This is a genomic window from Streptomyces sp. NPDC045968 (genome assembly GCF_056430475.1).
Window position 1 is genome coordinate 1 of sequence record NZ_JBWKLF010000009.1, and the last position, 55,463, is coordinate 55,463.

The following is a 55,463-nucleotide window of genomic DNA, read 5'->3' on the forward strand; positions in this document are numbered from 1 at the left end:
CCCGGAAGCTAAGCCTTTCAGCGCCGATGGTACTGCAGGGGGGACCCTGTGGGAGAGTAGGACGCCGCCGAACAATTATTCCGGGAAAGCCCCGTGCCCTTGTGGCACGGGGCTTTTCTGCGTTCTGAGCGTCTAGGCTCGAACCATGCGCTACGAACTGGTCATCTTCGACAATGACGGTGTGCTCGTCGACAGTGAGCCGATCGCCAACACCATCCTCGCCGGCTACCTCACCGAGCTCGGTCACCCCACCTCGTACGAGGAATCCCTCCATGACTACATGGGGTCCGCCGTGCACCGGGTGCACGACCTCGTCGAGGAGCGGACGGGACAGAAGCTCCCCGCGGACTTCGACGACACGCTCCACGCACGCGTCTTCGCCGCCTTCGAGCGCGAGCTCGTGGCGGTGGACGGGGTCCAGGAACTGCTGGGGAAGCTGGTCGCCGACGGAGTGGCGTACTGCGTCGCGTCGTCCGCGACCCACGAGCGGATCAGGGTCGGGCACCGGAAGACCGGCCTCGACCAGTGGTTCGAGGAGGAGTGGATCTTCAGCTCGGAGGATGTGGGCCAGGGCAAGCCGTCACCCGACCTGTTCCTCCACGCCGCCGAGCGGATGGGCGTCGCACCCGAGCGGTGTGTCGTCATCGAGGACAGCCCCCTCGGCGTCGAGGCCGCCCGCGCCGCCGGGATGGACGTGTACGGGTTCACGTCGATGATGCCGGCGGACCGGCTCGTCGGGGTGACGGGGTACTTCTCCGACATCTCCCAACTCCCGGAACTGCTCGCCTGATCCATCTACCCACCGGTAGACGGTGGCCCTACGCTCGCGGCCATGACAGAGACGCGGCTGCGGCACGGCAGGGCCTCCTTGGTGCTGAGCTTCTTCGTACAGGGAGTCGCCTTCGCGCTGCTCGTGACGCGCATCCCCGCGATTCAGGACCGGTACGGGATATCCGACGGGCTGCTGCCCGTCTTCCTGGCCGCTGTGCCGATCCTCGCGGGGGTCGGCAGCGTGGTCACCGAGAAGGTGGTCGCGCGGGTGCGGCCCGGGGGCGTACTGCGGTGGACGCAGCCGGTGGTGCTGCTTTCGTTGCTCGCGGTCGGTGCGGGGAGCGAGTTGTGGCAGGTCGCTGTCGCGCTCGGTGCCTTCGGGCTTGCCGTGGGGGCGCTGGACGCGTCCATGAACATGATGGGCGTCAGCCTTCAGCGGGTGTACGGGCGCAGCATCATGCTCGGGTTCCATGCCGCGTACAGCCTCGGTGGCATCGCCGGGGCGACGATGGCGTGGGCCGGGGCCCACTGGGATCTGTCCTTGCCGGCGTCCTACCTGCCCGCCGTCGTCGTGCTGCTGCCCGCCGCCCTGGTGGGGAGTCGCTGGTACACCGACGGGAGGAGCGAGGCCGCTCTGCCCGCTGCCGGCGGGGCGGGCAAGGGGGCTGCCGTTCCGTTCAAGCTGCTGTTGCCGCTGTGTCTGGTGATGAGCTTCGCGTACATCGGGGACTCGACCGTCTCCAACTGGAGCGCGAAGTATCTCCAGGACGTGCTGGGCAGTTCGGAGCAGATGTCGACGCTGCCGTACAACGTCTACATGGTGACGACGCTGCTGGGGCGGGCCGTTGGGGACGTCGGGGTGCGGCGGCTCGGGGCGGTGAGCGTGGTGCGGTGCGGGAGTGTGCTGGCGGCCGTCGGTTTCGGGGTGGTGGCCGTGGCGCCCGGGGCCTGGGTGGGGCTGCTGGGGTTCACGCTGCTGGGGCTGGGGCTGTGCGTCGTCGTGCCGCAGACGTTCGCGGCGGCGGGGCGGATGTTCCCTGGGGCCAGCGATGTGGCCGTCGCGCGGCTGAACGTCTTCAACTACGTGGGGTTCCTCGTGGGGTCGCCGCTGGTGGGGGCGCTCGGGGACGCGTGGAGCTATCGCGGGGCGATGCTCGTGCCCATGGTGCTGGTGCTGGCGACGCTTGTGTACGCCCGGTCGTTCGGCTCGGAGCCTGCCCGATACGGTGGCGGGCATGAGCGGCCGCGCACAGTTGATGTGGGATGACGCAGTAACGGGATACGACTTCGGGGACAGCCATCCCATGGACCCGGTCAGGCTTGCCCTGACGATGGGGCTGGTGCGGGCGTTCGGGCTCGACGGCGCGGTGGACGTGCGCGGTGCCAAGGCGGCGGGGCACTCCACGCTGAGACTCGTGCACCGCGAGGACTACGTGTCGGCCGTACGGGCCGCGTCTCTTGACCCGAAGGCCGCCGACCAGGCGTACGGGCTGGGGACCGCCGACGATCCGGCCTTCGCCGGGATGCACGAGGTGTCCGCCCTCATCGCCGGCCTCTCGGTGGGGGCGGCCGAAGCGGTGTGGCGCGGTGAGACCGCCCATGCCGTGAACTTCACGGGCGGGCTGCATCACGCGATGCCGGGCAGCGCCGCGGGGTTCTGCATCTACAACGATCCGGCGCTCGCCATCGCGCGGCTGCTGGAGCTCGGTGCGGAGCGGGTCGCCTACGTCGATGTGGACGTCCATCACGGGGACGGGGTGCAGGCCGCGTTCTGGGAGGACCCGAGGGTGCTGACCGTGTCCCTGCACGAGCATCCGCGGACGTTGTTCCCGCAGACCGGGTGGCCGGAGGAGACCGGGGCCGGTGCCGGTGAGGGCGGTGCGGTGAATGTGGCGCTGCCTGCCGGTACGGGGGACGCGGGGTGGCTGCGGGCCTTCCACGCGGTGGTGCCCGAGCTGCTGGCTGATTTCCGGCCGCAGGTGCTGGTGACCCAGCACGGGGCGGACACGCATTTCGAGGACCCCCTGGCCCATCTGGCGGTGTCGTTGGACGCGCAGCGGGCCGTCATGGAGGCGTGCCACGATCTCGCGCACGAGTACGCCGAGGACGGGCGGTGGGTGGCGCTGGGCGGTGGCGGGTACGCGGTCGTCGATGTGGTCCCGCGGTCCTGGACCCATCTGGTGGGCATCGCCGCGCATGCGCCGGTGGACCCGGAGTCGATGGTGCCGGCGTCCTGGCGGGACGAGGTCTATGCCCGGACCCGGCAGTTGGGGCCGGCCCGGATGACGGACGGTCGTACGCCGTCCTGGCAGCCGTGGGAGGCCGGTTACGATCCGGCGGACCGGCTCGACCAGGCGGTCCTGGCGACCCGGCGGTCCGTCTTTCCGCTGCGGGGGCTCCTCGCCTGACGGGGTGACTGTTTCCGGCCGGACGTGGCTTTGGCGCGGAACGGTTGCGCCAAGTGTGGGGCCTCTTCGGGCTTTTGGAGCCGGGGCCGGTCCGGTGCGGGAGCATCGGAGGGTGTTGAGCATCGGAGCGCTGCGCGCTCATCTGCTGGCGGCCCGGCTGGCCGGGCCCGTGGCCACCACGCGGGAGAACAGTCTGCAGAGTTATCGGCTCTTCGCGGCTCGGGACCCCAGGGTGACCCTCGGTCTCGACGCGGAGTGGGCCTGGGGCGAGCGGGATCTGCTGCGGCTCATGGCCGACAAGTGCGGGGTCTCGCCCGACCCCGCGTGCGTCTCCGGTCCTGATGTGATCGACCCGGAGCTGACCCTGGCGGGCCTTGGGGCGTTCGCCGATCGACTGGCGGGGGCCGCGGGCCGGCGGGCTCCGGTGCTGTTCGGGACGGGTCATCCGCACCGGCTGCTCGGGTTCTACGCCGAGTTGGCAGACGCTTTGTCGGCGGCCGGATGTCCTGTACTCACCCCTGCGCAGGGGAGATGTGTCGACATAACGACCCGGTTCGGCGTACGTACGTACAGCATCGACTACGTACGAGGTGTCGCGCTGGTGCGCGAACCCGGCGTGCGGGCTCCCGGTGGTGTCACCGGCGCACATACCCACTCGCCACTGCCGGTCCGGGCCGCGCTGGAAGACGCGGCGGACCGTCACGGGCTGCTGCCCGAGCTGGTGGTCGGGGACCATGGATGGGTCTGCGGTGCAGGTCAGCTGGGCATTGAGGCGATCGGGCTGGCGGATACGGACGACCCCGCCCTGTTCGTCGGAGAGGCCGAGGGGCGGGTGTCCGTCGCCGTTCCGCTCGATGACGGCGTGCAGGCCGATTACTACCGCCCGCTGACGCGCTATGTACTCAATCGGGCGTGTCTGTCACAGTAGGCGCCCGATGGTCTCTCCTCTTCCCCACTCGCATCACCCGCCCCTAATCTGGGGAGTGAGCGCACATCGACGAAGAGTCACCGGAGGGGAAGCCGGTGCGCGTCGCGTGCGGAAGGTACAGGTGGGTCATGGCTGCTGGCAGCGAGGTACCTCTCAACGAGGTCAAATTTCTGACCGTGGCGGAAGTCGCCTCGGTCATGCGGGTGTCGAAGATGACCGTGTACCGCTTGGTGCACAGCGGTCATCTGCCGGCGATCCGGGTCGGAAGGTCCTTCCGGGTCCCGGAACAAGCGGTTCACGCGTATCTCCGCGAGTCCTTCGTGGGGGTGGAGTCGGCCTGACGTTGCCCTCGGATTACGCCCCTCACGCAGTGGCGGGTAGGCTAGGCCGACGTAGGTCGTGTGGGCCCAGACGCCCCGCACCAGTGAAGAAGAAGTGAGCGAGGGTAGTCGTGGGCTCTGTTATTAAGAAGCGGCGCAAGCGGATGGCCAAGAAGAAGCACCGCAAGCTGCTCAAGCGCACGCGCGTTCAGCGTCGCAACAAGAAGTAAGCGAACGCAGTTCGTGAAACCGCAGCCCTCCCGCCTTTCCGGCGGGGGGGCTGCGGCGCTATTCGGGCCAAGGGTTCGACCGGGCCCGCCATGGGGTCGTCACACGGCAACATCCACCCGCTACGGTGACGGTCAGGGGAGTGCCCCGATCCGCAGGGCACCCGCTTCACGTACCGACGGAAGGCGCTGATCTTGGGGAAGGTCGTGCTCGTCACAGGAGTGGCCCGGCAGCTGGGGGGCCGCTTCGTGCGGCGCATCCAGCGCGATCCCGAGGTCGACCGGGTGATCGCCGTCGACGCGATCTCGCCCGGGCATCAGCTCGGGGACGCCGAGTTCGTCATGGCGGACATCCGGCAGCCGGCGATCGCCAGAGTCCTCGCCGCGCACTCCGTCGACACGGTCGTCCATCTGGACGTGTCGGGAAAGGCGCTCGGCGCGGGCGGCCGGACGGCCGTCAAGGAGAACAACGTCATCGGCACCATGCAGCTGCTCGGTGCCTGCCAGAAATCACCGACCGTGCAACGGCTCGTGATCAAGTCCAGTACGAGCGTGTACGGCTCCGCGCCCCGCGACCCGGCGGTCTTCACCGAGACGACCCCGCCCAAGTCCCTGCCGAGCGGGGGTTTCGCCAAGGACGCCGTCGAGGTCGAGGGGTACGTACGGGGCTTCGCGCGCCGCAGGCCCGATGTCGCCGTCTGCGTCCTGCGGTTCGCGAACATCCTGGGGCCCGACCCGGACTCGCCGCTGGCCGACTATCTGGCGCTGCCCGTCCTGCCGACGGTCTTCGGGTACGACCCGAGGCTCCAGTTCGTGCACGAGGACGACGTCATCGACGTGCTCCGCATCGCCTCGCACGAACCGCGGCGCGGGACGCTGAACAGCGGCACGTTCAACATCGCGGGCGACGGGGTGCTGCTCCTGTCGCAGTGCTCGCGGCGGCTCGGGCGGCCGACGGTGCCGCTGCTGCTGCCGGCCGTCACCTGGGTGGGCTCGGCGCTCCGCACGATCGGTATGACGGACTTCTCGCCGGAGCAGATCCGGCTGCTGACGCACGGGCGGGTGGTCTCCACCGTGCAGATGCGCGAGACGCTGGGATTCCGCCCGCGGTTCAGCACCGCGGAGACCTTCGCGGAGTACGCGCGCAGCCGGGGCCCAGGGCTGTTGCCGCCCGAGACGGTGGGCAGGGCCGTCGACCGGCTCGCGGAGTCACGCCTCGCGGGCGGGGCACATTCAACTCACGGCGTCAGGTAGAGGAGCGCATCCACGATGGCGGACGCCAAGGTCATTCCGTTCGACGACGACCGTACGCGGTCGGGGGGCGCACAGCGTCCGGCGCGGCGCAGGACGGGGCCGGGCAGCAGCCGGCTTCCGGGCTCCGCGGCGGCCGGTGCGGCCCCCGTGAGCGCCCTTCCGGGCGGGGAGGTGCCGGTGAGCGCCGAGGAGGCCGAACAGGGAGCTGTGCCGCCGCAGGAGGCCGGGGAGGCGGCGGGGCGCGGCGGGTGGGACCGGCGGATCGCCGGGGGGCTGGCGTTCCTGCGTCGACGGGTCACCGGTGACTACGAGGTCGACGAGTTCGGTTACGACAAGGAGCTGACCGACCAGGTCCTCATGTCGATGCTCCGGCCGCTCGCGGACAAGTACTTCCGCGTGGAGGTCAAGGGCGTGGAGAACATCCCGTCCGACGGCGGGGCGCTCATCGTGGCCAACCACTCGGGGACGCTGCCTCTCGACGGGCTGATGCTTCAGGTCGCCGTGCACGACCACCACCCGGCCAACAGGCATCTGCGGCTACTCGCCGCGGACCTGGTCTTCATGCTGCCCGTCGTCAACGAGCTGGCCCGTAAGGCCGGGCACACCCTGGCGTGCGCCGAGGACGCTCAGCGGCTGCTGGAGAGCGGCGAGGTCGTGGGGGTGATGCCGGAGGGTTTCAAGGGCATCGGGAAGCCGTTCGGCGAGCGGTACAAGTTGCAGCGCTTCGGGCGGGGCGGCTTCGTGTCGACCGCGCTGCGGGCCGGGGTGCCGATCGTGCCGTGCTCGATCGTGGGCGCGGAGGAGATCTATCCGATGATCGGCAACTCCAAGACCCTGGCCCGGGTGCTGGGGATTCCGTATTTCCCGATCACGCCGACGTTCCCGTGGCTGGGGCCGCTGGGAGCGGTGCCGTTGCCGACGAAGTGGACGATTCAGTTCGGGGAGCCGATCCCTACGGACGGTTATCCGCCGGAGGCGGCGGAGGACCCGATGCTGATGTTCAACCTGACGGATCAGGTGCGGGAGCAGATTCAGCACACCTTGTACAAACTGCTGGTGCAGCGGCGGTCGGTGTTCTTCTGACCGGTCGGCGGCCGGGCCGGATCGTGCCGGACCGGATCGTGGCGGACCGGGCTGTGGGGGGGGGGGGGGGGGGGGGGGGGGGGGAAGGGAGGGGGGTGGGGGGGGGGGGGAGGAGAAGGGGGGGGGGGGGGGTGGGGGGGGGGGGGGGGGGGGGGGGGGGGGGGGGGGGGGGGGGGGGGGTGGGGGGGTGGGGGGGGGGGGGGGGGGGGGGGGGGGGGGGGTGGCCCCCCCCCCCCCCCCCCCCCCCCGCGGTGCTCAGGGCTTCAGGTCCTCGCCGTCGATGCCCAGGCCCGGGAGCAGGCCGGGGAGCAGCGGCGGGAGGGTGACGTCCGGGGGCGGGGGCATGGTGACCTTGCCGTCCGGGGGTGACGGGGTGGCGTCGTCCGTCGGGAGGCCGTCGAGCAGGCCGTCCGTACCGCCGCCGAGCAGACCGTCGGACGGGCTGCTGCCGGAGCCGGACGGTTCGGGCTGGGTGCTCCGGTCCGTAAGGCCCCCCTCCGGGGCGGTGGGCGAGGCGGGTGCGGGTGCGCCGCCACCGGACGGTTCGGTGGCGTCCTGCGGGGTGCGGGTCCGGCGAGGCTCCTCGCTCCGCTCCGGGGCGCTGGGGAGCAGCGACTGGAGGGGGGCGACTTCCTCGTCCATGGCCTCGAAGACCGAGCTGACCTTGTCGCTGATGTCGGTCAGCTGGACGGGCAGCCGGTCCCGGAGGTTGCTCCAGCTCTCGCGGTGGGAGCGGGAGAAGGAGTCCAGGGTCTGGATCGGGCCGATGGAGCCGTCCCGTTGGTAGGCCGCGTGCAGAAGGCGGTGGCCCTCCGTGGCGTCGTGGGTCATGCGGCCGAGCGTGCGCCTGACCTCGCCGAGTGATTCGTGGTCCATCTCGCCCGAGCGGCCCCGCTCCATGAGGCGTCGTGCCTCGCTGAGCCGGGTGGACGCCTGGTCGAGGTATGCCTCGCCGCGGTCGGCGTCGCCGTTGGCCATACCGAGGTTGATGTCTTCCATGCCGCGCTTCAGCCCGTACAGGGAATCGCCCGGCAGGGCGTCCGAACTGGCGGCGGCCACTCCGCCGAAGGCTCCTGCGGCCACACCTACGGTGAGTCCGCCGGCGGTGAGTCCTTTCGCCCAGCGTGAGCGGGGGCGCAGTTTACGGAGAGGGGAGGCCCGGTGGGCTCCCTTGCCCCGTTGCTCGGGCACCGTAGGGCCCGTGGACGCGCCGCCCTCGGCGAACATGGCCTCCATGGCGGCGACGAGCTGCGCTCGTTGCACCATTTTGACCTCGGGGTCCAATTCCGGCTTCGGTAGCTCACCGAGGCCGTTCGCCAAGGCCAACAGCGGTCCGTGGTCGGCCTGTTCGGCCGGTTCCTCGGGCTGTACGGCCGCCGCACCCTGGAGCGACTGCTCCTCCATGGCCTGGGCGAAGGCGTTCGCCCGCCGGTGTGCCGAAACGTTTGCGATCACTGGCGGCACCTCCTCTCGTCATGACGGTCGACTCCCCTGAGCGTCCGGAAGGTTGCACACCTTGAGCGTTTCCACTCGATTGAGTGAGTGGAAGTGGCCAAGGTGTGACGACAGGGGGCCTGCAACCGGCACAACGAGCGGCGCGGCAGTTGGGTTACGCACGAAAGATGATCGGACCAGTGCGTCATGAGCCGATCACCGTGGGTGGTCTAGCGGGCATCGTCCGGCAGGAGCCGGGCGAGGGTACGGACGGCGCGGTACTGCAGAGTCTTGATCGCGCCCTCGTTCTTGCCCATCACGCGGGCCGTCTCGGCGACCGAGAGGCCTTGCAGGAAACGAAGGGTGACGCACTCCTGCTGTTGTGGATTGAGTCGGCGCACGGCCTGGAGCAGCGCGGCGTTGGAGAGGGACTCCAGGACGGAGTCCTCGGGGCTTCGCTCGACCTCGTTGGCGTCGAGCATTTCGCCGGTGGTCACTTCCAGTCGGAAACGACTGGATTTGAAGTGGTCGGCGACCAGGTTGCGGGCGATTGTGACCAGCCAGGCGCCGAAATCGCGGCCCTGCCAGGTGAAGGTGGAGATGCGGCGGAGCGCGCGCAGAAAGGTCTCGCTGGTGAGGTCCTCCGCCGTCGCCTTCCCTCCTACGCGGTAGTAGATGTACCGGTACACGGTGTCGCTGTACTGGTCGTACAGGCGGCCGAAGGCGTCCGCCTCACCGGCTTGTGCGCGCTCGACAAGATCCATCATGCGAGCGCTGTCGCTGTCGGCCGTCGGCCGACGAACGGTTGACGTGGTCGTGGCGCCGCGGTTGCTGCGTCTTCCGACCGCCGCACCCCGTTCGGCCAGGGCATAGCAGGGGCCGACGGGTGCAGGGGCGGCAAAAGCGGGGACGGCGTACGCGGTGGGGACGAAGCCGCGCAAGCGGTCGAGGACCGTTGCGCGCAGCGTAGCCAGGCCCGAGGCGTCAACCCCGACATGTGGGTACACGGGACTCCCAGAGGCAGAGCTTCCATCACGTGCAGTTCGAAAACCGTCACTCGTCGTAGCGGGTGAGGGGCTCCGTCATGCGTCTGAGGAGAATAACGCTTCGTACAGGCGGCGCTACACCCAGTTGCTCAAATCACCGGTTACGTCGCTTCCGTGACCTCTAAGTGACTGTTCAAGTAGCACATCGTGATCGGTTATTGATCAAAATGCTTCGAGATCTGCCTGTAGGCGCGACGGGTTGTGGTCGGAGGATGGCAATCCGACTGGCCGGAGCGATGGGTGGGGAGACGCGGGGCGGGCGTACCGATTGGCCGCACGGGCCCGGGCGTGGCCCGTGCGAGGCCGATTCCGCCGGTGGGGAGGGCGCCGTCGGAACGGCGTGGGAGGCCCGGTTCCGTACGGCGGAGGGGCGGGGAGAAGCGGGGAGGCGCGGGGGAGGGGCGCGCGCCGGGGGTGCGCCAGGTGGGTCAGCGGCGGCGGCGGTGCAGGGCGACCGCCGCGACGGTGCCGCCGGCCAGGGCGCCCACGCCGGCCGCTGCCGGAATGCCGACCTTCGCCGCCTTGCGGCCGGTGCGGTAGTCGCGCAGGCGCCAGTCCAGGGCGCGGGCGTGCTTGCGCAGCTTGGTGTCCGGGTTGATCGCGTAGGGGTGACCGACCAGGGAGAGCATCGGGATGTCGTTGTGCGAGTCGCTGTAGGCGGCGCAGCGCTCCAGGTCCAGGCCCTCGGCGGCCGCCAGCGCGCGTACCGCCTCGGCCTTCGCGGGGCCGTGCAGCGGCTCGCCGACCAGGCGGCCCGTATAGACGCCGTCGACCGATTCGGCGACCGTGCCCAGCGCTCCGGTCAGTCCGAGGCGGCGGGCGATGATCGTCGCGGTCTCCACCGGGGCGGCGGTGACGAGCCAGACCCTCTGTCCGGCGTCCAGGTGGGCCTGGGCGAGGGCGCGGGTGCCGGGCCAGATGCGGTCGGCCATGTACTCGTCGTAGATCTCCTCGCCGATGGACATCAGCTCGGAGACGCGATGGCCCTTGACGATGGAGAGGGCGCTGTCGCGGGCGTCCTGCATATGTTCCGGATCTTCGACGCCGGCCAGCCTGAACCACGCCTGCTGCCAGGCGAAGCGGGTCAGCTCGCGGCGCTCGAAGAACTTCCGCTTGTAGAGGCCGCGGCCGAAGTGGAAGATCGCGGCGCCCTGCATCACGGTGTTGTCGAGGTCGAAGAAGGCGGCGGCGCGGTCGTCCCCGGCCACCGGGAACGCGTCTTCCTCCGCCTCCGCGGGGAGGAGGGACTCCTCGGCGGGGAGTGATGACTTCCGTGCTGCCTCGGCTGCTGCCTCGCCAGCCAGGACGCTCCGTGCTGTCGCGGAGCGCCTACGGGGTGTGAGCCATCCAAGAGCGGCCATGCCGTGAGCATAGCCAGTCCGTCCGTCACCGCCCGACCTGCTGGGATGCGAAGGCGTGAACTCTCCGGGGCCGAATTGTTAAAGGGGTGATTCCGGGCGGGCGGGTGGAGGGGGCCCGGAGCCCGTGGGGAGGGTGCGGACGGGCGCAGAATGTAGGCATGAGTGCACTGCTGCGTCGTACGAAGAAGAAGCCCGCGGACCGCGTGGTGACCCTGGTGGGAAAGCCGGGGTGCCATCTCTGTGACGACGCGAGGCTCGTGGTGCGGGCGGTCTGCGAGGAGACCGGCGCGTCGTGGGTGGAGAGGGACATCACGCAGGACGAGGCGCTGTACAAGGAGTACTGGGAGCAGATTCCCGTCGTGCTCGTCGATGACGAGCAGCACACGTTCTGGCGGGTGGACCCGGGCAGGTTGCGCAAGGCGCTGGGTGCCTGACTGAAACCCGGTTAACATCATGGGCGTTTTGAGTGGTCTCGGGGGCGTAGACATGAGGAGTGTGTACCGCCTTGCCCCCTTCGCGCCCGCAACGGGCTGATGCGGTCCATGGTTCCTGGATCGCGCAGGGAATGCGCGTGACCCCGGTCACTTTGACCGGACAAAACGGACACCATCTTTGTGCACGCGTTCACAAAGACATAGCCTGCATTCGACGGGGCGGTCTTGGTACATACGGCCGCCTGCAGCCCCGCTCATCCCGCAGGAGCACCGTGGCAACTGGCCGAACTCACCGACCGGCGACCCGTAGCCGAGGAATTCCCGAGGCCACCGTCGCCCGACTTCCGCTGTATCTCCGCGCTTTGACGGCGCTCTCCGAGCGCTCGGTTCCCACGGTCTCGTCCGAGGAACTCGCCGCGGCGGCGGGGGTCAACTCCGCCAAGCTCCGCAAGGACTTCAGCTACCTGGGGTCCTACGGCACGCGTGGTGTCGGCTACGACGTCGAGTATCTCGTCTACCAGATCTCCCGCGAGCTCGGGCTCACCCAGGACTGGCCGGTCGTGATCGTCGGTATCGGTAACCTCGGCGCCGCCCTCGCCAACTACGGCGGCTTCGCCTCCCGTGGTTTCCGCGTCGCGGCTCTGATCGACGCCGACCCCGCCATGGCGGGTACGCCCGTCGCCGGGATCGCCGTCCAGCACACCGACGAGCTGGAGAAGATCATCAGCGACAACGGTGTGTCGATCGGTGTCATCTCCACGCCGGCCGGTGCCGCTCAGCAGGTCTGCGACCGGCTCGTCGCCGCGGGAGTGACGTCCATCCTGAACTTCGCCCCGACGGTGCTCTCCGTGCCCGACGGGGTCGATGTGCGCAAGGTCGACCTCTCCATCGAGCTTCAGATCCTCGCCTTCCACGAGCAGCGCAAGGCCGGTGAGGAAGCCGCCGGGAGCAACGCCGAGCAGGCCGACGCGCCGCCGCTGCGTGCGACTCCCACCAGCCGGAAGGGACCCGACGGGGACATGCCCGCCGTGATGCCGGCATGAGCCTCCTCGTCGTAGGTCTGAGCCACCGCAGCGCCCCCGTCTCCGTACTGGAGCGGGCCTCGCTGGCCGCCGACACCCAGGCCAAGCTGTTGCAGGACACCCTCGCCGCGGAGCCCGCGACCGAGGCGGCCGTGCTGGCCACCTGCAACCGCATCGAGCTGTACGCGGACGTGGACAAGTTCCACGCGGGCGTCGCCGAGCTGTCCACGCTGCTCGCCCAGCACAGCGGGGTCGGTCTCGACGAGCTCACTCCCTATCTCTATGTGCACTACGAGGACCGGGCCGTCCACCACCTCTTCTCGGTGGCCTGCGGCCTCGACTCGATGGTGGTCGGCGAGGGACAGATCCTCGGCCAGATCAAGGACGCGCTCGCGCTGGGGCAGGAGCTCCACACCGCGGGACGTCTGCTCAACGACCTCTTCCAGCAGGCGCTGCGGGTCGGTAAGCGCGCGCACAGCGAGACCGGGATCGACCGGGCCGGGCAGTCGCTCGTCACCTTCGGTCTGGAGCAGCTCGCCGACGGCGCCGAGGTCTCCGGCTGGGCGTCCGGCAAGCGCGCCCTGGTGATCGGCGCCGGCTCGATGTCCTCGCTCGCCGCGGCCACCCTGGCCCGTACCGGTGTCGCCGAGATCGTCGTCGCCAACCGGACCAGGGCCCGCGCCGACCGGCTCGTCGAGATCCTCGGCCAGAGCGGCACCGCGGCCCGTGCCGTGGAGATGGCCGCCGTGTCCGGCGAACTGACACGTGCCGATGTCGTCGTCTCCTGCACCGGCGCGACCGGTCTTGTGCTGACCGCCGAGGCCGTCGCCGAAGCGCTCGGCGTGGCGTTCGACGCCGCCGTCGAGGCGCCGGCCGCGCCCCTCGCGGCCACCGCGGAGCTGGACCAGCACGCCGCCTGGGTGGAGAACGGTTCCGCCGCGCAGGAACGTGCCGCTCGCCGGGCCGCCGTGCCCGCCCAGGGCTCGGGCCCCGTCCGGCTCGCCCTGCTCGACCTGGCCATGCCGCGCGACATCGACGGCGCGGCCCACCGCGTCGACGGTGTGCGCCTCGTCGACATCGAGTCGCTCGCCGATGCCTCCGCGGACGCCCCGATGGCCGCCGATGTGGACCAGGTGCGCACCATCGTGGCCGACGAGGTGGCCGCCTTCGGCGCCGCCCAGCGCGCCGCCCACATCACCCCGACCGTCGTCGCCCTGCGCACCATGGCCGCCGATGTGGTGGCCGGCGAGATCGCGCGGCTCGACGGACGCCTCCCCGACCTGGACGAGAAGCAGCGCGCCGAGATCACGCAGACCGTGCGCCGCGTCGTCGACAAGCTCCTGCACGCGCCCACCGTGCGGGTCAAGCAGCTCGCCAGTGAGCCCGGCGGCGCCGGGTACGCCGATGCGCTGCGGGAACTCTTCGACCTTGACCCGCAGACGGTGGCCGCCGTCTCCCGGGCAGACCTGAACGACCCGAATAGAGGGCGGTCATGACCGACAACTCATCCCCGGGCGCGCCCGCCCAGGCGCCGCTCCGGTTGGGAACCCGCCGCAGCAAGCTCGCCATGGCGCAGTCCGGCCTGATCGCAGACGCGGTCAGGGAGGTGACCGGGCGTGCCGTCGAGCTCGTCGAGATCACCACGTACGGAGACACCTCCAAGGAGCATCTCGCGCAGATCGGCGGGACCGGCGTGTTCGTCGCCGCGCTGCGCGAGGCCCTGCTGCGCGGCGAGGTGGACTTCGCCGTCCACTCGCTCAAGGATCTGCCGACGGCCCAGCCCGAAGGTCTCGTCCTGGCCGCCGTGCCGGAGCGCGAGGACCCGCGTGACGTACTCGTGGCGCGGGACGGGCTGACCTTCGAGCAGCTGCCGGCCGGTGCCCGTATCGGCACCGGTTCGCCGCGCCGTATGGCGCAGCTCAACGCGTACGCCCGGTCCCACGGCCTCGACATAGAGACCGTGCCGATACGGGGCAACGTCGATACGCGTATCGGATTTGTACGAAGCGGGGGGCTCGACGCGGTGGTACTCGCCGCCGCGGGGCTCAGCCGCCTCGGCCTGACCGGTGAAGTGACCGACTTCCTGCCGGTCGACACCGTTCTGCCCGCTCCCGGCCAGGGAGCACTGGCGATCGAATGTGCTGCAACCAGCACGGACCTCGCCGCCGCGCTCGCCGAGCTCGACGACCCGTACACCCGGGTCGCCGTGACCGCCGAGCGTGCCCTGCTCGCCGCCCTGGAGGCCGGCTGCTCCGCACCTGTGGGTGCGTTGGCCGACCTCCTGGTCGACGGTCAGACTGTCAACGAACTGCGCCTGCGCGGTGTCGTCGGTTCCACCGACGGTTCCTCGCTGGTGCAGCTGTCCACCACCGGTCCCGTCCCCACGTCGCACGACGACGCGGCGGCCCTCGGTCGCGAGCTCGCGGCCGAGATGCTTGCCAAGGGTGCGGCCGGTCTTATGGGGGAGCGAGCACTTTGAGCCCCACCGGCCCCGCCGCATCCGACTTTCCTGTCCTGCCCGCAGGGCACGTCACCTTCCTCGGCGCCGGTCCCGGCGACCCGGGACTGCTGACCCTGCGCGCCGTCGAGGCGCTCGCGAGGGCGGACGTCCTTGTCGCCGAACCGCACGTGCTCGACGTTGTTCGCTGCCATGCGCGGGCAGGCGTAAGCACGCCTGAGCTGACGGTTGTTGACGTGGCGTCAACAGCCGTCGGGGTGCCCGTTCTCAGGGATGCGGCCAATCTTGTCATGGAGGCAGCGAAGGGCGGCAGGCGGGTCGTCCGAGCTATCTCGGGTGACCCCGGCCTCGACGGCAACGCGGGCGCGGAGATGCTTGCCTGCGCCGCCGCGGGCGTGCCCTTCGAGGTCGTGCCCGGCGTCGCCAACGTCGTGGGCGTGCCCGCGTACGCCGGTGTGCCGCTGCGTGACGCGCAGGGCGCCGACGTCCGTTTCGTCGACGCGCGCACCGCGTCGGACCGCTGCTGGGCCGAGGTCGGCGCGAGCGATGCCACGGCCGTCGTGTCCACGACGCTCGACTCGGTGGCCGCGGCCGCCGGTGAGCTGGTCTCGGCGGGCCGCAAGCCCGACACCCCGCTGACGGTCACGGTCGCCGGTACGACGACCCGCCAGCGCACCTGGACGGCGACGCTCGGGACGATCGCGCAGCTGTTCAAGCAGACGAAGGTGCTCCCGTCGCCCGACGGGCACCAGCCCGTCATAGCCGTGGTCGGTGAGCGCAGCTCCGCTGCCCAGCGTGAACAGCTCGCGTGGTTCGAGTCCAAGCCGATGTTCGGCTGGAAGGTGCTCGTGCCGCGTACCAAGGAGCAGGCGGCTTCACTCTCCGACCAGCTGCGTTCCTACGGCGCCGTGCCGCACGAGGTGCCGACGATCGCCGTCGAGCCGCCGCGTACGCCCCAGCAGATGGAGCGCGCGGTCAAGGGCCTGGTGACGGGGCGCTACGAGTGGATCGCCTTCACTTCGGTCAATGCCGTGAAGGCCGTCCGGGAGAAGTTCGAGGAGTACGGGCTCGACGCCCGTGCCTTCGCCGGGATCAAGGTCGCGGCCGTCGGTGAGCAGACGGCCGCCGCGCTGATCGACTTCGGTGTGAAGCCGGACCTGGTGCCGTCCGGCGAGCAGTCCGCGGCCGGGCTGCTGGAGGACTGGCCGCCGTACGACCCGGTCTTCGACCCGATCGACCGTGTCTTCCTGCCGCGTGCCGACATCGCCACCGAGACCCTGGTGGCCGGGCTCATCGAGCTGGGCTGGGAGGTCGACGACGTCACCGCGTACCGCACGGTCCGCGCCTCGCCGCCGCCCGCCGACACGCGTGAGGCCATCAAGGGCGGCGGTTTCGACGCGGTGCTCTTCACCTCGTCGTCGACGGTGCGCAACCTCGTCGGTATCGCGGGCAAGCCGCACAACGTGACGGTGATCGCGTGCATCGGCCCGGCCACGGCGAAGACCGCCGAGGAGCACGGCCTGCGGGTCGACGTGCTGTCCCCCGAGCCGTCTGTGCACAAGCTGGCCGAGGCGCTGGCGGCGTTCGGCGCGCAGCGCCGGGACGCGGCCAAGGAGGCCGGTGACCCGGTGACCCGGCCGAGCGAGCGGCGTCCGGGTGCGCGGAGACGTCGTACGACGACCTGATCGCCGGAGCGGATCGCACGGGCCCGGCTGCTTCTCCTCGAAGCGGCCGGGCCCGTCGCTTTTTCCGGCACAGGTGTCGGTAAGACGCTGATGTGTACGGGTCTATCGTCGAAGGATGACTGTGTACGGAAACTTCCCCGGCTCCCGCCCCCGCCGGCTCCGGACGACGCCCGTGATGCGGCGCATGGTCGCCGAGACCCGGCTCGATCCGGCGAATCTGATCCTGCCCGCGTTCGTACGCGAGGGCATCGACGCGCCGGTCGCCATCTCGGCCATGCCCGGCGTGCAGCAGCACACCCTGGACACCCTGCGGAAGGCCGCCGTCGACGCGGTGTCGGCCGGGGTCTCGGGGATCATGCTCTTCGGTGTCCCGCTGGACGAGAAGAAGGACGCCCGGGGCACGGCGGGCACCGACCCGGACGGCATCCTCCAGGTGGCGCTGCGCGCGGTCCGGGAAGAGGTCGGCGACGATCTCGTCGTCATGTCCGACCTCTGTCTGGACGAGTACACCGATCACGGCCACTGCGGTGTGCTGACCGAGGACGGCCGCGTCGACAACGACGCGACGCTGGAGCGGTACGCCGAGATGGCTCAGGTCCAGGCGGACGCGGGCGCTCATGTGGTCGGCCCCAGCGGAATGATGGACGGCCAGGTCGGGGTCGTCCGCGACGCGCTGGACCAGACCGGGCACGAGGACGTGTCGATCCTGGCGTACACCGTGAAGTACTCGTCGGCCTTCTACGGGCCGTTCCGTGAGGCGGTCGGGTCCGCGCTGAAGGGCGACCGCAAGACGTACCAGCAGGACCCGGCGAACGCCCGTGAGTCGCTGCGCGAGCTGGCGCTCGACCTCGAAGAGGGCGCCGACATGGTCATGGTGAAGCCGGCCGGACCGTATCTCGACATCCTCGCGAAGGTTGCCGAGTCGGTGGACGTGCCGGTCGCCGCGTACCAGATCAGCGGTGAGTACGCGATGATCGAGGCCGCCGCCGAGCGGGGCTGGATCGACCGCGACGCCGCGATCCTGGAGAGCCTGACGGGGATCCGGCGTGCGGGTGCGCAGATGATCCTGACGTACTGGGCGACCGAGGTCGCGCAGCGGCTGCGGCGCGGCTAGGGGCCCAGCGAGAGCCTTCGGTGGTCTTCGCCTGCTGGGCACCCAGCTCGCCAGCATGCGTACGAGTCAGCTCGCCCTTCGTGGACGCCGCATGAGCTGTCGTACTCGGCGGCAGCTCATGCGGCGTGCTGAACGAGGGCGAACACCGTGCGGGCCTTGGTTCCGTCCGGCAGCGGTGCGTCTGCGGTGACGTGGCCCAGTGCCTGCCCCTCGGGGTCCTGGCCGGGCTGGAGGACGCGGTTGATGTGGATCGCCAGCCGACGCCCGTCGATCGCGGTCTCCACGAGGAGGTCCGTGCCCTCCGGGTCGTCGGTCACGGTCGTGGAGGCGAGCGCCCCGGTGGGGACTGCCTCCGCGAGCCACACGGCGACGGACGGGTCGGGGGTGTCGCTCGTGCTCTGCATCTGCGGTTCGGTCTCGCCGGTGATCAGCGCGAACAGCTGGGCGACGAGCACCGGGTCACGCGCCCCGTCGTACACCCATCGCTGCCCCAGCACCCCGTGCTCGGTCGTACCGATGAGCGCCTCGTCGCCGCCCACGACCGGCGCGCCGCGATAGCTGAACGGCACCTGATACGTGACCGGTTGGTCCCCCGAGGTGTCGGTGACCACCATGAACTCGATCCCCACCTCCCCCTCCGGGTCGTCCAGCCGGAACCCGCCGGTCCTGGCCAGCTCGGGCTGCTGTCCCTTGCCGACGTACCAGGGCTGCGCGGGCAGCCAGGAGGCGAGGAGTTCCAGCTTGGTGGGCGTCAGTGTGGTGCGGTGTATGACAGCCATGGTGGTGGTTGTTCTCCCGTGGGGCTCAGGCGGGTCGCTGGTCGGAGGCGAAGCCGGCGAAGGCAGCCCAGGTGGTGGGCGCGATGGTGAGGGTGGGGCCGTCGGGGTTCTTGGAGTCCCGGACGTGGATGGCGGTGGGGTGGGCTGCGATTTCTACGCAGGCCCCGCCTTCGCTGCCGCTGTAGCTCGACTTGCGCCAGGTGTAGGCGACTTCGAGGCACTCTCCGCCGTCGCTGCCGCTGTAGCTCGACTTGAACCACTCAAGTGCGGTGCTCATTGCTCTCCTAGCAGCTCGTCCAACAGGTCCCTCGTCTCCTCGGTGTTGAGGGCCTGCGTACGCAGCATCGCATACCTCTGCGCGAGGATGCTGATCTCGTCGGGGTCGGAAATGAGTTGGCTGCCGCGCTGGGTTTCGGTGTAGGCAATGCGCTGAAAGTCCGGCGTCTCCACCAGAATGAACGGCCCGTCGAGCCCTGCGTGAGTCCGCCTGCCCGGTGGCATGACCTGGAGGGTGATGCCCGGCAGATCGGCGCAGCCGCGAAGATGGTGCAAGGTCTCCCGGTATACCTCGTTGCCCCCGAGGCGGTCTCGCAGAATGGCCTCGGAAATGACGAAGCTGGTGGTCGGGGGTACTTCGCGGCGCAAAATGTCCTGACGTTTCAGGCGCTTGGAGACATGAACGTCGATCTCTTCCCTGCTGAAGGTGGGGACTCGGCTGTCGAATACGGCTCGGGCATAGCTCTCGGTCTGAAGCAGCCCGGGCAGAACCTGATTCGCGAAGAAGCAGAGGGCGAGTGCCGCCTGCTCCAGGTCCATGTACTGCTCCGCCCACGCCGGGATCAGATCGACCTCCGGCATGTTCTCCACCGCCGTCTCCAGCGCCCCCTTCGTCTCCAGCAGCCGGTCCAGCTGGCGGGCCAGATCGGGCAGGAGTGCGCGTCTGCCCTGCTCGATCGAGGCGATCGTCTCCGCCTGGAGGCGGACCCGGTCCGCCAGTTGGGCCTGGGTCAGGCCGGCCGCGGTGCGGAACACGCCGACCAGTTTGCCCACGAGCTTCATCGCCGACGCGTTCTTGCGCTGCCGTTTCCTGGGGTGCATACGGTCCCCACTCCCCACCCTCGTCCGTACTTCACGCCCGTGCGGCCCGTACAAGAAATCTGTACGGGTGCACGTACTGCTCCACGTTAGTCACGGAGTGTGACTCTCGTCCCATGAACGAGACGATGCACCTCACGCTGCTGCGTGAGCGGTTCTACCGGCGCGAGCGCCGATCGGTCCCCGCCGCGCGGGAGTTCGTCCGCGCGGGGGCCGCCGACTGGGGGTTCGGGGCGCGGCTGGACGACGTACTGCTCTGTGTGAGCGAACTGGCGACCAACGCGCTGGTGCACGGGGTGCCGCCGGGGCGCGGTTACCAAGTGCGGTTGCTGCTGCGGGAGGAGGGCCGGGTCCTGCGGATCGAGGTCCACGACAGCGGCGACGGTGAGCCGGGGGTGCGGGAGCCGGACGGGGAGTCGGGGCGTGGGCTGCTGCTCGTCGACGCGCTGGCCGACCGGTGGGGCGTACGGGAGCGGAACCCCGGGAAGGTCGTCTGGTGCGCCTTCTCGAAGCCCCGCCCCACGTGACCGGTCAGTACATCAGGGCGTCGTCCACGGCGGTCTGCCAGTAGGTGACGGACAGGGTGCTGTCGACGTACACGTCCTTGCCGAGCGTGATGTCCGTGGACGGGCCGGTGGAGCCGGAGCCTTCGCGGCCCTGGAAGCTGACGGTCACGTCCTTGGTGGAGTAGCCGCCCGTGCCGCTGCCGTCCGCGGAGGAGGTCATGACACCGGCGTAGGCGGACGCGCCGGGGGCGAGGGTGACGACGGCCTGCGGCTTGCTCGCCTCGACGGCCTGCGGGGCGGACTGCGCGTCACCGAACTTCAGGAACGGGTAGAAGTAGGCGTTGCAGGTCTTCGAGCCGACGTTGGTCACGGTGAGCAGCATGTGGTTGACGGGGCGGGGCGCGGGGGCGAGCGTCACCTTGGTGTTCCCGCCGTCGCAGGCGAGGGTGGCGGGGCGGCTGTCACCGGTGCCCTGCGGCTGCTTCGCGTCAGGCTGGGCGGTGCTTGAACCGGAATCCTTGGCGTTGCCGGTTCCGGAGGCTGAACCGGTCGGGTCCTTCGTCGTGTCGTCGCCCGTGTCCTTGCCGGTGTCCGATGCCGGGGCCGGTGCGGCTGAGGCCTCCGCCGGCTTCTGGGACGCCGTTCCGGCCGGCTTGGGGGCGGTGTCGCCGGCCGCTGCCGTTCCGTCGCCCTGACAGGCGGTCAGTGACAGGGCGGCGATCAGGGCGGCGGTGCCCAGGGCGGAGGTGCGGGCGGCGCGGCGGAAGCGGAGGTTGCGCATGTGGTGGTTCTCCCCGTTCGAAGGCGTAACTGTGGAGCGCCGTTTGGCGCCTTGAGGTGTGGGCGGGTGTACTGGCGGTCAGAGGAGTGCGGTGACGATCGCGATGCAGGCGATCAGCACGCCGGTGGCGAGTACGTCGGTCAGGGCGAAGGCAGGTCGAGTACGCACGGCGGCTCCCGGGACGGGTGAGGGTGGGATGTACGGGTCGCGGGGAACGCCGCGGTGTGTCCACATCTTGTCCAGGGCCGGAATCCGGTCGCAACGGTTGCCGGGCCACACGGGACGCTGGAACGCTCACACGCACTCTGACCTGCGCGAACAGCACCTGCCTGGAACGCCGTTCCGGGAAGGGACGAGAGGGGAACGGTCGGGGTGGGCACAGAGATCCAGGACTTCGCGGCGCTGCTCAGGGGGCTGAAGGAGCGGTCCGGACTCAGCTACGGGACGTTGGCCCAGAAGCTGCACATGAGCACCTCGACCGTCCACCGGTACTGCAACGGGGACGCTGTCCCGCACGACTACGCACCCGTCGAACGGTTCGCACGGGTCTGCCGTGCGTCGGGGGACGAACTGGTCGCGCTGCACCGGAAGTGGATCCTGGCGGACGAGGCGAAGAGGCGGAAGGTGCCGGGGGCGGTGGCGGAGGCGGAGGCGGACGCAGAGGTGGAGGCCGTGTCCGGCGCGCCCGAAGCGGAACCGGAGCCCGAACCCGAACCGGAGCCCGAACCCGAAGCCGTACCGGAGCCCGAACCCGTACCGGAGCCCGGTCCTCCGTCCGCTCCGGTCCGCGCTCCCGGGAGGAGCAACCGGCCCCTGCGCATCGCGCTCGTCGCCGCTGCCGTCGTGGCGCTCGCCGTCCCCACCACCCTGGTGCTCGGCAGGATGGGTTCATCGCAGGGCAGCGACAGGGTCACCTCGGGCAAGGCGGAGGCAACGGGCGCGGACGCTTCACGCCGCCCGAGCGCAGGGGCGAAGCCGTCCGGCAGGGCGACGGCGGGCGGGAAGGCGTCGGGCAGTCCCTCGCCCCTGGTCACCGACGCGTCCGCTTCCGCATCCGTTCCGGCGGGGCCGTCGCGGAAGGTGACGCCGCGGACGTCCGGCGGCGCCGACGCGAGGACGCCCGTTCCGTTCGCCGTGAACATCCGCCCGGAGACCTGGGAGGACAAGTGTGACCAGACCTACATGCTGGACCGGAAGCCGCAGAGGGTGCCGCCGCCGCCCTATGAGCCCGACGCGGGCGCCTGGGCCGGTGCCCTCGGAGCCGTACCGGGCGGGCTGAAGCGCATGGAGCTGGTCGTGCAGGGAAAGGGGGCGGAGCCCGTCGTCCTCCAGGACATGCACGTACGGGTCGTGGGCCGCACGGCGGCACCCGCCTGGCAGGCGTACTCCATGTTGCAGGGCTGCGGGAGCGGCGTGCTGGTGTCCACGTACGAGGTCAACCTCGACGCCGCCCGCCCGCTGTTCAAGGCGGTCCCGACGGACAACGGGGAACGCACGCTGGCCGCCAATCCGCTGCCGCTCAAGACGTCCGTGAACGACCCGGTCGTCCTGGTGGTGTACGCCCGCACCCAGACGTACGACGCCCGCTGGTATCTGGAGCTGGAGTGGAGCAGCGGCGAGCGGAGCGGCACGATGCGCATCGACGACAACGGGCAGCCGTTCCGGACGATGAGCATGAATGACCGGCCGCTGTACGACTACTGGCCCGAGAAGAAGACCTGGGTCCTGCGGGACTACTGACCGTGGCGGTGGAGGCGGGAGAGGGCGGGAGTACAGTCGGTCGGCGTTCCATTCCCTCCACGGCCAGGTGAACGATGTCCCGCAGCTCAGGTGATAGACCGGACCCCCTCTTCGAGGAGCGCATACTGCGCCTGCGGCGAAGGCTGGAGCGGCTGATCGGTATCGCGGCGTCCGAAGGCAACGCGCTGGTCCCGTTCCGTAACGGTGATGCGATCTTCGCCGCGATGCTGGACGCCATCCGTGGCGCCGAGCACACCGTGGACATGATGACGTTCGTGTACTGGCGCGGTGACATAGCCAGGGACTTCGCGGAGGCGCTCGCCGGCCGTGCCCGCGCCGGCCTGCGGGTGCGGCTGCTGCTGGACGGGTTCGGCAGCCGGCTCATAGAGCAGGGTCAGCTGGACATGATGAGCGAGGCCGGGGTGGAGGTGGCGTGGTTCCGCAAGCCGCTGCATCTGTCGCCTTTCAAGCAGAACCACCGCTGCCACCGGAAGGTGCTGGTCGTCGACGAGACGACGGCCTTCACGGGCGGCGTGGGGATCGCCGAGGAGTGGTGCGGCGACGCCCGTAACGAGAACGAGTGGCGCGATACGCACGTCCGGTTGCGCGGCCCCGCCGTGGACGGTCTGGCTGCCGCGTTCGCGCAGAACTGGGCCGAGTGCCACGAAGAGCTCTTCGACAAGGACGACCGGTTCGTCGAACACTCGCCGCAAGGTGACGCGGTGGTCCAGGTGGTGCGGGGTTCGGCCAGTTTCGGGTGGCAGGACATGCAGACCCTGTTCCGGGTCATGCTGGAGTCCGCCGAGGAGCGCGTGCGGATCTGCACCGCCTACTTCGCGCCCGATGCGTACTTCATCGAACTGCTCTGCGCGACCGCGCGTCGCGGTGTCACGGTGGAGATCCTGCTGCCGGGGCCGCACACGGACAAACGGGTCTGCAGGCTCGCCGGACAGCACTACTACGAGGAACTCACCGCCTGTGGGGTGAAGATCTTCCAGTATCAGCCGACGATGATGCACGCCAAGGTGATGACGGTCGACAACGTCGCCTCGCTGATCGGCTCGACCAACTTCAACCGGCGCTCGCTCGACCACGACGAAGAAGTCATGCTGGCCGTGCTGGACCCGGAGCTCACCGCCACGCTGGACGGTCATTTCGAGGACGACCTGCGGCAGAGCGAGCTGATCCGTCCAGGCCGGTGGAAGCGCCGGTCATGGGCGCAGCGGGCCCGTGAGGTCGCGGTCGTGCCGATACGCCGGTACCTCTGACGCAGAGGCCCGGCGCGGGTGTGACCGGCGCGGGCGTGTTCGTACCGGGTGTGTCCGTACCGGTGCCGGGCAGGTGACGGTCGAAAATGTGCGCCGTCATGCTCTCGTGTGGAAGGGATACCCATGAGCGAGTTCGCCGGGACATCGCAGGACTCGACATCGGTGATCACCGAGCCGGTCCCCGACCTCCAGCTTCAGCTGCTGATCCAGCTTCTCGACCGTGAGCTGCGGTCGAGCCTGCCGATCACGCTCAACGTCCCCAGCGGAGTGCTGTACGGCGACATCATCGGCCACGAGGCGTGGAAGGCGGAGTGGTCGAGGAGCGTGCGCCAGGCGGGTGGCGACGCGGCGAACCTGATCGCCGAGTTTCCCGAGACGGTGGACCAGGGGATCAGGGAACTCCAGGCCGGGGACGACTCCCAGCTGCCCCGGTGGATTCACCTGCGGAACGCGACGCTGGTCGTCGGCGCCGTGAACTCCGTGTCGATGCCGCTGTGGCGCGGCCGGCTGGCCGATGTGTCCGGCTGGGGGCTGGGCCAGCCCCAGTAGCCGCCCGTTGACGGGCGAGGCCCCGCACGTGTCGTGCGGGGCCTCGCCCTTACGCCATCAATCCGGGTGAACGCTCAGAGGCGCTCGGGCGTCCGGATGCCGAGGAGCTTCATGCCCTGGTGGAGCGTGCGGGCGGTGAGCTCGACGAGGAACAGACGGTTCTCGACGACCTCTGCCGGATTCTCGTCGCTCAGGACCTGGCACTGGTCGTAGAACGTGGTGAGGTGCGAGGCCAGCTGGTAGAGGTACGCGGCGAGCTTGTGCGGCTCGTACCCGGCGGCGACCTCGGACAGGACCTCGCCGAACTGGTCCAGGTGCAGACCCAGCGCGCGCTCGGCCGGGGCCAGCTCCAGCTCCGGGTGCGCGGCCGGCTTCGCGTCGCCGGCCTTGCGCAGGATGGAGCGGATACGCGCGTACGCGTACTGGAGGTAGACCGACGTGTCGCCGTTCAGCGACACCATCTGGTCCAGGTCGAACTTGTAGTCCCGCACCGCGGACGTCGACAGGTCCGCGTACTTCACGGCCCCGATACCGACGTACCGGCCGTTCTCGACGATCTCCTCCTCGCTGAGGCCCACCTTCTCGGCCTTCTCGCGGACCACCGCCGTCGCCCGGTCGATCGCCTCGTCCAGCAGGTCCACCAGCCGGACCGTCTCGCCCTCACGGGTCTTGAACGGCTTGCCGTCCTTGCCGAGGACCGTGCCGAAGGCCAGCTGGTGCGCCTTCACGTCCTCGTTGAGCCAGCCCGCGCGGCGGGCCGTCTCGAAGACCATCTTGAAGTGCAGGGACTGCCGGGCGTCCACGACGTACACCAGGCTGTCCGCCTTGAGGTTCCGCACCCGGTCACGGATCGCGGAGAGGTCGGTCGCCGCATAGCCGTAGCCGCCGTTCGTCTTCTTGACGATCAGCGGAACCTTGTTGCCGTCGGGACCCTTCACATCGTCGAAGAACACGCACAGCGCGCCCTCGGAGCGGACGGCGACGCCCGTCTCCTCCAGGATCCGGCAGGTGTCCTCAAGCATGTCGTTGTAGCCGGACTCGCCGACGACGTCGGGGTCGTGGATGTCCATGTCGAGCTTGTTGAAGACGGAGTAGAAGTAGATCTTCGACTCGTCGACGAAGCGCTGCCACATGGTGAGCGTCTCGGGGTCGCCCGCCTGGAGTGCCACGACCCGGTCCCGGGAGCGGGCCTTGAACTCCTCGTCGGAGTCGAAGAGCACCCGCGACGCCTTGTAGAGGCGGTTCAGCGACGACATGGCCGCTTCGCCGTCCTCGGCGCCGCCCTGGTGGTCCAGCTCGTGCGGGTGCTCGATCAGATACTGGATGAGCATGCCGAACTGCGTGCCCCAGTCGCCGATGTGGTGGCGCCGGACCACGTTCTCGCCGGTGAACTCCAGGATCTGCACCATCGCGTCGCCGATGACCGCCGACCGCAGATGGCCGACGTGCATCTCCTTCGCCACGTTCGGCTGGGCGTAGTCGATGACCGTCGTGCCCGGATTCCCGGCGAGCGGTACGCCGAGGCGGCCCTCGCCGTCCGTGGCGCGGGCGGCCAGGGTCTCGATGATCGCCTTGTCGGTCAGCGTGATGTTGAGGAAGCCGGGGCCCGAGACCTCGATGTCCTTGATCAGGTCGCCCGCCGGAAGGGCGGCCGTGACCTGGGACGCGAGCTCACGCGGGTTTCCCTTGAGCTTCTTGGCGAGCGCGAGGATGCCGTTGGCCTGGAAGTCGGCCCGGTCGCTTCGGCGCAGCAGCGGGTCCGCGGTGCCGGCATCCGGCAGTGCTGCCGTCAGGGCATCCGCCAGCTGCTGCTGGAGCGTGGAAGCGAGGGAATTGACCGAGGCCATGAGCTGGCTGCCGTTTCCGTAGGGGTACAAGGGATCGCCCAAGTATCCCACGCGGTGTAAAGCCGTTTTCGCGCTGTGGGGCGTACCTGGGAGAATGGGCGGTGCCCCCGATGGGATCTACACGAGAGAAGGACGTGCCGACCGTGGCCGAGAGTCAGACAAGCACCGAGACCGACTGGGTCTCCCGCTTCGCGGACGATGTCATCGCCGAATCGGAGCGTCGTGCGCCTGGCAAACCGGTCGTCGTCGCCTCCGGTCTGTCCCCGTCGGGCCCCATCCACCTCGGCAACCTCCGCGAGGTCATGACCCCGCACCTGGTCGCCGACGAGATCCGCCGCCGCGGCCTCACCGTCCGGCACCTGATCTCCTGGGACGACTACGACCGCTACCGCAAGGTGCCGGCCGGCGTCCCCGGCGTGGACGAGAGCTGGGCCGAGCACATCGGCAAGCCGCTGACCTCGGTGCCCGCCCCGGCCGGGTCCGCGTACCCGAACTGGGCCGAGCACTTCAAGGCCGCCATGACCGGGGCGCTCGACGAGCTCGGTGTCGAGTACGACGCGATCAGCCAGACCGAGCAGTACCTCGCGGGCACGTACCGCGAGCAGATCCTGCACGCCATGAAGCACCGCGGCGCCATCGACGCGGTCCTCGACCGCTACCGGACGAAGAAGGACCCGGCCGCGGCGGCCAAGGGCGGCAAGAAGCCCCAGCAGCAGAAGAAGGTCGACGAGGCCGAGCTGGAGGCCGCGGAGGGCTCCGGCGCGGCGGACGAGGACGACGGCAGCGGGAACACCGCCGGCTACTTCCCGTACAAGCCCTACTGCGGCAACTGCGAGAAGGACCTCACCGTCGTCACCTCGTACGACGACGACAGCACCGAGCTGAACTACACCTGCTCGGCCTGCGGCTTCGCCGAGACCGTCCGGCTGAGCGAGTTCAACCGCGGCAAGCTGGTCTGGAAGGTCGACTGGCCGATGCGCTGGGCGTTCGAAGGCGTGATCTTCGAGCCGAGCGGGGTGGACCACTCCTCACCCGGCTCCTCGTTCGTCGTCGGCGGCCAGATCGTGCGCGAGATCTTCGACGGCGTGCAGCCGATCGGCCCGATGTACGCGTTCGTCGGCATCTCCGGCATGGCGAAGATGTCCTCCAGCAAGGGCGGCGTCCCGACGCCCGCCGACGCGCTGAAGATCATGGAAGCGCCGCTGCTGCGCTGGCTGTACGCGCGCCGCAAGCCCAACCAGTCCTTCAAGATCGCCTTCGACCAGGAGATCCAGCGGCTGTACGACGAGTGGGACTCGCTGGCGCGCAAGGTCGCCGAGGGCTCCGTGCTGCCGGCCGACGCCGCGGCCTACGCGCGGGCCGTCGGCACGGCCGCCGGTGCGCTGCCGAGCACCCCGCGCCCGCTGCCGTACCGCACCCTCGCCTCCGTCGCCGACATCACGGCCGGGGCCGAGGACCAGACGCTGCGCATCCTCAGCGAGCTGGACCCGGAGAACCCGCTGACCTCGCTCGACGAGGCACGGCCCCGTCTCGACCGCGCCGAGAACTGGATCACCAGCCAGGTCCCGGCCGAGGCGCGGACCATCGTCCGCGACGAGCCGGACAAGGAACTCCTCGGCTCGCTGGACGAGCAGGGACGGGAGTCGCTGCGGCTGCTCCTGGAGGGGCTGGACTCGCACTGGTCGCTCGACGGGCTGACCACGCTCGTCTACGGCGTACCGAAGGTGCTGGCCGGGCTGGAGGCGGACGCCAAGCCGACGCCGGAGCTGAAGGTGGCCCAGCGGTCGTTCTTCGCACTGCTGTACCGGCTGCTGGTCAGCCGCGACACCGGGCCGCGGCTGCCCACGCTGCTGCTCGCGGTCGGGGCGGACCGGGTGCGCAGGCTCCTCGGCGCGTAGGGGCCACGACGAGGCGGAGGGCCGTCACCCGGTGAGCCGGGTGACGGCCCTCCGTCGTGCCGGGCGGCCGGCTCACGCGATGTGGTCCTCCGCGAGGACCGAGTGGTAGCGGTTCTTGAACTCCGGCATCAGGCGGCGGATCAGCGCGGCGCTGCGCGGGTGCCTGAGGTTGTGGACATCCGCGACGTGTATGTCCAGGGCCTCGACGCTCGGGTAGTCGTTGTTCTGCTGCACGAACGCGGCGAACTCCTCGTACGCGATCTCCGCGAACTCCGCGTCCTCCTGCGCCCACTCCACCGTGTCCTCGTCGGACTGCTGCGGGTCATGGGGCTGCTGGGCCTGGGGCTCCCCGTTGCGGGGGTGGGGGACCGCACCGATCGTGCCCACGTCACCGAGGGGGCGGGTCCGGCCGCTGGGGCCCGAGGGGACCATGACCGGGGTGGGCTCAAGACCCTCGACGTACGTCGGGTTGTAGTCACCTTCGTACGCGCCCTCGGGCGCCTGCGGGGCCGCGAACCAGGGGCTGTCGTGGCCGTGTTGCTGCTGTTCCTGCGGCAGCTGCTGGTGCTCCTGCGGGAGTTGCTGGTGCTCCTGTGCGTACTCCTGCTCCTGGCCCTCCTGGCTCTGCTGGTGCTCCAGGGGCGTGGTGTACGGGAGTTCGGCCTGCGACTGGACGGGCTGGACGGGCTGGGCGGGCTGGACCGGGCCGACCGGCGGCAGCAGGGCCGGTTCGATGCCCGCGGCCGCGAGTCCGGCCGGTGCCGTCTCCGCGAGCGGGACGCCGTACTTCGCCAGGCGCAGCGGCATCAGTGACTCGATGGGCGCCTTGCGCCGCCAGCTGCGGCCGTAACGGGCCTGCAGGCGGGCCTGGTAGATCAGGCGGTCCTGTTCGAGCTTGATGACCTGCTCGTAACTGCGCAGCTCCCACAGCTTCATCCGGCGCCACAGCTTGAACGTGGGTATCGGGGAGAGCAGCCAGCGGGTGAGGCGTACGCCCTCCATGTGCTTGTCGGCCGTGATGTCCGCGATCCGGCCCACGGCGTGGCGGGCGGCTTCGACGGAGACGACGAACAGGACCGGGATCACCGCGTGCATGCCCGTGCCCAGGGGGTCCGGCCAGGCCGCGGCGCCGTTGAAGGCGATCGTCGCGGCGGTCAGCAGCCAGGCGGTCTGACGCAGCAGCGGGAACGGGATACGCATCCACGTCAGCAGCAGGTCGAGCGCGAGCAGGACGCAGATGCCCGCGTCGATGCCGATCGGGAAGACGTACGAGAACGACCCGAAGCCCTTCTCCACGGCCAGTTCACGCACGGCCGCGTACGAGCCGGCGAACCCGATCGCGGCGATGAGCACCGCACCGGCGATGACGATTCCGATGAGTACCCGGTGCGTGCGTGTCAGCTGCATCGCGGCCACGCGCGATCCCCTCCCCGACTTCTCTCCTGGGCTGCCGCCCTCCGCCCGACTTCGGACGTCCGGCGCGGGCACAGCCTGGCACATGCGCGGGGCACGCGTTGCGCGGGGAGGGGGAAAGCCCGGCTCCCGAGGGGGAGCCGGGCTTGGTGAACGAGCCTCCGGGCGGGGCAGTGGAGGCTTCCGCCGGGCTACGTCACGGTGTGCCGACGGTTTCCGGTGCCCGGTTCCTAGGACTTGCCGGTGGACTTGGCGGACGACTTGGAAGGCGACCTGGTCGAGGACTTGGAGGGCGCCTTGGAGGCCGGCTTGGCCGAGGACGTGCCTGTGGCGGGCGTCTTGGTGCCGACGGAGTCGGTGTCCTCGTCGGCGGCCGCGTTGGCGGCGGCGACCGAGGCGACCGCTTCCTTCGCCGCCTTCTCGGCACCCTTCAGGATGTCGGACGCGGAGGGCGCCTTGGCGCCGGCGTAACCCGCGCCGTTGTAGGTGAGGGTGACGACGACGTTGCCCGTGCGTGCGACGACCGTCGCGTACTCGAAGTCCTCACGCGTCTTGGTGAGGTCGTACGTGATCGCGGTGGCCTGCTCGCCGATGCCGTCGACGGCCGCGGTCGAGAGCTTCTTCGCGTCCTCGGTGGCCTGGGCCTTGGCGATCTGCTTCGTGTAGTCCTCGGTCGCGCGCTTGGCGCCGCTGCCCAGGGACTGGTCCGAGGCGAAGCGGGTGAAGCCGACGTCGAGCCAGCGGTACTGCGAGCCCTTGACGCCGTTGTCGTCCAGACCGTTCCAGGAGCAGCCGGCGCGGGCCGAGACGTCGCTGGACTTGCCCGGGGTGCCGCCCTTGACCTTGGCCTTGGGCACCAGGGACGAGATCGTCTTCTTCGCGAGCGCCTTGCACGGGTCGGGAAGCTCGGCGAACCTCGCCGCCTCGACGGTCGGCGCCGTCGGCTTGGCGCTCGCCGAGGCGGAGGCGTCCGAGTCCTTCTTGCCGTCGTCCGACGAACAGCCGGCGACGAGGAGCATCACCGGGACGGCGGCGCAGACGAGTATGCGGGACAGTCGCGGAGCTGATCGGTGCATGGTTCCTTCACTCGGATGGCACGGCGGTCTCGTGCGGGTCTTCGGTCGGGCGGAGTGGTCCGGAGGGCCACGGTACGACGGACGGTGACCGGATGCCGCCTCGGTCACCGGCCTCGCGAGGGCGGTCGGGGCGCGGTCCCGGCGGTCGGGCGGCGGCTATTCGCTGAGTGTCTCGGCCAGCTGCCGGGCCAGAGCCCGGGCCTTTTCCTGCAGTTCCTTGCTGTCGGGGACCTTGGTGACGAGGGCCGGCTGCTCGGTGTACTGGACGGTCACGATGACGTTCGATGTGCGGAACACCACGCTGACCGTGCGGTGCTGTGTGGTGGAACCTGCCCGGGTGAGCACGTCGTCCAGAAACGCCGCGTCTCCGAGGTTGTCCAGGACGCGCGGTTCCAGGTCCTCGGCGGTGGTGCCAGGGGTGCCCGTGGTGTCGGTGGGGTCGGCCGTGCCGGGGGTGCCTTCCGTGGCCGCGTCTTCGGTGCCCGCGTCTTCCGTGTCCGCGGGCTTGCCCTTCGACGGGGTGGCGGACGTCGAGCCCTGGCCCGTCTCCTTGTCCCCGCCGGGGGTGGAGGCGGCCGGCAGATCGGCGGCGGTCTCCTTCTTCGTGTAGACCTCGCCGGCCCGGTGGTCGTCGCTCACCGCCGGGTCGTACGACACGACACGCTCGAAGTCGATGACGAGATTCCGGGACATGTCCGGGGACTCGGACTTCCAGCGGCAGCCGACCTTGCGGTCGGTGTCGTAGGTGACGGCGGCCGTGCCCTCGTACACCTTCTCCTGCTGGTCCTCGGGCAGCTCGGTGGCGCCCGGCAGAAGGTCCTTGAGGGTGGAACGCGGAACCGCGCGGCACGGCTCGGGCAGGGTGCGGTACTTGCCGGGCGGCGCGGCCGAGACCGTCGGGCTGCCCGGCTTGCTGTCCGCGTCGGAGACATCGCCGTCCGAGCCCGCGCTGCAGCCGACGACGAGCGCTGCGAGGAGCGCGACGCCGGGTACATACGCCATGTGTCGCACGCTTCCAGGCTCCGTTCTGTACGAAAACAGGTTGCCGCCCGATGGCGGCCGGTGGACACAATGTGTATCGCACGCGCAGCTGTGGACGCCGGTCGACTGACTTCTTTGCCGATCTTGGCGCCAGTTTTGCGCTTTCAGTCTTTTCGGGGGAATCGAGGGGTTATGTCGTATGTAGAGATGCCGGGTGCGCAGGTTCCGATTCGCATGTGGGCCGATCCGGCCTCGGTGGAGGAGGGGGCGATGCGGCAGCTGCGCAACGTCGCCACGCTTCCCTGGATCAAGGGCCTCGCCGTCATGCCGGACGTCCATTACGGCAAGGGCGCCACGGTCGGTTCGGTGATCGCCATGCACGGTGCGGTCTGTCCGGCAGCGGTGGGCGTGGACATCGGCTGCGGGATGTCGGCGGTGAAGACGTCCCTGACAGCCAACGATCTGCCGGGTGATCTGTCGCGGCTGCGCTCGAAGATCGAGCAGGCCATTCCGGTGGGCCGGGGGATGCACGACGAGATGGTGGAGCCGCAGCGGCTGCACGGCTTCCCGACGGCGGGCTGGGACGACTTCTGGGGACGGTTCGACGGGATCGCCGACGCGGTCAAGTTCCGTCAGGAGCGTGCCACGAAGCAGATGGGGACGCTGGGCGGAGGCAACCACTACGTCGAACTGCTGTGCGACGAGGAGGGTTCGGTCTGGCTCACACTTCACTCCGGATCCCGGAACATCGGCAAGGAGCTGGCCGAGCACCACATCGGAGTCGCCCAGAAGCTCCCGCACAATCAGGATCTGGTCGACCGGGATCTGGCCGTCTTCGTCTCGGACACCCCGCAGATGGCGTCGTACCGGAACGACCTCTACTGGGCGCAGGAGTACGCGAAGCTCAATCGCGCGATCATGATGGGGCTCTTGAAGGACGTGGTCCGTAAGGAGTTCAAGAAGGCGCGAGTCGCCTTCGAGCCGGAGATCAGCTGCCATCACAATTACGTCGCCGAGGAGCGGTACGACGGAATGGACCTGCTGGTGACCCGGAAGGGTGCCATTCGGGCCGGCTCGGGTGAGTACGGGATCATCCCGGGCTCGATGGGCACGTCCTCGTACATCGTCAAGGGCCTCGGCAGCGAGAAGGCGTTCAACTCCGCTTCGCACGGAGCCGGCCGGCGGATGAGCCGAGGCGCGGCGAAGCGTCGCTTCACGACGCGAGACCTCGAGGAGCAGACGCGGGGAGTGGAGTGCCGTAAGGACTCCGGTGTCGTCGATGAGATTCCCGCGGCCTACAAGCCGATCGAGCAGGTGATGGACCAGCAGCGCGACCTCGTGGAGGTCGTCGCCAAGCTGAAGCAGTTCATCTGTGTGAAGGGCTGACGCGGGGGCGCCGGTTCGGGCGGCCCCCTCGCGTTCAGAGGGTGCGGTGGACCTTGGTGTTGGAGGCCTGGGCGCGGGGGCGGACGACCAGGAGGTCGATGTTGACGTGGCTGGGGCGGGTGACGGCCCAGGTGATCGTGTCGGCCACGTCGGAGGCGGTGAGGGGGGCGTCGACTCCCGCGTACACCTTGGCGGCCTTCTCCGTGTCGCCGCGGAAGCGGGTGGTCGCGAACTCCTCGGTCTTCACCATGCCGGGGGCGACCTCGATGACGCGGACGGGGGTGCCGACGATCTCCAGGCGGAGGGTCTCGGCGAGGACGTGTTCGCCGTGCTTGGCAGCCACGTAACCTCCGCCGCCCTCGTACGAGGAGAGGGCCGCGGTGGAGGAGAGGATCACGATGGTGCCGTCGCCGCTCGCGGTGAGGGCGGGCAGCAGGGCCTGGGTGACGTTGAGGGTGCCGATGACGTTCGTCTCGTACATCTGGCGCCAGTCCGCGGGGTCGCCGGTGGCGACGGGGTCGGCGCCGAGTGCGCCGCCCGCGTTGTTGACGAGGACCGCGAGGGAGCGGAAGGCCGTGGCGAACTCGTCGACCGCGGTGCGGTCGGTGACGTCCAGGGCGTACGCCGTCGCCTCGTGACCCGCCTCGGTGATCTCCGCGGCGAGCGCCTCGATGCGGTCCTTGCGGCGGGCGGTGAGCACGACGCGGTAACCGGCGGCGGCGAGCTGCCGGGCGGTCGCGGCACCGATGCCGCTGCTCGCGCCGGTGATGACGGCGATAGGGGTGGCGGCCATGGCGATCTCCTCGGACGGCTGATCGATACGGGCCAAGGATAGGCAGGCAGGTGGGGTGGGGGGTTCACCGGCCGGGGACGTGGATGCGGATGTGGATGCGGATGTAGTGGTGCCGGTGTGGCTGGTGCGGTGACCGCATGCGTTCACCGGGCTTCGCGACCTTCGGCCGCGTCCTGCCCTCAAGCGCCGGACAGGCCTGAAGATCACTAGCGGCCGCGGGGCGCGTACATGATCAAGGCCATGCCGGCCAGGCAGACCAGTGCGCCGGTCACGTCCCAGCGGTCGGGGCGGTAGCCGTCGGCGACCATGCCCCAGGCGATCGAGCCGGCGACGAAGACGCCGCCGTACGCCGCGAGGATGCGGCCGAACTCGCCGTCGGGCTGGAGTGTCGCGACGAATCCGTACAGGCCGAGGGCGATGACACCGGCGCCGATCCAGATCCAGCCCCGCCCTCCGTGCGCGTCGCTGCCCCGTACTCCTTGCCAGACGAGCCAGGCTCCGCCGATTTCGAAGAGCGCTGCGACGACGAAGAGGGCGATGGAGCGCGCGATGAGCATGTGGGGAGCGTTTCACGTGGAGCTCGGGTGGGCCGTGCGGGTGGGGCGAGGCGCGTCGAACCGGTCATTAAATAGGGATGATTCGGGGTAATCGGTATGTTCGCCGCATGGTAGCGACGCGTAGAGCTCTGCTGGTGGTGTCCGCCGCGGCGGCGACGGCGGTGACCGTGCTGTGGGGGGCGGGGCCCTCGGCCGTGGCCCAGCCCGCGGTCCCGGCCGTGGCCCGGGGTGTCGTGCCGGAGGCGGATGTGTCCCATCACGGGCATGTCTCCCTCTGGGGTGATCGGTTGGGAATCTCGCTGGAGAGTGCGAACAGCGGTCCGTGGGATGTGATGGACGCGACGGTGCGGCTGAGGTTCTCCGCGCCCCTGGCCGGCCGTCAGGGATTGCCGCCGGGCTGCCTCTGGGGTGGCCGGAGCACGGTGCTGTGCCGGACGGGCCCGCTGTCGGCGGACGGGGAGACCCGGCGCGCCACGCTCGATCTGCGCCTCGGAACGCGGCCCGCCGAGGTGGTCGTCCGGGTCGACACGATGTGGAGCGGTGGGGTGACCGACCGTGCGCCCCTGAACAACGAGCACGAGGTGCTGGTGCCGGCCACGGGGGACGCGTACGTCTTCTGACGGGGTGGCCGGCGGGCTGATGGCGGGCCGTCGGGGCGAGGGCTGAAGGTGCGGCGGGCCGTCGGGGCCGGGGGTTGAAGGTGCGGTGTGCGGCGCGCCGTGGCTGTCAGCGGGTCAGGGTGTGGCGCAGGCCCTCCGGGTCGGGGCGTTCGCTCGCCCAGGCGATGTATCCGTCGGGCCGTATGAGCAGGGTGGTGGCGCGCCCTCCTGTCCAGTGGGCGTGGACGAGGGGGGCGAAGGTCGCGGGGGTGGGGCTGTCGGCGGGGGTGATCAGGACGAACGTGCCGTCGCGCAGGAGCTCTTGGAGCCGGCCTTCCGCGAGGGTCAGGTCGGGGGCGCGGGTGCCCGTGAGGCGGTGTGCGTGGCGGGGCGCCCCGTAGGAGATGCCGATGCCGGAGATCATGCCGAGCGCCTTGTCCGAGGGCCGGCCGCACGGCGGACAGCAGGCGGGCTACGGCCGTGCGCAGGCCCCGTTGCAGCGGGGTGCGGGCCATGGCGAGGCGGACGATCGCACCGCTGCTGCGCAGCACCTGGGTGCCGACCGGGTGGCGTTCCGCCTGGTAGCTGTCGAGGAGGGCTTCCGGGTCGGCGGAGTGGCCTTTCAGTACGGTGGCGAGCTTCCAGGAGAGGTTGGCGGCGTCCTGCAGTCCGGTGTTCATGCCCTGTCCGCCCGCCGGGGAGTGGACGTGGGCGGCGTCCCCGGCCAGGAAGACCCGGCCCACGCGGTAGGCGGGTGCCTGGCGTTCGTCGCTGTGGAAGCGGGAGATCCAACGGGCGTCGTGCATACCGAAGTCGGTGCCGAGCGCGAGGCGGGCGGTCTCGCGCAGCTCGTCGAGCTCGACGGGCTCGCTGTCGGCGACCTGGCGGCCGCGGTTCCAGCCCATGACCCGGTACCAGCCGTCGCCGAAGGGGGCGATGAAGGCGAACGCGTCCCCCACACCGTTGACGGTGAGCAGGGTCGAGGGCTCTTCGGTGAGTCTGACGTCGGCGAGGACGATGGAGCGGATCACGGATCTGCCCGGGAACGGAAGCCCCAGCGCGTGGCGCACGGCGCTGCGCACTCCGTCGGTGCCCACCAGATAGCGGGCGGTGAGGGTGGTGGTCGTCCCGTCGGCGCTCCGTGTCCGTGCGCCGACCGTGTCCTGTCCTGCGGGCTGGTCGAGGCCGAGCAGCTCCGTCCCGTACCGGAAGTCCACCCCCGCGGCCCGCGCCCGGCGCTCCAGCAGGTGTTCCACCTCGTACTGCGGAGTGATCAGGAGGAACGGGAATCGGGAGCGCAGGCGGGAGAGATCGAGCCCGAGCGCGCCGAAGAGGTTCAGTCCGGTGAGGCGGGTGCCCGTTTTGACCAACTCGTCGGCGAGATCCCGGGTGTCGAGGACTTCGAGTGTGCGGGCGTGCACGGCGAAGGCACGCGTCATGTTGTTGGTTTCGCGGGGGCGGCGCTCCAGCAGGGTGACCGAGAGGCCCTGGGCGGCGAGGTCACCCGCCAGCAGCAGGCCGGTGGGGCCGGCGCCCACGACGATCACGTCAGTGGGCCCGGGGCGGGAGTCGGTGCTGGATTCGGTGCGGGGCGTGCCGGTCATGACGGCCTCCTGATGCCGAGTGCCCACCGGCGGTGGGCGACAGCCGCGTGCCAACAGGTGTTGGTCAACGCTTGTTGGCAACCGTAGAACGGCATCGCCTGGCATGTCAACAGGTGTTGGCCTACAGTTGTTGACATGATGAAGCAGGCCCCCGCCTCCCCTCGCCGTTCGGATGCCACCAAGGCCGCGATCCTCGAAGCCGCGCGCGAGCGGTTCGCCGCCGACGGTTACGAGCGCGCCACCATCCGGGCCATCGCCCGGGACGCCGGCATCGACCCGTCGATGGTGATGCGCTACTACGGCAACAAGGAGGGGCTGTTCGCCGCCGCGTCCGCGATCGACCTGCGCCTTCCGGAGCTCGGGGCGCTGCCGGGCAAGCACGTCGGGGCCGTGCTCGTCACCCATTTCCTGGACCGCTGGGAGCAGGACGACGTGCTCACGGCCCTGCTCAGGGTGGCCGTCACCAATGAGGCGGGGGCGGAGCGGGTGCGGGCGGTATTCGCCGGACAGTTCGGCCCCGTGGCCGCCGGGGTCTGCCCGGACCCGGCCGATGCCCCGCGCCGCGCCGCGCTCGCCGCCTCGCAGATACTGGGCATGGCGCTCGCGCGGTACGTCCTGCGGATCGAGCCCGCCGCCGCCATGTCCCGCGAGGAGGTCGTGGCCTGGCTCGCGCCGACGATCCAGCACTATCTGACCGCGGAGCGGCCGTAACGGGGGCCGCTCCCGGGGTCAGGTGTCAGGCGCAGGCGTCAGGTCCGGGCGGTCGGAGCCTCGGTGCCCAGTCCGCCGAATTCGCGGACGGCGTCCGCGACGATGGTTTCCAGGTGTGAGTGGTGGGCTCCCCGCCAGTACACCCGGCCGCACTCCGCGCACTGGGCGAACACGTCGTAGGACTGTTGCGTGCCGTGCTCCAGCTGGGCGCTGACCGCGCTCTTGTCCGCCTCCGTCAGCTTCCCGTTGCAGGCGGTGCACCGTGTCCAGGGCGCGAGGACGGGCGCGAACCGGCCCAGTACGTCGCGGAGCTGGGCCTCCGGGCGGTCGCTGTAGATGTACGCCCCCGCCCAGATCTCCCGCCGCCGCAGCAGCCCCCGGTCCCGGGAGAGCAGCACCCGCTGTTCCCTCGCCGAGAGCGTGGCCAGCGCCGGGTCGCCGATGTCCTCGCTCTCGTAGGCGGCGTCGACGCCCAGCAGGCGCAGGCGCCGGGCGAGCGTGCCGAGGTGGACGTCGAGGAGGAAACGCAACGGGGCGCCGGGCACGCGCTGGGGCCGCTCCACGGCGCGGACCTCGACCAGTTCGCCCGCGCCGGGGATGTGCGACACGGGTACGGGCCGGCCGTCGACGAGCAGCTGTCCGGCCTCGGTGAGCGGGACGCCGAGAGACTCCACGACGTGGCCGAGCGTCGACGAGCCGTCGGTGGTGACGCTCGTGCGCCCGCCCCGGCGGTCGTGGGCAACGAAGAGGCGTAGCTCAGGTGCTACTTCGAGGTCGATCTCCGGTCCGTTCACCTCGTCAGGATGCCACTGCGCGGGGGCGGCAGCGAGAGCTTTCCGGCGCCGCGCGGAGCGGGAGCGGCGCGTGGGGTTACGGCACGACGCGGTAGTGCGTGGTGATGCGTCCGCCCGCGCCCCGGACGCCCTCGTCCAGGACGTGGAAGGCGACCCCGGGAGGCGCGACGGTGTCGACCAGCCCCTCGCCGCTCTCCCACGGCAGCCGCAGTGTCGAGATCACTCCCGGCGCCACGAGCAGGGGGCGCCCGGCGAAGGTGCCCGCCATGGAGGTGTGCGCGTGGCCGGTGAGGATCGCCGGGACGTTGTCGACGGGCCGCTCGGCGAGCAGTTCGGCGAAGCGCGCCGCGTTGGTCAGGTTGGTGGAGTCCAGATACGGGTGATGGACCGTGGCCGGCGGGTGGTGGAAGGCGGGGAGTGCCGGGGTGTCGCCCAGGCCGTCCAGGGTGCGGGCCAGCCAGTCGAGGGTCTCGTCGTCGAACCGCCCCGCGTCCTCGCCGGGGATCGTCGAGTCGCAGAGCAGGAGCGCGTAACCGGCCACGTGGTGCAGTCGGTTGACGGGCCCGGTGGCGGACTCCGTCCCGCCGGCGTGGTCGTCGCCCAGCAGGACCTCGCGGTAGGCGGCGCGGTCGTCGTGGTTTCCCGGACAGGGGAATGCCGGTGCGGTGAGTGCGTCCAGCAGCCGGGCCGCCTCGGCGTACTCCTCGGGGGCGCCGTGGTCCGCGATGTCGCCGGTCACCAGCACCGCGTCCGGCTGCCGTGCCAGGGAGTTGAGGTAGGCCACCACTCGGGTGGCGCGGTCCGTCGCCCGGTCGGTTCCGTCGAGATGCAGATCGCTGATGTGTGCCAGCAACATCGGTGGGCCCCGTCCCTCGGTGACGTCAGCTAATGGTTCTGGTGAATTCATCCATTAGATCGAGGATCGCGCAAGATCTACCTCCCCGTGGGGCCCAGATCCAGCCGCCAGTCGTTCGTCAGCAGGGGATTGCCCGGCGGGTACTCGAGCTCGCAGGTGCCCAGCAGGACGAAGCCGGCCTTGCGGCACACCGCGTTCGACGCGCCGTTCTCCACGGACGGGTAGGCGTGCAGATAGCGGTGCTTGTGCTCGGCCCGCGCCTCCGCGACGACCGCCGCCGTCGCCGCTGTCGCGATGCCGAGGCCCTGGAAGCCGGGAAGGACGGCCCAGCCCGTCTCGTACACCTCCTGGTCCTGCCAGGTGCGCTCCCAGAAGCCGATCGTCCCCACGTCCTCGCCGCCGGCGGCCAGGACGATCCGGAACATCCGGCCCCGGCCCGTCCGGTCCGCGCTCAGCGCCACATACCGGTCGTGGCGGGTTATCAGCAGCTCTTCGCTCTCGGGACCGCCGAGATGATCCATCAGCTCGGGTGCGTTGGCCCGGCGGAGCAGCCCCAGGTCGTCTTCGGACCAGGGCAGGATCCGGACAGGGGTGGCGGGCCGGCCGGGCGAGGACGGTGATGACGCGGCGCTTTCCATGCCGAAAACTGTAGGGCCGGGCACTGACAACGGGGGCGTTGCCGCGCGCGTGCGGGTCGGGCCGGCGCGCCTGCCGTCCGGTCAGCGCGGGGCGAAGGCCGTGGGTGGTACGCCCACGGTCGCCGTGAAGTCCCGGACCAGGTGGGCCTGGTCGCTGTAGCCGAGGTCGGCGGCCAGCGCCGCCCAGTCGGTCTCCGGGTCCGACTCGGCCCGTTCCAGCGCTTCGTGGATGCGGTAGCGGAGGATGACCCACTTGGGGCCGACGCCCACGTACGTCGAGAAGAGCCGTTGGAGGGAGCGCGCGGACAGGCCCTCGGTGCGGGCCAGTTCGGCGACGCGGCGCAACGAGCGGTCCGTGCGCACGCGTTCGGCCATGGCCATGGCCCGGTCGGCCTGCGGATCGGGCCGGGGGTCGAGCGACAGCAGGTACCGGTCGAGTGCGGCGACCCGGGCGTCCTCGTCCGCCGGGTCCAGCACGGCCGCCGGAGACGGCTCCGCGGACAGCACCCGGGCTGCGGGAATCCGGCGGCCCGTCCACTGCGAGACCGGCCGGTCCGGGGCGAACGGGCGGAATCCGCCCGGCCGGAACTGGACTCCGCACACGCGTCCCCGCCCCTCCAGTTTCTGGGCGAAGAGTTCGAGACCGATGCCGGAGATCTCCGCGAATCCCGCCCGTTCCGCCTCGTCGCCGCTTTCGAATCGCTGGAAGACGAGGTTCACCGCCGGGTGCGGCACCACGTACGACACGTACGGCTCGGACAGATCCCAGTCGATCAGCCAGTAGTGCTCCAGGTACGGCCGCAGGGCCGGCGCGGGCTCGCGGCGGCGGAAGCGGACGTGTGTGAACAGGTCGGGGGCGTCGACGATGCCGCGGGTGTCATGTCGGGGACCGGCCATGCGGGCGATCCTATGAGGCGGCTTTCCCGCGACGAGGCGGTTCGGCGTACGCCAGGGGGTCGTACAGGGGCGCCAGGACCTCGTACGCCCCGTCGACGATGTCCTCGGCCCCGGTCAGCATCGCCCGCTCGGCCAGCCTGGCCGCCTGATGGGCGTACGGGGAGGGCGGCGCCGGGTGACGGCGCCGCCACCAGCCGTCGCACGCCGCGTAGAGGCCACCCGCGAAGACCAGCACGGGGATGGACAGGGCCAGCAGGACGTCGTCGTCCACGAGGGGCCTCCCGGTGTCGATGTCCCTTGCATCGGCATGTTCGGCAGGTCAGCTGAAGATGGGCCTTCGGCCAATGACTGGCCGGATAGAGCCGAATGGGGGCGTACGCCGGACTCAGGGCTGCGGAGGGTGCAACGCCCAGAGATGCAGTGCGCCCCCGTCCGGCGCCGTCGTGTACCAGGTCCCGTCCCCCAGCCCCCAGGGCACGCCGGATATGGGCGTGGGATAGCTGACGAGCCGTGCGGGGTCCATCTCCGTGGTGCGCACCAGCCAGTGCCGGGCCGCGCCGAACTCCTCGTCGTGCTCCGTCGTGCCGGCGACCGCCCACTCCTCGGTGATGTGGCCGCACACGTAGTCCCACATCACCTCGCCCGCGTCGGCGTCCTCCTCCTCGGCGTCCGGGTGGCGCGGCAGGGTCTCCGCGGCGTCCAGCTCGGCGACCACGGTGGCGTCCTCCATCTCGTGCAGGGCGATCGAGTCCTGGTCGTGGCCCACCGTCAGGAAGTGCCTGCCCGAAGGGCTCACCGACGTCAGGATGCGCTCGCTCTCGCAGACGTGCTCCACGGAGAGCTCCCGGCCGTCCCACCGGCCCCAGAGGAGGGGTGCTCCGTCCTGGCCCTCGCCCACGCTGAGCCCCATGAGGGCCGGGTCGGGGTGCGGTACGTGGTCCGATCCCGCGGCCACCGTGCGGGCATCGGCCCGGCCCAGCACCGTGCCGTCGGCGGCGTCGATGACCAGCCATTCGTCCACGGCCTCGGGGTCCGGCCCCGAGGCGGCGACCGGACCGCGGATATGGGCCCAGACGACCGAGCCGTCCGCGGAGAACATCGCCGAGCCGCTGTCCGCGTACAGATGTGTGCGGCTTCCGGTGGCGTACTCCTCGTACGAGCGGTGCAGGACGCGGCAGCCGCCGTCCCAGCAGCCGTGCCGGACCTCCCAGCGCACCGCGCCCGAGGGCTCGACCGCGCGCAGCGCGTGCAGCCCCGCGAAGACGGCGAGGCCGGTGTCCGGGGCGACGGTGAACGCGCCGAACGCGCCCGGCCAGGGGGCCGGGAAGCGGGTCTGCGGAGTGCCTTCGGCGTCGAGGTCGACGACGGCCGCCTCGGTGTCACCGCGCTGCACCAGCAGCCGGCGGCCGGTCGGCCACCGGAGTATGGAGGGGGCGTCGACCGTCTTTCCGGCCGGGCCCAGGGGCGCGGTGAATGTGGTGACGGGCCGAGCGGTCACTGCGCCTGTCATGGGGTCCCCTCCCGAAGTGCCTGATGATCTACGGGAACTGTAGGGCGGGGGTCCGACAGTGGCGCTTCAGCCCCTCGGGGCCAGCAACTGCCCCATGGCGGCGATCACGGACGGTTCGACCCGGTAGTAGACCCACGTGCCGCGGCGTTCGGAGGTGAGCAGGCCCGCGTCCTTGAGCTTCTTGAGGTGGTGGGAGACGGTCGGCTGGGAGACCCCGACGTCGGAGATGTCGCAGACGCACGCCTCGCCGCCCTCGTGGGACGCCACCAGCGAGAACAGGCGCAGCCGTACCGGATCGCCGAGCGCCTTGAACATCGTGGCCGTACGGACGGACTCCTCGGCGGTCAGCGGGCGCTCCGACAGAGGCGGGCAGCACGCGGGGACCGGTGACTCGAGCAGGGGCAACGCCTTCTCGTTCGACATATGTCTATGTTGACACATGTCGAATCAAGTGGGCCGGGGCCGGAAGAGGGGAGTCGCGACGACCGGCTACGGCCACACCAGGCAGTACGCCTGGTGCCCCGCGTCATGCAGCCGGTAGGAGAAGTCCTGCCACTCGTGGAGCAGCTGGTAGACGTTGAACGCGTCGCGGGGGCCGCCCCGGTCCGGGACCGTGGACCAGATGAAGGCCGCCGCGCCGACCGACTCCTCGCCGACGTCACGCAGGGGGTCGACGACCGTCATGGGGAGCTTGACAACCGCGTAGTCGGGGTGGAGGACGACCAGTTCCAGCGGGGGGACCTTGTGCAGGGGTATGCCCTGTATGCCGGTGAGGACCATCGCGGCCACCGTCTCCGGCTTGATCTTGGTGAACATGCCGCCCATGCCCAGCTCGTCACCGCCGAGCTCCTCGGGGCGCATCGAAATGGGCACGCGTGCGGCCGTGGCCCCGTCGGGGGCCCCGAAGTACTTGTAGGTCACCCCCACGCGGCCACTGCTCCTGCTTCCGGGACTTCCGCTGTTCCCTGCCTGCGTCCCCTGTACGCGCTCGGCCTCGCGCCGGTGCCGCCCTCGTCGGGCAGGCTCGGGCCCCAGGTCGTCGGTCCCTTCGCCCACTCCGCCACCGCGATGCATATCTCATCCACCCGACTACTTCTTAGGAGACACAGCCCCGGCTGCGCAACCCGATCATCGTGTCAGTGACCTCCCCCACGGGCGTGCGGTGAAACACCTGTCCGCAAGACTGTCCGTGCCTCTGACACCATGGCATGTGTGAGCTTTCCCTAATGACGCCCCAGTTTCGCAGACGCGAGGGGGCTGACGCCCTTTCGTGATACGAGGAGAGTGCGCTCCTTGCTCACCGTTGGCCAGGACTTCCGGCCCGGCCTCCCGACCCCCGAATCGCAGATCAGGACCAAAGTGGCGTATTCATACGAAGCCCCAGTTTCGCAGTCGCTGTTCGACCGCGCGTCCGTTGTGACGCCCGGCGGCGTGAACTCTCCCGTACGTGCCTTCCGGGCCGTGGGCGGTACGCCCAGGTTCATGGTGTCCGGTACGGGTCCGTACCTCACCGATGCCGACGGTCGCGAGTATGTCGACCTCGTGTGCTCGTGGGGGCCGATGATTCTCGGCCATTCCCACCCCGAGGTCATCGCGGCCGTCCAGGACGCGGTCGCCAGGGGCACCTCGTTCGGTACGCCCGGTGAGGGAGAGGTCGCGCTCGCCGAGGAGATCGTCGCGCGGATCGAGCCGGTGGAGCAGGTACGGCTGGTGTCGTCCGGCACCGAGGCGACCATGTCCGCGATCCGGCTGGCCCGCGGGTTCACCGGCCGCGCGAAGGTCGTGAAGTTCGCCGGGTGCTACCACGGTCACGTGGACGCGCTGCTGGCCGCCGCCGGCTCCGGCGTCGCCACGTTCGGTCTGCCCGACACCCCCGGGGTCACGGGCGCCCAGGCCGGCGACACGATCGTGCTGCCGTACAACGACCTGGAGGCCGTGCGGGCCGCGTTCGCCGCGCAGCCCGGGGAGATCGCCTGTGTGATCACCGAGGCCTCGCCGGGCAACATGGGCGTCGTGCCGCCGCTGGACGGTTTCAACGCCGGGCTCAAGGAGATCTGCGCGGCGAACGGCGCGCTCTACATCTCCGACGAGGTCATGACCGGGTTCCGGACCTCGAAGGCCGGCTGGTACGGCATCGACGGGGTCCGCCCCGACCTCATGACCTTCGGCAAGGTCATGGGCGGCGGCTTCCCGGCCGCGGCCTTCGGCGGGCGCGCCGACGTCATGGCGCACCTCGCTCCGGCCGGTCCCGTCTACCAGGCGGGCACGCTCTCCGGGAACCCGGTCGCGACCGCCGCCGGGCTCGCCCAGCTGCGGCTGCTGGACGACGCGGCGTACGCGAAGATCGACGCGGTCTCCGCGGAGCTGCGCGGGCTGGTGGGTGAGGCGTTCACGAAGGAGGGCGTCGCCCACACGGTGTCGGCGGCGAGCAACATGTTCTCGGTGTTCTTCACCGACGAGCCGGTCCGTAACTACGAGGACGCGAAGAAGCAGGAAGCATTCCGCTTCACCGCCTTCTTCCACTCGATGCTGGCGCAGGGCGTGTACCTGCCGCCGTCCGCGTTCGAGTCCTGGTTCGTCTCGACCGCTCACGACACGGCGGCCGTCGAGCGGATCGCTGCCGCTCTGCCGGCCGCGGCCCGGGCCGCGGCGGAGGCGACCGCATGAGCGAGAACGCGGGCCGTGACGATGTGACCGTGGTGCACCTCATGCGCCATGGCGAGGTGCACAATCCGGACGGCGTGCTCTACGGGCGGCGGGCCGGTTACCACCTCTCCGAGCTGGGCCGGCAGATGGCCGACCGGGTCGCCGAGCACTTGGAGAAGCGCGACATCACGCATGTCGTCGCCTCGCCGCTGGAGCGGGCCCAGGAGACGGCGGCTCCGGTCGCCTCCTCGCACGGTCTGGACCTGGCCACCGACGCGCGGCTGATCGAGGCGGCCAACGTCTTCGAGGGCAAGACCTTCGGGGTCGGTGACGGGGCTCTGCGCCGGCCGGAGAACTGGAAGCACCTGACCAACCCGTTCACCCCGTCCTGGGGGGAGCCGTACATCGAGCAGGTCGTACGGATGATGGGTGCCCTGGACGCGGCGCGTGACGCGGCACGGGGGCACGAGGCGGTGTGCGTCAGCCATCAGCTGCCGATCTGGATCGTGCGGAGCTTCGTCGAGCGGCGCAGGCTGTGGCACGACCCCCGGCGGCGGCAGTGCACGCTGGCCTCGCTGACCAGCTTCACGTACCAGGGCGACAAGATCGTGTCGGTCGCGTACACGGAGCCGGCGCGGGATCTCGTGCCGGCGCATTTGCTGGCCGGGGCCAAGCCGGTGAAGGGGAAGTCGAAGGCGTTCGGCGCGTAGGTGCCGGGCGGGGTGGGTGGGGCGGTGCCCGTTGCGTTCGGGTGCCGCTTCGTCCTCAATCGCCGAACGGGCTCGATTTGGGTGCGCCGGCCTTGATCTTTTTTGTTGTGCAGGTTCCGTAAGGGTCTGGTCTCGTAACGATATTTGTTGTCGTTCGAGGAACCCCCCTGTTGCTCCGGTCATCTAAGCCTTCGCTGGTTTGTATGGACTTGAGATGAACGACGCGGATGGGGACGAAATGCGCGAGATCAAGCGAAGGGGTCTGCTGGGCGCAGGGCTGGGAGCCGCGGCCGCGATCGGTATTGCTGGTTGCGGCTCCTCGGGCAAGGACAGGCCGGAGCCCGGCGGGAGTGCCAAGACTGGTCGGGGAAGCGACGGGAACGGGCCCGGTGCCGGGGCGCCGGAGAAGAACGTCAGGCTGATCGGTGACGGTTCGACCGCGGATACCGGAAAGCAGCCGAATCAGCCTTCCGCCCCCGTCCCTCTCGAACCCGGCCAGAAGCCGCCGCAGTTCGTGATCTTTTCCTGGGACGGGGCGGGCGAGGTCGGCAACGGACTCTTCCCGCGTTTTCTCGAACTGGCCAGGCAACACGACGCCGCGATGACCTTCTTCCTGTCCGGGCTGTATCTGCTGCCCGAGTCGAAGAAGTCGCTGTACCGTCCGCCGAACAACCCTCGCGGCGCCTCCGACATCGGCTATCTCACCGACGGCCACGTGAAGGACACACTCACGTACGTCCGCGAGGCATGGCTCGACGGCCATGAGATAGGCACCCACTTCAACGGCCACTTCTGCGGCGGTTCCGGGTCGGTCGCCAACTGGTCGCCCGCGCAATGGCAGAGCGAGATCGACCAGGCGGTCTCCTTCGTCACCGAGTGGCGGACCAACACCGGGTGGGAAAACCTTGATCCGTTGCCGTTCGACTACCGAAAGGAACTGATCGGCGGACGCACTCCCTGTCTGCTCGGTCAGGAAAATCTCCTGCCGACGGCGAAGAAGCTGGGATGGCGTTACGACGCCAGCTCGCCAGGCGGCCGTCAGATGTGGCCGGAGAAGCGCGACGGCGTGTGGGATCTTCCGCTGCAAGGCATGCCGTTCCCCGGGCACTCCTTCGAAGTCCTCTCCATGGACTACAACATCCTCGCCAATCAGTCGCTGAATTCGACCAAGGGCATGCCCTCCCGCTATCCGGGCTGGCGCAAGCAGGCAGCCGGTGCCTATACGGCCGGTTTCCAGCGTGCGTACGAGACGAATCGCGCGCCCTTCTACATCGGCAACCACTTCGAGGAGTGGAACGGCGGAATCTATATGGACGCCGTCGAAGAAGTGATCAAGCGCATTGCCGGTAAGCCGGACGTGCGGCTGGTCTCCTTCCGGCAGTTCGTGGACTGGCTCGACGTCCAGGACCCGGCGGTGCTCGCGAAGCTTCGTACGCTCGACGTCGGTCAGTCGCCCGCGGGCGGCTGGAATGCCTTCTTTAAACAGCCTTGACAAGGGGCTTTACGGGCACCGAGGGGGGTGCGCAAGATCCCCGAAACGGTCATGCGAAACTTTTCACATGAGCCCTGGCCGCGCACCCCGACGCCGCTTCGTCCTGCTGGCCGCCATCACCGCGGCCGCGACGCTGACCCTGTCCGCGTGCAGTGGAGACGGCAACAAGGCCGGTGGCGGCGGTAATACGAACTTCGTGACCGGCAGCGGCGGAATCTCGACCGTGGCCAAGGGCGAGCGTGTCGCCGCGCCGAAGCTGGACGGCACCACCCTGGACGGCAAGAGCCTCGACGTCGCCGACTACAAGGGCAAGGTCGTCGTACTGAACGTCTGGGGATCGTGGTGCGGTCCGTGTCGCGCCGAGGCCAAGCACTTCGCCAAGGTGTCGCAGGACACCGCGGACCAGGGCGTCCAGTTCATCGGGATAAACACCCGGGACGCCCAGAAGGCCGCCGCGGTGAACTTCGAGAAGGACTACGGCGTCACCTACCCGAGCTTCTTCGACCCGACCGGAAAGCTCATCCTCCGCTTCCCCAAGGGCACGCTCAACCCGGTGGCCATTCCGTCGACCGTGGTCATCGACCGGGACGGGAAGCTCGCCGCCCGCACCCTTCAGGCCCTCAACGCGGAGGACCTGCGCAAGATGATCGACCCGCTGATCGCGGAGAAGTGATCCGGTGATCACCCTCGCCGCGTACAACGAGACCGTCTTCAGCGGCGCCCTGCTGGTGGCCATTCCCATCGCCGTGCTCGGCGGTCTCGTCTCCTTCTTCTCGCCCTGTGTCCTGCCGCTCGTCCCCGGCTATCTGAGTTACGTCACCGGGGTCAGCGGCACGGACCTCGCGGAGGCCCGGCGCGGCCGGGTCGTGGCCGGTGCCTCGCTGTTCGTGCTGGGCTTCACCGCCGTCTTCGTGTCCAGCGGTGCGCTCTTCGGCTTCTTCGGCGACCGGCTCCAGGAACACAGCGAGGTACTCAACAAGGTCCTCGGCGGCCTGATGATCCTCATGGGGATCTTCTTCATGGGGCTGCTGCCGGGGGTGACGCAGCGCGAGTTCCGCTTCCACAAGCGGCCGGTGGCCGGACTGGCCGGAGCGCCGTTGCTGGGAGCCCTGTTCGGGATCGGCTGGGCGCCCTGCATCGGCCCGACGCTCGCCTCCGTGCTGACTCTCTCGCTGGAACAGGGGACCGCCGGACGCGGGGCGATACTGACCGTCGCGTACTGTCTGGGACTCGGTGTCCCGTTCGTCCTGGCGGCGGTCGCCTTCCGCAAGGCACTCGGCGCGTTCGGCTGGGTCAAGCGGCACTACGTATGGGTCATGCGCATCGGCGGCGGAATGATGATCGCGACCGGAATCCTCCTGCTGACGGGCGTCTGGGACTCGCTCATGCAGGAGATGCAGGTCTGGTCCGACGGCTTCACTGTGGGGATCTGAGTCATGAGCAACACGAACACCACGGAAGAGCGCGAGCTCGGCGCCGCCGGAGCGCAGCTCTCCACCGCCCCCCAGGAGGAGTCCGCCGGCGCGGTGCCCGCGATGGGGGTCATCGGCTGGGTTCGCTGGTTCTGGCGGCAGCTCACCTCGATGCGGGTCGCGCTGATCCTGCTGTTCCTGCTGTCGCTCGGCGCGATCCCCGGCTCGCTGATCCCGCAGAACAGCGTGGACGAGCTGAAGGTGCAGACCTTCCAGAAGGCGCACACCACGGTCACGCCGATCTACGAGAAGCTCCAGCTGTTCGACGTCTACAGCTCGGTGTGGTTCTCCGCGATCTACATCCTGCTGTTCGTCTCCCTCATCGGCTGCATCGTCCCGCGCACCTTCCAGTTCGTCGGCCAGCTGCGCAGCCGCCCGCCGGGCGCCCCGAAGCGGCTCACCCGGCTTCCCGCGTACACGACGTGGCGTACCGACGCCGAGCCCGAGCAGGTCCGCGAGGCCGCGGCCGCCATCCTCCGCAAGCGGCGCTTCCGCTCCCAGACGACGGGTGACGCGGTCGCCGCCGAGAAGGGCTATCTGCGCGAGGCCGGGAACCTGATGTTCCACATCGCGCTGATCGTGATGCTGGTGGCCTTCGCCGCCGGGCAGCTCTTCAAGTCCGAGGGCGGCAAGCTGATCGTCGAGGGCGACGGTTTCTCCAACACGCTCACGCAGTACGACGACTTCAAGTCCGGCTCGCTGTACGACAGCGACTCGCTCGCCCCGTTCAGCTTCACCCTCGACGACTTCGTCGGTACGTACGAGAAGAGCGGCCCCCAGCGCGGGACCCCGCGCACCTTCGAGGCGCGTGTGACGTACGCCGAGGGCGCCGACGGGAAGCCGAAGAAGTCCGTCATCCGGGTCAACGAACCGCTGATCGTGGACGGCACCAAGATCTATCTGATCTCGCACGGCTACGCCCCCGTCGTCTCCGTCAAGGACGGCAAGGGCAAGGAGATCTACCGGACCGCCGTACCGCTGCTGCCCATCGACAACAACATCACCTCGACCGGTGCGATCAAGGTGATGGACGGCTACCGCGACAAGAACGGCGAGAAGACCCAGCTGGGCTTCGAGGCGTTCTTCGTCCCGACGTTCGCCGGTGCGGGCAAGGGCACGATGTTCTCGCAGTTCCCTGGCGCCGAGTTCCCGGTGCTCGCCCTCAACGGCTTCCACGGCAGCCTCGGCGTCGACTCGGGTCTGCCGCAGAACGTGTACCAGCTGGACTCCTCCAAGATGACGGAGTTCAAGGACGCCGGCGGTCAGAAGCTCAAGAAGCGACTGCTTCCCGGCGAGACGATGACGCTGCCCGACGGTGCGGGCTCGATCACCTTCGAGAGCGTCGAGGAATGGGCCAGCTTCCAGGTCTCGGAGCAGCCGGGCACCGGCTGGGCGCTGGCCGGGGCGATCGCGGCCATCGCCGGGCTCGCCGGATCGCTGTTCATCCAGCGCCGCCGGGTGTGGGTCAGGGCCATGCGGGGAACGGACGGCGTCACCGTCGTCGAGATGGCCGGTCTGGGCCGGGCCGAGTCCGCGAAACTCCCCGAGGAGCTGGCCGATCTCGCGGTCGAGCTCCACCGTGTGGCGCCCACCGCGCCCGAAGCCACGAACGACCCGGAGACCGATGCCGGTTCCGGTCCCGACGTACCTTCCGAAGAACCTGCCGAAGGGGCTGAGAAGTGAATCTCGCCGCCGCAACCAACGAGAATCTGGCACACACCAGCAATGTGCTGATCTATTCGTCGATGGCCGTCTACACCCTGGCCTTCTTCGCGCACATCGCGGAGTGGGTGTTCGGCAGCCGCAGCAAGGTCGGCCGTACGGCCGCCGCGCTGGCCGGAGCCCCGGCGTCCCCGGCCTCCACGGTGAAGGTGCAGGTCGCGCGGCAGGACGGCGCCACCGCCGTCCTGGACCGCCCGAAGATCGTGACGCGTTCCGCCGCCGGGACCCGGGACGTCCCGGACGGCCCCGGTGCCGCCGGCGGCACGTTCAAGGGCGACCTGTGGGGGCGGATCGCGGTCTCCCTGACGGTCGTGGCCTTCCTCGTCGAGGCCGGCGGGGTCATCGCCCGCGCCCTGTCGGTGCAGCGTGCCCCCTGGGGCAACATGTACGAGTTCTCGATCACCTTCTCCACGGTGGCGGTCGGCGCGTACCTCGTCCTTCTGGCGCTGAGGAAGAACGTCCGCTGGATGGGCCTGATGCTCGTCACCACGGTCCTGCTGGACCTGGGCATCGCCACCACCACGCTCTACACCGACAGTGACCAGCTGGTTCCCGCGCTGGACTCCATCTGGCTGTGGATCCACGTCTCCACCGCGATCATCTGCGGCGCCGTGTTCTACCTCGGCGGGGTCGGGACGCTGGTCTACCTGTTCCGTGACAGCTACGAGAACAAGCTCGCCAACGGGGGCACGCCCGGCGCCTTCGCCCGGTCGGTGCTGGAGCGGCTGCCCTCGGCGTCGAGCCTGGACAAGTTCTCGTACCGCATCAACGCGGCCGTCTTCCCGCTGTGGACGTTCACGATCATCGCGGGTGCGATCTGGGCGGGCGACGCGTGGGGGCGCTACTGGGGCTGGGACCCCAAGGAGGTCTGGTCCTTCATCACGTGGGTCGCGTACGCCTGCTATCTGCACGCACGGGCCACGGCGGGGTGGAAGGGCCGCAAGGCCGCGTATCTGGCGCTCATCGCGTTCGGGTGCTGGCTGTTCAACTACTACGGCGTGAACATCTTCGTCACCGGCAAGCACTCGTACGCGGGCGTGTAGCGGGCGGGGTGACCGGGGGTCCGTCCGGGCCTGCCCCACGGGTGCGGATCGCCTCCCCGCGAGTCACCCTTGTTGTATGAGCCCGACCGGTGCGATCGAGCCAGGTACCAGCGAGACGCGCGACGGCACGCATCTTCTGAGGTTCACGCTGCGGCTGCCCCATCCCGTTCCACGGGTGTGGGCAGCCGTCGCCGGTTCCGAGGGGCTGCGGGGCTGGCTCGCCGTCGCCGAACCCTTCGAGCCCCGCATCGGCGGTGCGGTCACCCTGCGGTGGCTGCCCACCGACCCGGAGCGCGGCGCCGCGGACGCCTCGGGCACGGTCACCGCCTGGGATGTCGAGCGGGTCGCCGAGTACACCGTCGGGGCGCCGCGCGGCCGCATCCGCTTCCATCTGGAACCGCCGCGCGGCGACCACGTCGTACTCCGCTTCACCCACGAGTTCCACGGCGACGACACCCTGCGCCGGGAGCGCCTCGCGGCCTGGCACGAGCGCTTCGAGCACCTCGCCGCCGCGCTGGAACTCCCCTAGCGCCCCGCCGGCGGAAGGCAGCGGCGGTCCGGTGGGCGGCCCTCCGGCCAGGCGATCTCCACGAAGCGCTGGACGCCCTTGTCCGTCAGTTCGACCACCGGAACCGCCTTGTTGTACGGGTTGCCGTGGTTGTCCAGACAGATCCAGCCACTCGCCCCCGACACCTTCAGCGAGGACTTCACCTGCGGCCACTGGCTGCCCACATCGGTCTTCGTGGGCAGCCGCTCGCCGTCCGGGGTCGCCTGCCGGATGCCGTGCACCGCCGTCGCCATCGCGTCGTACGCGATGATCACCTGCCCGTCCATCAGCGTGGCCCGGCCCGTCGGGCCGATCGGGCCGACGGGCTTCTTCGCCACCTGGGCCAGCAGCTCCTGGAAAGCGCGGAAGTCCTGGGCGGAGCCGCCCGTCGCCGGTACCGGCGCGCCCTTCCTGGCGACCCAGGCGTCCGGGTGGGCCAGCGAGGCGTAGCGGACGGTCACCTTCCGGCTGAGTGCGCCGCGGTCCAGCTTCTCGTCCCCGCCGAGATACGAGCCCTCGTCGCCGGTGAGCACGGTGAACGCCCGGTTCTGGCAGCCGCGCCGCCCCAGCTCATTGATGAACTGCCGCAGCTGGGTGTGGCGCCCGGCGAAGAACACCGTCTCCGCGTCCGTGTCGCAGATCAGATGCGTGATCTGCTTGAACGTGTTGGACGTGGTGCCCTCGTCCGTGGCGTCGGGGGGCGAGGTGAACAACTGCGCCTCGTACTTCGTGCCCTTCACCAGCGCGGTGAACGCCGCCTTCAGCGTGTCCGTGTAGTGGTCCCCGGTCCGTGTGTCCTCGACCAGCAGCGCCTTGTCGGCCTCCACCCTGCCGAACTGCGCCAGCGCCCGCGCCTCGTCCCGGTTGGTGGGCGAGACCCTGGCCAGGCCCGGGAACGCGTCTCCGCCGGGCCCGTTGGCGATGTCGTCGGCCGTGATCGTGGTGCCGACGACGGCGATCCGCGCCTTCGTCAGCGCCTGCACCGCGAGCTTCACCTCGGAGCTGCTGGTGGCGACCCCGGACACGGAGCGCAGATGGTCGGGCGCGTCCGTCATGGTCTTCAGCCGGTCGACCGTCGGCTTCCAGAACACGTTGTTCTTCCCGGTGTTGGCGAGCACCAGCCGGATCTTCGGCACCTGGGAGTTCGACAGATGATTGGCCCGGTACTGCTCGGCGAACGCACCTTGCAGTTCGCGCCGCATCTTCGTCCCCATGGACGGGTCGCTCGACGTCAGGGGCAGCAGCAGGGCGACCGTCGCGTACTCGCCCGCCTTCAGACGCCCGTTCTCCCGGCCGATCGCCGAGGCGACCTCCGTCAGGTTCTTCATCCCGAAGTCGTAGCCCGAGCCGGACACCCCCACGCACTCGTCGCTGCCAGCGGGGCGCTCCACGCCCGGCACACAGCTCCGGTCCTCCGGCGTGGTCGCCCGGTCTATGCCGTACCAGCCGGTCCCCGTCACGAGCGCCGCCACGACGACCGTCGTGACGATCCTCTGCCGGGTCGTGTACCAGACGCGATAACGCAGCGGATTACGCATCCGAGCCACCGTCCCCCTGTCGGTCCCGTCGGTCCGGTGTCCCGGCCGTCGGGGTCCCCGGCGGCATGGACAGCGGTCGCCATGCCCTGATGTCCCGCGGCCAGTGCGTCGCCGCGTCCCACAGCACCGCGTTGCCCGTCAGATGCCTGCCGGACAACTGCCGCAGCTCGTGCGCCATCTTGTCGGTCACCTCGTCGTCCGGCAGGGCCAGCGGATCGGACAGCAGCCACACGGCGTGCAGCAGCCGCCGCATCCGCAACTGGAGCTCGGCCGCCTCCTCGTCGAGCCCGGCGAGCCCCGTCAGCTCCTCGGGCAGTGGTCCCGCCGCCACGTCGTGGCCGAGGGCGACAGCCCGCCGCGGATCGGGTCCGCGCGCCCCGCGCTCACGCGGATACGGCGCCGAGGCGATCAGCCGCAGCTCGCCCAGCCAGCCCGGTACGTCGGGACGCGGGAACCGCACCCGCAGATGCGTCACGCAGCCCGCGTCCCGGCCCAGCACCAGCTCCTCGTGCAGCCGGTGCGGGGCGCTCGCGGCGCTCCCCGTCTGGTACACCTCGCGCAGCGACTCGTGGACCGCGCGCCACACCGCGTACCGCGGATGGTCGTCGTCCTGGAAGCGCAGCCGGTGCAGCAGCAGTGACCGCAGCAGCGGATCGGCGACGAAGTGGTCGGGGCCGACCCGCCAGTCCTCCGCGCGCAGCACGTCCCGTACCCGCAACGCCACATCGCCGTCCAGGGACTCGCCCCGCAGCCGGAGCCTGGCCAGCAGCCTGGCCGGCTCCTCGCCGTGCGCGGTGGCCAGCACACCCAGTACACCCACGGCATCGGGGCGCTGCCCCGGCAGCAGCCTCCCCAGCAGCTCGTCCGCCAGCCGCACCGGCTCCCGGTCCTCGCGGACCCGCACCGTGCAGTCCAGCAGCGCGCCAGGCACCAGCGAACCCGGCTCGTCCGCCTCGCCCGCCGCCTGCGCGAACAGCGCCACCCCGAGCGGCCTGCCACCCGTCAGCCGGTGCACCCCGCGTGCCAGACCGGCCGGCGCACGGGCCGCGGGGTCGTGGCGCTCGAACGCGGCCTGGGTGTGCGCGGCGCTCAGCGGGGTGAGGCCGACCGCGAGGATCCCCGAGGTCACCTCCGTACCCCGGGTCCAGTGCGAGGCGTGCGCGACTTCCGGCAGGCGGTGGTGGACGGCGTGCCGCAGGCCCTCGTGGTCGCGGGAGCGGGAAGCGGCGAAGAAGACGATCTGGTCGCGGCGGCCCGCCGCACGCGCCCGCAGCACCGGCTCGACCAGCTGCCGGCCGAGCGCGTTGTGCGCGTTGTCCAGGAGGATCACCGGACGGCCCCGGCGCATCCCCATCGCCGTACCCCGGTAGGCCCGGTACAGATCCTCGACCAGCGCCCCCACGAGATGGTCCTCGGCCCGTCTGCGCAGATCGCCGCCCCGCTCGAAGTCGACCGCGAGCTGGCGCAGCCCGATCCGGCCGTCTCCTCCGGCGTGCGGATAGGCGCCGTACCAGTCGACCGTACGGCGCTGGAACCGGCTGAACGTCTCTTCGAGCACCGACTCCACGGTCGCCTCGGCGATCAGCCCGGCCAGCGGCGCGACCGCGTCGAACGCCGTCGCCGCCAGCTTCGTCAGCACCTTGGTGACCCAGCCCTGCGCCGCGCCCGGCCGCGAGTCCACGGTCGCGAGCACCGGCCCGAGCGACTGGAGATCGCGCTGCGCCCGCGTCTCGTCCTCGCGGCTCCAGGCGATGGACGCCACCGCCACGAGGCCCAGGCTGAGCCGGGGGAACTGCACGGGTTTCGCCGCCCGCACCCTCGGCGTCAGCTGGACGGCCAGGGCGGGCAGCGCCCCGGTGACCGGCGTCCAGCCGGGACCGGGGTCCTCGGGCGGCGCGACCGCCTCGCAGTCGACCAGGGCGACCGGGGTGATCTCCCGGTACACGTTGCGCAGTTGCTTGAGCGTGGCGGTCTTTCCCATGCCCCGGCCACCGGTCAGCACGACCACCGGCGGATCGTCACGGTGCTCGTACGGCGCCTTGGCCGAGCCGTAGGGCGTGAGACCCGTCAGACGTGCCGCCAGGCCGTCGTTGCCGAAAATCGCCTCGCGTCCGTACAGCTCTCTGTCCACCGCACCCCCAGTGCCGACACCCCGTACGACCTGTCACAGCGTCAACAACAGGATATCGGCGGGGCGTTGGAGGCAGGTGTAGATTTTCGAACGATTGAGCCCGATCGTGACCAGGCCCGGCCGTCTCCGGGGCTCAGCCCTTCGGCGGCGTCGGGTCCTCGGTGCTCCCGCCCTCGCCGTCGCGGCGCTTGAGCTCTTCCTCGCGGCGGCGCAGGTCCGCCTCCCAGTCCTTGAGGACGGACTCGTCCTTCTCGTTCTCGTCCTTGAGCGACTTCAGGAAGTCCGGGTTGTCGTCGGGCGCCACCCACTCCTGGCGGTGGTTGCGGTGCCACTCCGAAG

Annotated in this window: 54 protein-coding genes, 1 rRNA gene and 1 pseudogene (1 of these 56 running past the window's edge); 31 read left to right on the top strand and 25 right to left on the bottom strand. The window is 70.2% G+C overall.

The features are described from left to right. The 9 genes from rrf to AC07FA_RS24820 all read left to right on the top strand — a co-directional run. Window positions 1-73 (top strand): 5S ribosomal RNA (gene rrf / locus AC07FA_RS24780); the annotation flags it as partial. A 72-nt stretch (window positions 74-145) separates the two neighbouring features. Beyond that, the gene (locus AC07FA_RS24785) at window positions 146-790 is read left to right on the top strand and encodes an HAD family hydrolase (RefSeq protein WP_479078292.1); all 645 of its coding nucleotides are present in this window, start codon (window positions 146-148) and stop codon (window positions 788-790) included. Window positions 791-832: 42 nt separating this feature from the next. Beyond that, entirely contained in the window at window positions 833-2,038 is a 1,206-nt protein-coding gene (locus AC07FA_RS24790) for an MFS transporter (protein ID WP_479078294.1), read from the top strand. Further along, the gene (locus AC07FA_RS24795) at window positions 2,007-3,179 is read left to right on the top strand and encodes an acetoin utilization protein AcuC (protein ID WP_479078296.1); all 1,173 of its coding nucleotides are present in this window, start codon (window positions 2,007-2,009) and stop codon (window positions 3,177-3,179) included. Before AC07FA_RS24790 ends, AC07FA_RS24795 begins: the two co-directional genes overlap by 32 nt. 112 nt (window positions 3,180-3,291) lie before the next feature. After that, a complete protein-coding gene (locus AC07FA_RS24800; RefSeq protein ID WP_479078298.1) occupies window positions 3,292-4,107 on the top strand; it encodes a phosphatase in 816 nt (271 codons plus the stop codon). Window positions 4,108-4,235: 128 nt separating this feature from the next. Next, window positions 4,236-4,448, top strand: a complete 213-nt coding sequence (locus AC07FA_RS24805) for a helix-turn-helix domain-containing protein (protein WP_362843200.1) — start codon at window positions 4,236-4,238, stop codon at window positions 4,446-4,448. A gap of 110 nt (window positions 4,449-4,558) precedes the next feature. Further along, a complete protein-coding gene (locus AC07FA_RS24810) occupies window positions 4,559-4,657 on the top strand; it encodes a 30S ribosomal protein bS22 (protein ID WP_003948845.1) in 99 nt (32 codons plus the stop codon). Window positions 4,658-4,849: 192 nt separating this feature from the next. Beyond that, complete coding sequence (locus tag AC07FA_RS24815; RefSeq protein ID WP_479078299.1) at window positions 4,850-5,908, top strand: NAD-dependent epimerase/dehydratase family protein; 1,059 nt, start codon at window positions 4,850-4,852, stop codon at window positions 5,906-5,908. Between the two features lie 15 nt (window positions 5,909-5,923). After that, on the top strand, window positions 5,924-6,991 hold the full coding sequence (locus AC07FA_RS24820) for a lysophospholipid acyltransferase family protein (protein ID WP_479078301.1): 1,068 nt from the start codon (window positions 5,924-5,926) through the stop codon (window positions 6,989-6,991). A gap of 255 nt (window positions 6,992-7,246) precedes the next feature. Here the strand turns inward: AC07FA_RS24820 and AC07FA_RS24825 are convergent, their stop codons facing one another. The 3 genes from AC07FA_RS24825 to AC07FA_RS24835 all read right to left on the bottom strand — a co-directional run bounded on the left by AC07FA_RS24825 (window position 7,247) and on the right by AC07FA_RS24835 (window position 10,832). Next, a complete protein-coding gene (locus AC07FA_RS24825) occupies window positions 7,247-8,446 on the bottom strand; it encodes a DUF5667 domain-containing protein (protein ID WP_479078303.1) in 1,200 nt (399 codons plus the stop codon). Window positions 8,447-8,655: 209 nt separating this feature from the next. After that, window positions 8,656-9,432, bottom strand: coding sequence for an ECF subfamily RNA polymerase sigma factor, BldN family (locus AC07FA_RS24830; protein WP_479078304.1), 777 nt, complete (start codon window positions 9,430-9,432; stop codon window positions 8,656-8,658). Between the two features lie 467 nt (window positions 9,433-9,899). Next, complete coding sequence (locus AC07FA_RS24835) at window positions 9,900-10,832, bottom strand: HAD family hydrolase (RefSeq protein ID WP_479078306.1); 933 nt, start codon at window positions 10,830-10,832, stop codon at window positions 9,900-9,902. 158 nt (window positions 10,833-10,990) lie between these two features. On the opposite strand from AC07FA_RS24835, the gene AC07FA_RS24840 reads away from it, so the two are divergent. The 6 genes from AC07FA_RS24840 to hemB all read left to right on the top strand — a co-directional run bounded on the left by AC07FA_RS24840 (window position 10,991) and on the right by hemB (window position 17,545). Beyond that, entirely contained in the window at window positions 10,991-11,266 is a 276-nt protein-coding gene (locus tag AC07FA_RS24840) for a glutaredoxin family protein (protein ID WP_479078308.1), read from the top strand. A 272-nt stretch (window positions 11,267-11,538) separates the two neighbouring features. Then, a complete protein-coding gene (locus AC07FA_RS24845; RefSeq protein ID WP_479078310.1) occupies window positions 11,539-12,309 on the top strand; it encodes a redox-sensing transcriptional repressor Rex in 771 nt (256 codons plus the stop codon). Next, entirely contained in the window at window positions 12,306-13,784 is a 1,479-nt protein-coding gene (locus AC07FA_RS24850; RefSeq protein WP_479078312.1) for a glutamyl-tRNA reductase, read from the top strand. The genes AC07FA_RS24845 and AC07FA_RS24850 overlap by 4 nt, the downstream gene beginning before the upstream one ends. Further along, window positions 13,781-14,767: a hydroxymethylbilane synthase gene (gene hemC / locus AC07FA_RS24855; RefSeq protein WP_479078313.1), complete on the top strand. Its 987-nt coding sequence runs from the start codon at window positions 13,781-13,783 to the stop codon at window positions 14,765-14,767. The genes AC07FA_RS24850 and hemC overlap by 4 nt, the downstream gene beginning before the upstream one ends. Continuing rightward, window positions 14,764-16,431 carry a bifunctional uroporphyrinogen-III C-methyltransferase/uroporphyrinogen-III synthase gene (locus AC07FA_RS24860; protein ID WP_479078314.1) on the top strand — a complete coding sequence of 556 codons (1,668 nt, stop codon included), beginning with the start codon at window positions 14,764-14,766 and terminating at the stop codon, window positions 16,429-16,431. The genes hemC and AC07FA_RS24860 overlap by 4 nt, the downstream gene beginning before the upstream one ends. Window positions 16,432-16,546: 115 nt before the next feature. After that, window positions 16,547-17,545, top strand: coding sequence for a porphobilinogen synthase (hemB, locus tag AC07FA_RS24865; protein ID WP_479078316.1), 999 nt, complete (start codon window positions 16,547-16,549; stop codon window positions 17,543-17,545). A gap of 116 nt (window positions 17,546-17,661) precedes the next feature. On the opposite strand, the gene AC07FA_RS24870 is transcribed toward hemB, so the two are convergent. The 3 genes from AC07FA_RS24870 to AC07FA_RS24880 are packed head-to-tail and all read right to left on the bottom strand — an operon-like array spanning window position 17,662 to window position 19,422. Continuing rightward, window positions 17,662-18,324 carry a maltokinase N-terminal cap-like domain-containing protein gene (locus AC07FA_RS24870; RefSeq protein ID WP_479078318.1) on the bottom strand — a complete coding sequence of 221 codons (663 nt, stop codon included), beginning with the start codon at window positions 18,322-18,324 and terminating at the stop codon, window positions 17,662-17,664. A gap of 25 nt (window positions 18,325-18,349) precedes the next feature. After that, window positions 18,350-18,601, bottom strand: coding sequence for a DUF397 domain-containing protein (locus AC07FA_RS24875; RefSeq protein WP_479078320.1), 252 nt, complete (start codon window positions 18,599-18,601; stop codon window positions 18,350-18,352). After that, a complete protein-coding gene (locus AC07FA_RS24880; RefSeq protein WP_479078321.1) occupies window positions 18,598-19,422 on the bottom strand; it encodes a helix-turn-helix domain-containing protein in 825 nt (274 codons plus the stop codon). Before AC07FA_RS24880 ends, AC07FA_RS24875 begins: the two co-directional genes overlap by 4 nt. A gap of 113 nt (window positions 19,423-19,535) precedes the next feature. On the opposite strand from AC07FA_RS24880, the gene AC07FA_RS24885 reads away from it, so the two are divergent. Continuing rightward, window positions 19,536-19,946 carry an ATP-binding protein gene (locus AC07FA_RS24885; RefSeq protein ID WP_479078323.1) on the top strand — a complete coding sequence of 137 codons (411 nt, stop codon included), beginning with the start codon at window positions 19,536-19,538 and terminating at the stop codon, window positions 19,944-19,946. Between the two features lie 4 nt (window positions 19,947-19,950). On the opposite strand, the gene AC07FA_RS24890 is transcribed toward AC07FA_RS24885, so the two are convergent. Beyond that, window positions 19,951-20,706: a DUF4232 domain-containing protein gene (locus AC07FA_RS24890; RefSeq protein ID WP_479078325.1), complete on the bottom strand. Its 756-nt coding sequence runs from the start codon at window positions 20,704-20,706 to the stop codon at window positions 19,951-19,953. Between the two features lie 372 nt (window positions 20,707-21,078). On the opposite strand from AC07FA_RS24890, the gene AC07FA_RS24895 reads away from it, so the two are divergent. The 3 genes from AC07FA_RS24895 to AC07FA_RS24905 all read left to right on the top strand — a co-directional run bounded on the left by AC07FA_RS24895 (window position 21,079) and on the right by AC07FA_RS24905 (window position 24,263). Further along, window positions 21,079-22,446 carry a helix-turn-helix domain-containing protein gene (locus AC07FA_RS24895; RefSeq protein WP_479078326.1) on the top strand — a complete coding sequence of 456 codons (1,368 nt, stop codon included), beginning with the start codon at window positions 21,079-21,081 and terminating at the stop codon, window positions 22,444-22,446. 74 nt (window positions 22,447-22,520) lie between these two features. Further along, the gene (locus AC07FA_RS24900) at window positions 22,521-23,714 is read left to right on the top strand and encodes a phospholipase D-like domain-containing protein (RefSeq protein WP_479078328.1); all 1,194 of its coding nucleotides are present in this window, start codon (window positions 22,521-22,523) and stop codon (window positions 23,712-23,714) included. Window positions 23,715-23,837: 123 nt separating this feature from the next. After that, window positions 23,838-24,263, top strand: coding sequence for a hypothetical protein (locus tag AC07FA_RS24905; protein WP_479078329.1), 426 nt, complete (start codon window positions 23,838-23,840; stop codon window positions 24,261-24,263). 74 nt (window positions 24,264-24,337) lie between these two features. Here AC07FA_RS24905 and argS read toward each other — a convergent pair whose 3' ends face one another. Beyond that, the gene (gene argS / locus AC07FA_RS24910) at window positions 24,338-26,110 is read right to left on the bottom strand and encodes an arginine--tRNA ligase (protein WP_479078774.1); all 1,773 of its coding nucleotides are present in this window, start codon (window positions 26,108-26,110) and stop codon (window positions 24,338-24,340) included. Between the two features lie 134 nt (window positions 26,111-26,244). On the opposite strand from argS, the gene lysS reads away from it, so the two are divergent. After that, the gene (gene lysS, locus AC07FA_RS24915; protein WP_479078776.1) at window positions 26,245-28,008 is read left to right on the top strand and encodes a lysine--tRNA ligase; all 1,764 of its coding nucleotides are present in this window, start codon (window positions 26,245-26,247) and stop codon (window positions 28,006-28,008) included. 72 nt (window positions 28,009-28,080) lie between these two features. Here the strand turns inward: lysS and AC07FA_RS24920 are convergent, their stop codons facing one another. From AC07FA_RS24920 to AC07FA_RS24930, 3 genes are all read right to left on the bottom strand, one after another. Further along, window positions 28,081-29,415, bottom strand: coding sequence for a DUF2637 domain-containing protein (locus AC07FA_RS24920; RefSeq protein WP_479078778.1), 1,335 nt, complete (start codon window positions 29,413-29,415; stop codon window positions 28,081-28,083). Window positions 29,416-29,651: 236 nt separating this feature from the next. Further along, on the bottom strand, window positions 29,652-30,497 hold the full coding sequence (locus AC07FA_RS24925) for a DUF3558 family protein (protein WP_479078331.1): 846 nt from the start codon (window positions 30,495-30,497) through the stop codon (window positions 29,652-29,654). Window positions 30,498-30,653: 156 nt separating this feature from the next. After that, a complete protein-coding gene (locus AC07FA_RS24930; RefSeq protein WP_479078332.1) occupies window positions 30,654-31,499 on the bottom strand; it encodes a DUF3558 domain-containing protein in 846 nt (281 codons plus the stop codon). 171 nt (window positions 31,500-31,670) lie between these two features. Here AC07FA_RS24930 and AC07FA_RS24935 point away from each other — a divergent pair, with 171 nt between their 5' ends. Next, entirely contained in the window at window positions 31,671-32,864 is a 1,194-nt protein-coding gene (locus AC07FA_RS24935) for an RtcB family protein (RefSeq protein ID WP_479078334.1), read from the top strand. 34 nt (window positions 32,865-32,898) lie between these two features. Here AC07FA_RS24935 and AC07FA_RS24940 read toward each other — a convergent pair whose 3' ends face one another. Both AC07FA_RS24940 and AC07FA_RS24945 read right to left on the bottom strand, forming a co-directional pair. Beyond that, window positions 32,899-33,657 carry an SDR family NAD(P)-dependent oxidoreductase gene (locus AC07FA_RS24940; RefSeq protein ID WP_479078335.1) on the bottom strand — a complete coding sequence of 253 codons (759 nt, stop codon included), beginning with the start codon at window positions 33,655-33,657 and terminating at the stop codon, window positions 32,899-32,901. A 206-nt stretch (window positions 33,658-33,863) separates the two neighbouring features. Further along, window positions 33,864-34,214, bottom strand: a complete 351-nt coding sequence (locus tag AC07FA_RS24945) for a YnfA family protein (RefSeq protein WP_479078336.1) — start codon at window positions 34,212-34,214, stop codon at window positions 33,864-33,866. A gap of 107 nt (window positions 34,215-34,321) precedes the next feature. Between AC07FA_RS24945 and AC07FA_RS24950 the strand changes: the two genes are divergently transcribed. Continuing rightward, a complete protein-coding gene (locus AC07FA_RS24950; protein ID WP_479078338.1) occupies window positions 34,322-34,834 on the top strand; it encodes a hypothetical protein in 513 nt (170 codons plus the stop codon). A 106-nt stretch (window positions 34,835-34,940) separates the two neighbouring features. On the opposite strand, the pseudogene AC07FA_RS24955 reads toward AC07FA_RS24950, so the two are convergent. After that, window positions 34,941-36,444: pseudogene (locus tag AC07FA_RS24955) on the bottom strand (FAD-dependent oxidoreductase). 108 nt (window positions 36,445-36,552) lie between these two features. On the opposite strand from AC07FA_RS24955, the gene AC07FA_RS24960 reads away from it, so the two are divergent. Continuing rightward, window positions 36,553-37,128 carry a TetR/AcrR family transcriptional regulator gene (locus tag AC07FA_RS24960; RefSeq protein ID WP_479078340.1) on the top strand — a complete coding sequence of 192 codons (576 nt, stop codon included), beginning with the start codon at window positions 36,553-36,555 and terminating at the stop codon, window positions 37,126-37,128. 38 nt (window positions 37,129-37,166) lie between these two features. Here AC07FA_RS24960 and AC07FA_RS24965 read toward each other — a convergent pair whose 3' ends face one another. The 8 genes from AC07FA_RS24965 to AC07FA_RS25000 form a co-directional block, all read right to left on the bottom strand. Then, window positions 37,167-37,922 (bottom strand): Mut7-C RNAse domain-containing protein, encoded by a 756-nt coding sequence (locus tag AC07FA_RS24965; protein WP_479078342.1) that lies wholly within the window; start codon window positions 37,920-37,922, stop codon window positions 37,167-37,169. A gap of 76 nt (window positions 37,923-37,998) precedes the next feature. Further along, a complete protein-coding gene (locus AC07FA_RS24970; protein ID WP_479078344.1) occupies window positions 37,999-38,778 on the bottom strand; it encodes a phosphodiesterase in 780 nt (259 codons plus the stop codon). 77 nt (window positions 38,779-38,855) lie between these two features. After that, complete coding sequence (locus tag AC07FA_RS24975; protein ID WP_479078346.1) at window positions 38,856-39,416, bottom strand: GNAT family N-acetyltransferase; 561 nt, start codon at window positions 39,414-39,416, stop codon at window positions 38,856-38,858. A gap of 81 nt (window positions 39,417-39,497) precedes the next feature. Next, a complete protein-coding gene (locus tag AC07FA_RS24980) occupies window positions 39,498-40,313 on the bottom strand; it encodes a DUF6597 domain-containing transcriptional factor (RefSeq protein WP_479078348.1) in 816 nt (271 codons plus the stop codon). A 10-nt stretch (window positions 40,314-40,323) separates the two neighbouring features. Continuing rightward, on the bottom strand, window positions 40,324-40,584 hold the full coding sequence (locus AC07FA_RS24985; protein WP_479078350.1) for a hypothetical protein: 261 nt from the start codon (window positions 40,582-40,584) through the stop codon (window positions 40,324-40,326). 114 nt (window positions 40,585-40,698) lie between these two features. Further along, the gene (locus AC07FA_RS24990) at window positions 40,699-41,823 is read right to left on the bottom strand and encodes a hypothetical protein (RefSeq protein WP_479078352.1); all 1,125 of its coding nucleotides are present in this window, start codon (window positions 41,821-41,823) and stop codon (window positions 40,699-40,701) included. Between the two features lie 66 nt (window positions 41,824-41,889). Further along, window positions 41,890-42,246: an ArsR/SmtB family transcription factor gene (locus AC07FA_RS24995; RefSeq protein WP_479078353.1), complete on the bottom strand. Its 357-nt coding sequence runs from the start codon at window positions 42,244-42,246 to the stop codon at window positions 41,890-41,892. A 66-nt stretch (window positions 42,247-42,312) separates the two neighbouring features. Next, on the bottom strand, window positions 42,313-42,897 hold the full coding sequence (locus AC07FA_RS25000) for a hypothetical protein (RefSeq protein WP_479078355.1): 585 nt from the start codon (window positions 42,895-42,897) through the stop codon (window positions 42,313-42,315). Between the two features lie 285 nt (window positions 42,898-43,182). Here AC07FA_RS25000 and hemL point away from each other — a divergent pair, with 285 nt between their 5' ends. The 8 genes from hemL to AC07FA_RS25040 all read left to right on the top strand — a co-directional run bounded on the left by hemL (window position 43,183) and on the right by AC07FA_RS25040 (window position 51,437). After that, window positions 43,183-44,490, top strand: coding sequence for a glutamate-1-semialdehyde 2,1-aminomutase (hemL, locus tag AC07FA_RS25005; RefSeq protein WP_479078779.1), 1,308 nt, complete (start codon window positions 43,183-43,185; stop codon window positions 44,488-44,490). Further along, window positions 44,487-45,179: a histidine phosphatase family protein gene (locus tag AC07FA_RS25010; protein ID WP_479078357.1), complete on the top strand. Its 693-nt coding sequence runs from the start codon at window positions 44,487-44,489 to the stop codon at window positions 45,177-45,179. Before hemL ends, AC07FA_RS25010 begins: the two co-directional genes overlap by 4 nt. A 238-nt stretch (window positions 45,180-45,417) precedes the next feature. Then, window positions 45,418-46,671 carry a polysaccharide deacetylase family protein gene (locus tag AC07FA_RS25015; RefSeq protein ID WP_479078781.1) on the top strand — a complete coding sequence of 418 codons (1,254 nt, stop codon included), beginning with the start codon at window positions 45,418-45,420 and terminating at the stop codon, window positions 46,669-46,671. Window positions 46,672-46,738: 67 nt separating this feature from the next. Beyond that, the gene (locus AC07FA_RS25020) at window positions 46,739-47,344 is read left to right on the top strand and encodes a TlpA family protein disulfide reductase (RefSeq protein ID WP_479078358.1); all 606 of its coding nucleotides are present in this window, start codon (window positions 46,739-46,741) and stop codon (window positions 47,342-47,344) included. A gap of 4 nt (window positions 47,345-47,348) precedes the next feature. After that, a complete protein-coding gene (locus AC07FA_RS25025) occupies window positions 47,349-48,104 on the top strand; it encodes a cytochrome c biogenesis CcdA family protein (protein ID WP_479078360.1) in 756 nt (251 codons plus the stop codon). 3 nt (window positions 48,105-48,107) lie between these two features. After that, entirely contained in the window at window positions 48,108-49,826 is a 1,719-nt protein-coding gene (gene resB / locus AC07FA_RS25030; protein WP_479078362.1) for a cytochrome c biogenesis protein ResB, read from the top strand. Next, window positions 49,823-50,908: a c-type cytochrome biogenesis protein CcsB gene (ccsB, locus tag AC07FA_RS25035; RefSeq protein ID WP_479078364.1), complete on the top strand. Its 1,086-nt coding sequence runs from the start codon at window positions 49,823-49,825 to the stop codon at window positions 50,906-50,908. The genes resB and ccsB overlap by 4 nt, the downstream gene beginning before the upstream one ends. 76 nt (window positions 50,909-50,984) lie before the next feature. After that, window positions 50,985-51,437, top strand: a complete 453-nt coding sequence (locus AC07FA_RS25040) for an SRPBCC domain-containing protein (protein ID WP_479078366.1) — start codon at window positions 50,985-50,987, stop codon at window positions 51,435-51,437. On the opposite strand, the gene AC07FA_RS25045 is transcribed toward AC07FA_RS25040, so the two are convergent. From AC07FA_RS25045 to AC07FA_RS25055, 3 genes are all read right to left on the bottom strand, one after another. Beyond that, a complete protein-coding gene (locus AC07FA_RS25045) occupies window positions 51,434-52,993 on the bottom strand; it encodes a type 1 periplasmic-binding domain-containing protein (RefSeq protein WP_479078368.1) in 1,560 nt (519 codons plus the stop codon). The two genes, AC07FA_RS25040 and AC07FA_RS25045, sit on opposite strands and share 4 nt — an antisense overlap. Continuing rightward, complete coding sequence (locus tag AC07FA_RS25050; RefSeq protein WP_479078369.1) at window positions 52,986-55,124, bottom strand: hypothetical protein; 2,139 nt, start codon at window positions 55,122-55,124, stop codon at window positions 52,986-52,988. The genes AC07FA_RS25045 and AC07FA_RS25050 overlap by 8 nt, the downstream gene beginning before the upstream one ends. Before the next feature lie 133 nt (window positions 55,125-55,257). Continuing rightward, window positions 55,258-55,463, bottom strand: partial view of a PLD nuclease N-terminal domain-containing protein gene (locus tag AC07FA_RS25055; RefSeq protein WP_479078371.1) — the 3' portion only. It continues 202 nt past the right edge of the window; only the last 206 of its 408 coding nucleotides appear in the window; its start codon lies beyond the right edge, outside the window — the gene reads right to left on this strand; its stop codon occupies window positions 55,258-55,260.

Bases quoted from the DNA above. Each gene is read 5' to 3' on its own strand.
- AC07FA_RS24950 (WP_479078338.1), top strand. From the start codon at position 34,322: ATGGTAGCGACGCGTAGAGCTCTGCTGGTGGTGTCCGCCGCGGCGGCG.
- AC07FA_RS24905 (WP_479078329.1), top strand. From the start codon at position 23,838: ATGAGCGAGTTCGCCGGGACATCGCAGGACTCGACATCGGTGATCACC.
- AC07FA_RS24970 (WP_479078344.1), bottom strand. From the start codon at position 38,778: ATGTTGCTGGCACACATCAGCGATCTGCATCTCGACGGAACCGACCGG.
- AC07FA_RS24995 (WP_479078353.1), bottom strand. From the start codon at position 42,246: ATGTCGAACGAGAAGGCGTTGCCCCTGCTCGAGTCACCGGTCCCCGCG.
- AC07FA_RS24880 (WP_479078321.1), bottom strand. From the start codon at position 19,422: ATGCACCCCAGGAAACGGCAGCGCAAGAACGCGTCGGCGATGAAGCTC.
- AC07FA_RS24920 (WP_479078778.1), bottom strand. From the start codon at position 29,415: ATGCAGCTGACACGCACGCACCGGGTACTCATCGGAATCGTCATCGCC.
- AC07FA_RS24975 (WP_479078346.1), bottom strand. From the start codon at position 39,416: ATGGAAAGCGCCGCGTCATCACCGTCCTCGCCCGGCCGGCCCGCCACC.
- AC07FA_RS24930 (WP_479078332.1), bottom strand. From the start codon at position 31,499: ATGGCGTATGTACCCGGCGTCGCGCTCCTCGCAGCGCTCGTCGTCGGC.
- AC07FA_RS24795 (WP_479078296.1), top strand. From the start codon at position 2,007: ATGAGCGGCCGCGCACAGTTGATGTGGGATGACGCAGTAACGGGATAC.
- AC07FA_RS25015 (WP_479078781.1), top strand. From the start codon at position 45,418: ATGCGCGAGATCAAGCGAAGGGGTCTGCTGGGCGCAGGGCTGGGAGCC.
- AC07FA_RS24990 (WP_479078352.1), bottom strand. From the start codon at position 41,823: ATGACAGGCGCAGTGACCGCTCGGCCCGTCACCACATTCACCGCGCCC.
- AC07FA_RS24980 (WP_479078348.1), bottom strand. From the start codon at position 40,313: ATGGCCGGTCCCCGACATGACACCCGCGGCATCGTCGACGCCCCCGAC.
- AC07FA_RS24840 (WP_479078308.1), top strand. From the start codon at position 10,991: ATGAGTGCACTGCTGCGTCGTACGAAGAAGAAGCCCGCGGACCGCGTG.
- AC07FA_RS24790 (WP_479078294.1), top strand. From the start codon at position 833: ATGACAGAGACGCGGCTGCGGCACGGCAGGGCCTCCTTGGTGCTGAGC.
- AC07FA_RS24805 (WP_362843200.1), top strand. From the start codon at position 4,236: ATGGCTGCTGGCAGCGAGGTACCTCTCAACGAGGTCAAATTTCTGACC.
- AC07FA_RS24875 (WP_479078320.1), bottom strand. From the start codon at position 18,601: ATGAGCACCGCACTTGAGTGGTTCAAGTCGAGCTACAGCGGCAGCGAC.
- AC07FA_RS24885 (WP_479078323.1), top strand. From the start codon at position 19,536: ATGAACGAGACGATGCACCTCACGCTGCTGCGTGAGCGGTTCTACCGG.
- AC07FA_RS24890 (WP_479078325.1), bottom strand. From the start codon at position 20,706: ATGCGCAACCTCCGCTTCCGCCGCGCCGCCCGCACCTCCGCCCTGGGC.
- AC07FA_RS25020 (WP_479078358.1), top strand. From the start codon at position 46,739: ATGAGCCCTGGCCGCGCACCCCGACGCCGCTTCGTCCTGCTGGCCGCC.
- AC07FA_RS24960 (WP_479078340.1), top strand. From the start codon at position 36,553: ATGATGAAGCAGGCCCCCGCCTCCCCTCGCCGTTCGGATGCCACCAAG.
- AC07FA_RS24870 (WP_479078318.1), bottom strand. From the start codon at position 18,324: ATGGCTGTCATACACCGCACCACACTGACGCCCACCAAGCTGGAACTC.
- AC07FA_RS24935 (WP_479078334.1), top strand. From the start codon at position 31,671: ATGTCGTATGTAGAGATGCCGGGTGCGCAGGTTCCGATTCGCATGTGG.
- AC07FA_RS24940 (WP_479078335.1), bottom strand. From the start codon at position 33,657: ATGGCCGCCACCCCTATCGCCGTCATCACCGGCGCGAGCAGCGGCATC.
- AC07FA_RS24850 (WP_479078312.1), top strand. From the start codon at position 12,306: ATGAGCCTCCTCGTCGTAGGTCTGAGCCACCGCAGCGCCCCCGTCTCC.
- AC07FA_RS24900 (WP_479078328.1), top strand. From the start codon at position 22,521: ATGTCCCGCAGCTCAGGTGATAGACCGGACCCCCTCTTCGAGGAGCGC.
- AC07FA_RS24925 (WP_479078331.1), bottom strand. From the start codon at position 30,497: ATGCACCGATCAGCTCCGCGACTGTCCCGCATACTCGTCTGCGCCGCC.
- AC07FA_RS25000 (WP_479078355.1), bottom strand. From the start codon at position 42,897: ATGCATCGCGGTGGCGGAGTGGGCGAAGGGACCGACGACCTGGGGCCC.
- hemC (WP_479078313.1), top strand. From the start codon at position 13,781: ATGACCGACAACTCATCCCCGGGCGCGCCCGCCCAGGCGCCGCTCCGG.
- hemB (WP_479078316.1), top strand. From the start codon at position 16,547: ATGACTGTGTACGGAAACTTCCCCGGCTCCCGCCCCCGCCGGCTCCGG.
- resB (WP_479078362.1), top strand. From the start codon at position 48,108: ATGAGCAACACGAACACCACGGAAGAGCGCGAGCTCGGCGCCGCCGGA.
- AC07FA_RS24820 (WP_479078301.1), top strand. From the start codon at position 5,924: ATGGCGGACGCCAAGGTCATTCCGTTCGACGACGACCGTACGCGGTCG.
- AC07FA_RS25040 (WP_479078366.1), top strand. From the start codon at position 50,985: ATGAGCCCGACCGGTGCGATCGAGCCAGGTACCAGCGAGACGCGCGAC.
- AC07FA_RS24785 (WP_479078292.1), top strand. From the start codon at position 146: ATGCGCTACGAACTGGTCATCTTCGACAATGACGGTGTGCTCGTCGAC.
- argS (WP_479078774.1), bottom strand. From the start codon at position 26,110: ATGGCCTCGGTCAATTCCCTCGCTTCCACGCTCCAGCAGCAGCTGGCG.
- AC07FA_RS24945 (WP_479078336.1), bottom strand. From the start codon at position 34,214: ATGCTCATCGCGCGCTCCATCGCCCTCTTCGTCGTCGCAGCGCTCTTC.
- AC07FA_RS25010 (WP_479078357.1), top strand. From the start codon at position 44,487: ATGAGCGAGAACGCGGGCCGTGACGATGTGACCGTGGTGCACCTCATG.
- AC07FA_RS25045 (WP_479078368.1), bottom strand. From the start codon at position 52,993: ATGCGTAATCCGCTGCGTTATCGCGTCTGGTACACGACCCGGCAGAGG.
- AC07FA_RS24835 (WP_479078306.1), bottom strand. From the start codon at position 10,832: ATGGCCGCTCTTGGATGGCTCACACCCCGTAGGCGCTCCGCGACAGCA.